This is a genomic window from Micromonospora sp. NPDC049801 (genome assembly GCF_040656575.1).
GTDB lineage: Bacteria > Actinomycetota > Actinomycetes > Mycobacteriales > Micromonosporaceae > Micromonospora.
This window is the reverse complement of the sequence record NZ_JBFAMS010000011.1, coordinates 1-55,808: the sequence shown is the minus strand read 5'-3', so window position 1 is coordinate 55,808 and position 55,808 is coordinate 1. Positions and strand designations below refer to the sequence as shown.

Genomic DNA, 55,808 nt, shown 5'->3' with positions numbered 1-55,808 from the left:
TGCTACCCGACGTCGCCGCGCTGGACGCCTTCTTCGTCCGGCACACCTACAGCGGACGGCACGAGCACACCGACGCGGAACTACGCGCCGTACGACAGTTGCGCCCCCGCCTGCGCCGCATCTGGGACGCCGAACCGCCCGAGGTCGTCGACATCATCAACGGCCTGCTCCGCGAACACCGGGCCTTACCGCAGCTCATCGAGCACGACGACGAGCCGTACCACCTGCACGCCGTGCCCCGCGACGCGCCGCTGGCCACCCGCATGGCGGTGGAGGCGGCCATGGCGATCGCCGACCTGGTCCGGTCGGGCGAGCTGAGCCGGCTGCGCATCTGCGAGCACCCGGACTGCGACAACGTCGTCGTCGACCTGTCCCGCAACCGGTCGCGGCGGTTCTGCGAGGCCGGCTGCGGCAACCGCGCCGCCGTAACCGCCTACCGGGCCCGCAAGGCCGCCGGCCGGTCCTGAGCGACGTCGGCGGCCAGCAGCTCGTACTCCACCTCACCCTGCTCGGTCCCCGGGATCGGGTCGTCGAAGTCCAGGTGGAACGTCCGCACGTAACGCAGCCCCGCCTTCTCCATCACCCGGCGGGACCGCTCGTTCACCGCCATCGTCTGCGCCCACACCCGGCGCACGCCCACCACGTCGAGCGCGTACCGGACCAGCGCCCGGGACCCCTCCGTCGCCAGGCCACGCCCCCACGCCGCGCGGCGCAGCCGGTAGCCCAACTCGGCCTCCGTGCCGTCCGCCGACGGGTCGAGCGCGAACCACCCCAGGAACTCACCGGACGCCCGGTCGAGCGCCGCCCAACGCCCCAGGCCGGGATGCCCCTCGTACTGGGCGATCAGCCTCGGCAACTCCTCGTCCCGGATCGTCTCCATCGGGGTCGCGACGCCGCCGGTGAGGAACCGCATCACCTCGGGATCGCCGTCAAGCTCGACGAACGCGTCCACGTCGGCCATCGTCAACCGGCGCATCCGCAGCCGCTCGGTCGACACGCTCTCGCCATCGCCGTCCCACATGCCCGCATCATCCCGCCACTCGCGGACACCGTCGAGCCGATTACCCGCAGCCCGACGCCGGCCGCCGCAAGATCCACGCAACTTCGGGGATACTGCTGCCTCACGCCGCGCGGAAGCAGCAGTATCCCTGAAGTTGCGCAGGAAACCCCGCGACCACCGTCGCGGGGAGGGCGGTCGGGTCAGCGCGGGGGCGCGACCACGAAGAGCCGCCAGGAGTACGCGTCGACCACCAACACGGGTCCGTCCGGGTCCTTACTGTCCCGCACCCCGACCACGCCCCCCAGATCCGTAGCCACCTCGACGCACTGGTCGTTGGAACCACTGCGGCTACTCTTCCGCCACCGGGCTCGGGTCAGCTCCACGACTCCGCCACTTCTCTCAGCAACTCGATCGACTCCTGCGGAGGTAACGCCTGCCCGAGGGTCGCTTCCCAGGTCCACTGTAGGCGGAGCAGATCTGCCGGCAGATCGAGTTCCTGGCCGCCGATCTGACCCCCAAGGTAGGCAAGGTCGCTGTGGTCGGCAAGCGTGGCGAGTATGAACGGGCCGTTCAGGCCGGGATATTCCTCCGCGCTGCGCGGCACCACATGTAGCTGCACCCGGGGATGCTCGGTCCCCAACCGAGCCAGGTGCAGGGCCTGCTCACACATCACCTTTCGGCCGCCGACGCGCCGCCGCAGAACCGCCTCATCAACTATCGCGACCAGATGCGGCGGCCGGTCCTGGTAAAGAACCTGCTGGCTGTCCAGCCTGTCTGCCAGCCGCCGCTCCACTTCCTCGGCATCGAGCAGCCGATCGGACTCGAAGATCGCCCTGGCATAGCCCTCGGTTTGCAGCAGTCCCGGAATGTGCAGCGGGTCGAACCACCGCAACGCTCGTGCTTCCGCGAGGATCGCACGCCAACCCCGCAGCCAGACCTGCGCCCGGTCCAGGCTGACCAACTCGGTGGACATGCGGCTGAAGAGGCCGCCGGTGTCCAGGGCGCGGTCGAGGAGTTCCAGGTACTTCGCGGTGGGCGGCTGCTGGCCCAACTCGACCGCGCTGACCATCGACGGCGAGTAGTTGACCGCCTTGGCCAACTCGTCCTGGCTCCAGCCTCGGCGAGCCCGCGCCCGGCGCAGCTCCGCGACCAGGAACGCCGCCGCCGTCATCTGCCCATCGGCCATGCCCGACCACTCTCCAACCCGCCGGCGATCAATTCCAGCCGGCCAACAGAGCCGGCACCGCCCGGAAACAGGGCAGCCACGACAGGTCGGCCGAACCCTTCCGACCGTAGTCGTCCGATCACCAGACTGTGAAGTGCGACGCCGCTCCCCGTCCCCCGGGCCAGCGGCATCGCCCGGGACCGCCCGAACCCCCGTGCCGGGCGGTCCCACCCCGCAAGATCGTGCTCGATCGTGGAAACAGTGGCCTCCGCACGTGCCGAGGCCACTACATCCAGGATCGAGCACGATCTTGATCGGGTGCGGGGGTGATGTCGCCAGCGATTCAGCTCGAAAGGACTCCCACACCATGTCCCGGACCGTCTCGGACGACCGCGCGGCCGTACCCCGTCGACCGCACCTGCCGTTGCGGCCGTTGTGGCTCTGCCGGGTCTGCGCCGCGCCGTGGCCGTGCGCGCTGGCCCGACTCACCCTCCGCCAGGAGTACGCGCACGACCGGATCGCGCTGAGCATCTACCTGTGCACCGTCCTGCACGACGCGGCGGCCGACCTGTACCGGCTCAACCCGCACGACGGCCCGGCTCCGGCGGCGCTCTACGTCCGGTTCCTCGGCTGGGCGGCACTGCCCGAACCCTGACGTTCGTCGACGGCGGCCCTGCCGTCGACGGGAGCGTCTAACGCATGGCGAGCCGTTCCAGCAGGGCGGCGCTGCGTGCCAGCAGTGCCCGCTCCTCATCCGTGAGTTCCGCCTCGATGGCCTGGGCGAGCCAACCGGCTCTGCGGCTGCGCTCCGCCTCCAGGGCGGCCCGACCCGCGTCCGACAGCTCGACGAGCGACTTGCGGCCGTCCGTGGGGTGCGCCCGTCGCGTGATCAGCTTCTGTTCCATGAGCAGCCCCACCGCCCGCGCCATCGACTGGGGGCGTACGCGCTGGTCGGCGGCGAGGTCGCTGGTGGTCATGGCACCGTCGCGGTCCAACGCGCCCAGCACGGCGATCTGACCCAGCGGAATGCGGTCCTCGTGCTTGACGCGCCGGGTGAGCTTGCCCATCGCGGTACGCAGTTCGGCGGCGATGGCGGCGGCTTCCGAGGTGGGCACAGGGCACTTTACCCCGCTCGTCAGCGCTGTTGGGCAGCTGACCTGCACAGCAATACTGTTCAGCGGGGCTGTTCAGCATAACTGGTCAGCATTGCTGTAGGGTTTGCCGCTGTCGGGCCCAGCGCCAGCGTTGTCGCAGCTGGGGCCACGGCAGGCGACAACGAAAGGGACCTCCCATGTCCGCACCGGCAGCCGGAACCGTCACCACCACCATCGAGACCGTCACCGCCCGCCGCATCATCGACAGCCGGGGCAACCCCACGGTCGAGGTCGACGTCACGCTGGCGGACGGCTCGTTCGGCCGGGCCGCCGTCCCCTCCGGCGCCTCCACCGGGGCCCGGGAGGCCGTGGAGCTGCGCGACGGAGACCCGACGCGCTGGCACGGCAAGGGCGTCGACCGCGCGGTGGCCAACGTCAACGGGGAGATCGCGGCGGCCGTGCGCGGCAGCGACGCGGCAGACCAGGCGGGTCTGGACGCCGCACTGATCGCCCTCGACGGCACCGCCACGAAGTCCCGGCTCGGCGCCAACGCGATTCTCGGCGTCTCCCTCGCCGTCGCCAAGGCCGCCGCGGCGGCCCACCGCCAGCCCCTCTACCGCTACCTGGGCGGCGCCGACGCCCACCTCCTGCCGCTGCCGATGATGAACATCGTCAACGGCGGCGCCCACGCCGACAACCCACTCGATTTCCAGGAGTTCATGATCGTGCCCGTGGGCGCGGACACCTTCGCCGAAGCCGTCCGCATGGGCAGCGAGGTCTTCCACACCCTGCGCCGCGATCTGCTGGCCGCCGGGCACTCCACGGGCGTGGGCGACGAGGGTGGCTTCGCGCCCGAGCTGCGTACCGCCGAGGAAGCGCTCGACTTCGTGCTGACTGCCGTCGAGGGCGCGGGCTACCGCCCCGGCACGGACATCGGCCTCGTCATGGACCCGGCGTCATCCGAGTTCTTCCGCGACGGCGTGTACGACTACACGGGCGAGGGAGTACGCCGCACGCCCGCCGAGCACGCCGACTACCTCGCCAGGCTCATCGACGCCTACCCGGTCGTCTCCATCGAGGACCCGATGGCCGAGAACGACCTGGACGGCTGGCGCGAGCTGACCGCCCGTGTCGGTGACCGCTGCCAGCTCACCGGTGACGACGTGTTCTGCACCAATGAGACGCTGCTGAGCGAGGGCATCCGCACCGGCGTCGGCAACTCGGTCCTGGTCAAGGTCAACCAGATCGGCACCCTGACCGAGGCGCTGGCCACGGTGGCCACGGCCCAGCGGGCGGGCTGGACCGTCGTCATGTCGCACCGCTCCGGCGAGACGGAGGACACCACCATCGCGGATCTGGCGGTCGCCACCGGCTGCGGTCAGCTCAAGACCGGGTCGCTCTCCCGCTCCGACCGGACGGCGAAGTACAACCAGCTGATCCGGATCGAAGAGGAGCTGGGCGACTCGGCGCGCTTCGCGGGCCGCGCCGCACTGCTCCGGGCGTGAGCGATCGCGCCGCGCTTCGCCGGGCGTGAGCAGAGGGCGGCGCTGGTCAGGGGTGGGTCATCCGGAGCAGGTCGAGCACCTCGTCGAGCTGGGTCTCGGTGAGCTTGCCCGAGTCGACGTGGCCTCGGGCGATCACGACCTCCCGGATGGACGCCTGCTTGGCCAGCGCCTCCTTGGCGATCGAGGCGGCCTCGTCGTACCCGAGGTAGCGGTTCAGCGGCGTGACGATCGACGGCGAGCCCTCGGCGTACGCCAGACAGACCTCGGCGTCCGCGACCAGGCCGGCCACCAGACGGTCGGCGAACAGCCGACTCGCGGCGGCCAGCAGCCGGATCGACTCCAGCAGGTTGCGGCCCATCACCGGGAGCATGACGTTCAGCTCGAAGTCGCCCTGCGAGCCGGCGAACCCGACTGTCGCGTCGTTGCCGATGACCTGGGCGCAGACCTGCCGCATCGCCTCGGCGACCACCGGGTTGACCTTGCCCGGCATGATCGACGAGCCGGGCTGAAGGTCGGGGATGCGCAGCTCCCGCAGGCCGGCCCGGGGGCCGGAGCCCATCCAGCGGATGTCGTTCGCGACCTTGTAGAGGCCCACCGCGATGGTGCGGAGCTGCCCGGAGGTCTCCACCAGGGCGTCCCGGGCGCCCTGCGCCTCGAAGTGGTTACGGGCCTCCGACAGTGGCAGCCCGGTCGACTCGCGCAGCTTGCCGATCACGGCGGCGGCGAAGCCGAGCGGCGTGTTGATCCCGGTGCCCACGGCGGTACCGCCCAACGGCAGTTCGGCCAGCCGGGGCAGCGAGCCCTGCAACCGCTCGATGCCGTAGCGGACCTGGGCGGCGTAACCGCCGAACTCCTGCCCGAGGGTGACCGGCGTGGCGTCCATCAGGTGCGTACGCCCCGCCTTCACCACCGTCTCGAACTCGGCCGCCTTGCCCTCCAACGCCTCGGCGAGGTGGGTCAGCGACGGCAGCAGGTCCTCCGCGATGAACTGGGTGGCCGCCAGGTGGATCGACGACGGGAACACGTCGTTGCTGGACTGGGACGCGTTGACGTGGTCGTTCGGGTGCACCGGTGAGCCCAGCTCCCGGCTCGCCAGGGTCGCGATCACCTCGTTGGCGTTCATGTTGGACGACGTTCCGGAGCCGGTCTGGAAGACGTCGACCGGGAACTGGTCGTCGTACCCACCGTCGGCCACGTGCGCGGCGGCGGCGGCGATCGCGGCGGCCACGTTGGCGTCGATCACGCCCAGCTCGCCGTTGACCTCGGCCGCCGCGCCCTTGATCTGGGCCAGGGCCTTGATCTGGGCGGGTTCGATGCCCCGGCCGGAGATCGGAAAGTTCTGCACCGCGCGCTGGGTCTGCGCCCGCCACAGCGCCTCGGCGGGCACCTCCACCTCGCCCATCGAGTCGCGTTCGATCCGGTAACCGGTCGCCTCTGGAGTCGTCACGCGTACCATCCTGCCGCGCCCGTGGCCGAACCGCAGATGATCCGTCAGCCCAACTCGGCGACCGGCACCAGCCGACCGGCACGCAGCAGCAGCATCGGGAGCACGACGCGGTCCGGTGATAGTGATCTGAGAGCGGATCGAGTGTGGTGCACCGCAGACTTGTTCCAGGTTGGCGGTGACGACATCCGACGGGGGCGGTGCGACCGTCCCACCCCCCAGCGGGCGGGCGTACCGATGTCGGTGGAGGTGCTACCGACGGGCGAGGCGCCAGGCGGAAGCCTGGCGCCTCGTCGCGTCACCCACCGATCAGTGTGGGTCGATGGCGAGCAGTCGCTCCACCTCGTGCCGGTCCGGCACGTCGATCTGCTGGTACAGGGACAGCGCCCGGGTCAGGTGTGCGCGGGCCGCCGCCGGATCGGTCGTCAGCAGGCACCGGCCGATGCCCTCCAGCGCCCGGCCCTGCTCGTAGCGGGCGCCCAACCCGGTCGCGTCGGCGAGCACCCGGCGGTACAGATCGAGGGCACTGGTCACGTCCCCCTGAGCCAGGATGGCCCGGGCCAACAGGTTGCGCGAGCCGCACTGGGCGACGCGGTCACCCACCTCGGTCATCGCGACGAGCGCCGAACGGTGCAGGTCGGCGGCCCGCTCCGGACGGCCGGCCTCGCGCTCCATCATCCCGATCTCGTTCAACACCTCACCCTCACCGAACCGGGCACCCACCTGCCGCTTCAGGCGCAGCGCCGCCCGCAGCAGCCGGCCGGCCGGCCCCACGTCGCCCATCCGGTGCCGGGCCATCCCGAGGTGCCCGACGGCGTTGGCGATGCGGCGCGGCTCGCCGATCTCACGGGCGACGATCAGGTGCTTGCGGGCCGTGAACACCGCCTCGTCGAGCCGACCCCACAGCAGCAGGCTCATCGACAGGTTGTTGAGTTCGTTCGCCAGCGCGTCGTTGTCGGGCATCCGCGTCGCCATCGCTCGGGAAGCCTCGTAGGCATCCCGGGCCCGCTGGAACTCGAAGTTGGCGGCGTACGAGGTGCCCAGATTGACCAGGGTGTTGCGGACTTCGCGACGCAGACCGAGCCGGCGGAAGATGTCGAGCGACATCTCCATCACCCGGATCGACTCGGGAAAGTCACCCAGCCGGTAGTGGGCCGAGGCGAGATAGTTGAGCAGCGTCGCCTCCGCCCGCTCGTCCCCCAACTCCTCCGCGGCGCGCAGTCCGACGGAGTGCGTCTCGATCAGCTCGTCGAGACGGCCGCTCTCGAACTGGGCGTACCAGCACGCCCTGGTCAACTGCCAGCAGTAGTGCGGGAACCCCTCCGTCTCGGCCAGGCGGACCAGGGCCGGCCACAGGGACACGTTCTCGTCGACCCAGGCTCCGCCCTGCTCGGCGACGATCGCGGCCAGGTCGGCGCGGAGCGGCTCGGCCACCACGAGCTGCGGACGAGAGGCGGAGAGTTCCCGCTTGCGGGCGATCGCGAGGGCGACCTGCAGATGGTGATCGAGGAGTCGCTCGACGCCATCCCGGCGCTCCACCGCCCGGTCCGGATCGGCCATCAAGGTCCGGGCGTACTCGCGGACGAGGTCGTGCAACCGGTACCGACCCGGCTGCACCTCCTCCACCAGGTGCGCGTCGACCAGCTCGTCCAGCAGATCCTGCGCGCCGGGAAGGGACAACTCGGCGAGGACGGCGGCGACCGAGGTGTCGAACCGTACCCCCGGGTGCAGGCCCAGCAGCCGGAACGCACGCTGCGCCGACGGCGACACCTGGGCGTACGACAGAGCGAAGGCCCGGCCCACGGACCGTTCGCCCGCCTCGAGCTCGGCCAGCGGGTCGGGTCGACTCGACAGCCGCTCCGCGAGGTCGGCGATGCGCCAGCGGGGCCGATGCGCCAGGCGAGCGCCGGCCAGCCGGATCGCCAGTGGCAGGTGACCGCAGCGCCGCACCATCTCGGCTGCCGCCTCCGGCTCGGCGGCAACCCGGTCGGAGCCGACCACATGCCCGAGCAGTTCGACCGCCTCGTCCCGGTCGAGCACCGGCAACGACAAGGGCCGTCCCTCGTCCACGCCGACCAGCCGGCGACGGCTGGTGACCAGGACCAGGCAGTGCGAGCCGTTGGGCAGCAGCGGTGTCACCTGGCCAGCGGTGGCGGCGTTGTCCAGCACCAGCAGGGCCCGCCGACCGGCCAGCTCGGTGCGCCACAGCGCCAACCGGTCGTCCTGGCTCGTCGGCACCCGGTCGGCGGGAACACCGAGCTGCCGTAGCAGGGTTGCCACCGCCGCCGACGGCGTCAACGGGGTGCGCTCGCTGTGCCCGTGCAGGTCGATGTAGAGCTGAGCGTCCGGATAGCTCTCCGCGAGGACAGTCGCGACGTGCACCGCCAGCGTGGTCTTGCCGCTGCCCGCCATGCCGTCGATGAGCTGGATCCGCGCACCGGCCTCCACATCCTTCAGCAGACGCGCCAGCGTCTGCTGCCGGCCGGTGAAGTCGCCGATCGCCCGGGGCAGCGAGCGCACCGGCGCCACCGACCGGACCTCCCGGCCGGCCAGCGCGAGGTCACCGGCCAGCACCCGCTGGTGCAACTCCTGCAGAGCGACACCCGGTTCGAGGCCCAACTCGTCGGCGTAGAACCGACGGCCCTCCCGGTAGACCGCCAGCGCGTCGGCCTGCCGACCCACCGACGAGAGCGCGAGCATCAGTTGCCCCCGCAGCCGATCCCGCGACGGATACACCTCGACGCTCTCGGTCAACTCCTCAATCAGCTCGGCGGCCCCCCCGAGGCGCAGCTCGACGTCGACGCACTCCTCCAGCACCGTGAGGCGCTGCTCGTCCAGCGTCTGCGCCCGGCGACGGACACTACGGCTGGCGATGCCAGCCAGCGCCGGGCCCCGCCACAGCGCCAGCGCCGCCCGGTAGTGCGTACGGGCGTCGACCAGACGACCGGCCGCGCCCGCCGCCCGAGCCACCTCCACCCCCCGGGTGAACAGGTTCGCGTCCAGGTCGGCGGGCTCGATACGCACGCCGTAACCGGCGGGATCGGTGACGATGGTCCCCGGGGTGAATCCCAGCTCGGTGAGGCGACGCCGCAGCCGCGACACACACGTCTGCAACTGGGCACGGGCGGTAGCCGGAGGATTTTCCTCCCAGACCGCGTCGACCAACTCGTCGACCGGCACCAGCCGGCCCGCACGCAGCAGCAGCATCGCGAGCACGACCCGGTCCCGACCTGCCGTGACGGTGGATCCACCACCGACACGCAGAGACCCCAGGATCCCGAACCGCATCTACTCCCCCGCGTCGATCACACAACCAACCAGCAGAGTAGTCCGACGATCACAGCTCGACGCAGGCCGACCACCGACGTGAGAGGCGCCTCCTCGCGGGACGGAGCGGTCAGCGGCGGCCGATGGTGAGCACCGGCTTGGTGACCTCGGCGAAGAAGTCGTTGCCCTTGTCGTCGACCACGATGAAGGCGGGGAAGTCCTCCACCTCGATCTTCCAGACGGCCTCCATGCCCAGCTCGGGGTATTCGAGCACCTCGACGTGCTTGATGCAGTCCTGGGCGAGGCGGGCCGCCGGACCGCCGATCGAGCCGAGGTAGAAGCCGCCGTACTGCTGGCAGGCGCGGGTCACCTGACCCGACCGGTTGCCCTTGGCCAGCATCACCTGCGAGCCGCCGGCGGCCTGGAACTTCTCCACGTACGCGTCCATCCGGCCGGCCGTGGTCGGGCCGAACGAGCCCGACGCGTACCCCTCGGGCGTCTTCGCCGGGCCGGCGTAGTAGACGGCGTGGTCGCGCAGGTACTGCGGCATCGGTTCACCGGCGTCCAGCCGCTCGGCGATCTTGGCGTGGGCGATGTCCCGGGCCACGACGAGCGGGCCGGACAACGACAGGCGGGTCTTCACCGGGTACTTGGACAGCTCGGCGCGGATCTCGTCCATCGGCCGGTTGAGGTCGACCCGGACGACCATCTCGGCGTCGAGCGCATCGTCGGTGACCTCGGGCAGGAACCGCGCCGGGTCGGTTTCGAGGCGCTCCAGCCACACGCCCGACGGGGTGATCTTGGCGACCGCCTGTCGGTCCGCCGAGCAGGAGACCGCGATCGCCACCGGGCACGACGCGCCGTGCCGGGGCAGCCGCACCACCCGTACGTCGTGGCAGAAGTAGCGCCCACCGAACTGCGCGCCGATGCCGAAGTTGCGGGTCAGCTCCAGCACCTGGGCCTCCAGCTCCAGGTCGCGGAAGCCGTGGGCGCTCATCGAGCCCTGCGTCGGCAGGGCGTCCAGGTACTTCGCGGAGGCGTACTTCGCGGTCTTCAACGCGTACTCGGCGGAGGTGCCGCCGATGACGATGGCCAGGTGGTACGGCGGGCAGGCCGCGGTGCCGATCAGCCGCAGCTTCTCCTCCAGGAACTGCATCATCCGCGTCGGATTGAGCAGCGCCTTCGTCTCCTGGTAGAGGTACGACTTGTTGGCCGAGCCGCCGCCCTTGGCCATGAAGAGGAACTTGTACGCGTCCGGGTGCCCGTCCGGGTCCTCGGCGTACAGCTCCACCTGGGCCGGCAGGTTGCTGCCGGTGTTCCGCTCGTCCCACATGGTCAGCGGGGCGAGCTGGGAGTAGCGCAGGTTGAGCCTCGTGTACGCCTGGTAGACGCCCCGGGAGATGGCCTCGGCGTCCGCGCCATCGGTCAGCACGTGCCGGCCACGCTTGCCCATCACGATCGCCGTGCCGGTGTCCTGGCACATCGGCAGCACCCCGCCGGCGGCGATGTTGGCGTTGCGCAGCAGGTCCAGCGCGACGAACCGGTCGTTCGACGACGCGGCCGGGTCGTCGATGATCGCCCGGAGCTGCGCCAGGTGCCCGGGGCGCAGGAAGTGCGCGATGTCGTGCATCGCCTCGGCGGTCAGCGCGGTCAGCGCGGCCGGCTCCACGGTGAGGAAACGACGACCCCCCGGGCCGTGCACGACGTCCACGCCCTCGTCGGTGACCAGGCGATATTCCGTCTGGTCGGGGCCGGTCGGCAGCAGGGGGGCGTACGAGAATGCGGCGGCACTGCTCATGAGCGGCAAGCCTAGGGCAGACCGGTCGATCATTCCCACCCGCCGGGCTGGGTCTGGGACGCCGCTCTCATCCGCCGAGGTCGGCAGCGCTCAGCGCCCCGAAATCCCACCCGCTCAGCCGTCCTTGCCGCCGTCCGGTTCGGTGCACAACTCACCCTTGGGACCGCAGTCGCCGTTGCCGTCACCCGACCCCGGGCGGGTGCCGCCCGGGCCGGGGTTGCCGCCGTCGCCGGGCTGCGGGACGGGGGCGCCGGGCGTGGCGCCGAAGCGGACGTACCCGATCTCCCGACCCTCGCCGATGATCATGCCCTGCGAGCCGACGGCGAGTGCGTTCGCCGAGGTACGCAGGACGGCCAACTCCCGCCCGGTGCGCGGGTCGAGGGCGACCAGCCGCGACGGCTTCTCGTCCGCGAGCACCGCCGCGTACGGGGTGAGCGCCGCGCCCGCCTTGGCGCTGGCCGGCCTGGTCCACCGCACCTTGTCGGCGCCGAGTTCACGGGACACCACCGAGCGCTTGTCGGCGGAGCGGAACACCGCGTAGCGGTCGTCGACCGCGACGAGCTTGGTGCTGGCCTCGCCGACCCAGAGCAGCCGTCCGTCGTACCCGTCGATGACCGCCTCGCGGCCGTCCGGGCCGACGCCGATCAGCACGTTCCGCGCGCCCTGCGGGTCCTCGCGCTGGACGCAGCCGGCGGTGTCGGCGGTGCGCAGGTTGACCCCGGCCCGCTGCCACGCCTCCTGCCCGGTCGCCGGGTCCCGCGCGGAGATGGCGAAGTAGCAGGTGCCGTCCTGGGAGCGGGCGGCGATCCGCAGCATCCGGCCGCCCACCACCGACAGCCGCTCGTCCCGGCCGGGCTCGACGTTCTGCAGCACGCGACCGGTGGCGGTGTCGACGACGTGCACCCGGCCGTCGACCGGGAAGCCGAGCAGCGGAGGTGCCGCCTCGGCCCCGGCCACTCCGTCGTCGATGCGGGTGGCGGCGAGCCGGCGTGTGCCGCGCAGGCCGGGGTTGTCGGCGAGCAGGCCGCTGTGCACCCCGGGCAGGAAGGCCGTCCACAGTGGCTTGGTACCGCGCGGGTCCCACGCGCTCAGCGTGCAGTCGGTGGCGTCCGTGCAGCGGGCGTCCAGCAGCAGGTTCCGGTACGTCCAGACGGCTACCGCGTCGTCGTCGCGCCGTCGGACCGCTCCGGTGGTCGGGTCGAGCAGTTCGTACCCCTTGACCAGGAGCTTGCCCACGGCGACGACCGGATCGCGGTCGCCACCCGCGACCGCCGACCAGTCCGCCTTGCGTTCCCAGAGCTGGGCGCCGGTGGCCAGGCTGCGGGCCTCCACCCGGGTACGCTGCTCGACCACGACGGTGTCGCCGGCGATGGTCACGCTGCGCGGGGTGCCGCCGACCCGCTGCTGCCAGACCACGTCCGGCTCGGAGATGGGCTCGCTGCGGTCCACCCAGTCCCAGATACCGGGGAACGGGTTCCAGACGCCGGTGGCGGCGAGGGCGACGACCACGGCGAGGCCCGCCAGCAGCCCGACGCGCACGCTCCCCTTCGCCACCCGCACACCGTAGCCACGATCACGGATCTTCCGTACGCCCGCGCCGCCGTGTCGCCGCGCTTTCTGCGCCGGAAGGTGTTAACGGGGTGCCCTTCCTCTACCGCAAGCGTTAGGAAGGTGCCCTTCCTTCAGCTCGGACGGCGCTGCGGATCAACGGCAGCGTGCGGTAGGGGATCTGCTCCGCCAACGCGATGATCGTCGACGCGCGGGTGATGCCGGCGAACGAGACGATCTGGTCGATCACTCGTTGCAGGTCCGTGTTGGAGCGGGCCACGATCCGGCAGAGCAGGTCGCTGGAGCCGGTGATGGTGTGCGCCTCCAACACCTCGGGGATCGCCGCCAGGTGGGCGGTGACCGGGTCGTGGCCCTGCCGTTGGCTGATCTCCAACGTGACGAAGCTGGTCACGCCGAAGCCGATCGCGGCCGGCGAGATCTCCGGACCGAAGCCCCGGATGACACCCCGCTCGATGAGCTTGTCCAGCCGGGCCTGCACGGTGCCCCGGGCCACGCCGAGCCGCCGCGAGCACTCCAGCACCCCGATCCGCGGCTCCTCGGCGAGCAGTTCGACCAACCGGACATCGAGCGCGTCGAGCTGTACAGCCTGCCCACCATTCATGGGTTCAGACCATACCGAATGCGCAACCTGACCAGCCTTTACGTTGACAGTTGCCCACTCGATGCCCGTCCCGCGATCCTTCGGTCAAGAACCGGCCCACGAGGCCGGCCGGTACGCGAGGGAGGCCACCATGACCCAGGCGATCGACCGACCCCAGTCGACCGAGGACGTCGACATCGACCGGCTCGTCGGCGCTGTCGACCACGACATCAGCCACGACCCGTTCCCCGTCCGTGGGCTCGACCACGTGCACTTCCTGGTCGGCAACGCCAAGCAGGCCGCGCACTACTACTCCACCGCGTTCGGGATGACCTGCGTCGCGTACCGGGGCCCGGAGCAGGGTTACCGCGACCACGCCCAGTACGTGCTGACCAGCGGCTCGGCCCGGTTCGTGCTGACCGGCGCGGTGCGCCCGGACGCCGACGGCGCGGAGCACGTGGCGAAGCACAGCGACGGCATCAGCGACATCGCGCTCGAGGTGCCGAACGTCGACGCCGCGTACGCGCACGCCGTCGGCCAGGGCGCCACCGGCGTCGTCGAGCCGCACGACGTGACCGACGAGAACGGCACCGTCCGGATGGCCTCCATCGCCGCGTACGGCGACACCCGGCACACGCTCGTCGACCGGTCCCGCTACCGCGGCCCGTTCCTGCCCGGCTTCGTGGCGCGCGGCCCGATCGTCGACCGGCAGCCCATGATCGACGCCGGCATCCAGCCGAAGCGGTTCTTCCAGGCCGTCGACCACGTGGTCGGCAACGTGGAGCTGGGCCGGATGGACGAGTGGGTGGAGTTCTACAAGCGGGTGATGGGCTTCTCCAACATGGCGGAGTTCGTCGGCGACGACATCGCCACCGACTACTCGGCGCTGATGAGCAAGGTCGTCGCGAACGGCACCCGCAAGGTGAAGTTCCCGCTCAACGAGCCGGCCATCGCCCGCAAGAAGTCGCAGATCGACGAGTACCTGGAGTTCTACCAGGGCCCCGGCGCCCAGCACATCGCCGTCGCCACCAACGACATCGTGGCCAGCGTCGACGCCATGCGCGCCGCCGGCGTGGAGTTCCTGGACACCCCCGACTCGTACTACGACGACCCGGAGCTGCGGGAGCGGATCGGCAACGTGCGGGTGCCGATCGAGCAGCTCAAGGAGCGCAAGATCCTGGTCGACCGGGACGAGGACGGCTACCTGCTCCAGATCTTCACCAAGCCGGTGCAGGACCGCCCGACCGTCTTCTTCGAGCTGATCGAGCGGCACGGCTCGCTGGGCTTCGGCAAGGGCAACTTCAAGGCGCTCTTCCAGGCCATCGAGCGGGAGCAGGAAGCGCGCGGCAACCTGTAACACTGTCGAACGTGACGCAGCCTCCGTCGTACCCGACGCCGCCGGCCGGTGGGCCTCCGCCCGCCGCCGGCGGCGTCGCGCCATCGCCCGGCCCACACCCCCAGGGGTACGGCGTGCCGCCGCACCAGCCCCCACCCGGGTACGGCGTGCCGCCGCACCAGCCCCCACCCGGGTACGGCGTGCCGCCGCAGTACGCCCCACCCGGGTACGGCGTGCCGCACTGGCCGGTCGCCCAGCCCGCGCTCAGCCCGGCCGGCCAGCCGCTGGCCAGCTTCGGTGACCGGCTGCTGGCCTGGCTCATCGACGGGGCACTGGCGAGTGTCGTGTCGATGGTGCTGTTCCTGCCGGTCTTCCTGGTCCTCTGGTGGCAGATGTTCAGCGAGATGACCCGGACCAACCCGGACGGCACTCTCGTGGAGCCCGACCCGGCCACCGTCTTCACCGACTTCTTCCTGCCGCTCCTGCTGGCGGAGCTCGGCGTCTTCGTCGTGCTGCTCGGGCTCTACTGGCTCTACCACGTGGAGTACCTCAAGCGTGGCGGCCAGACGCTCGGCAAGAAGATCATGAAGCTGCGCGTGGTGCCGCTCGATCCGAACCGCACGCTGGACCGGCGGATGGCCGGCCGCCGGTGGCTCGTGCAGTACCTGGCCTGCTCGCTGGTCCCCGGCCTGAGCTACGTCGACGGCTTCTGGCAGCTCTGGGACAAGCCCTGGCAGCAGTGCCTCCACGACAAGTTCGCCGCGACGGTCGTCGTTAAGGTTGCCTCGTGAGCGAGCGAACCAGCAGGTACGGCAGCGGAGCGTCGGCGTGAGTGTGGAGCCCGGCTGGTACGTCGACCCCGCCGACCGCGAGACCCGTCGTTACTGGGACGGCGAGGGTTGGCTCGGCGCGGCCATCCCTGTCGACGCGACCCCGCCCGACGGACCGCCCCCACCCGAGCCGCCGCCCGTACCGGTCACCCCGGCCGGCTCTCCCTCGGCGGAGACCCCGCCGGGCTGGCCGCCGCAATCCGGCCAGCCAGCCCACCCGGGGCCCGGCCCGCAGTCCGTCCCGCCTCCGGGTTGGGGTCCGCAGGGCACCCCGCCTCCCGGCTGGGGTCCGCAGGGCGGTCCGCCTCCGGGCTGGGGCCCGCAGAACGGTCCCGCCGGTTGGAGCCCGCAGAGCACCCCGCCCGGTTGGAGCCCGCAGAGCGTGCCGCCCGGCTGGGGTCCCGGCTGGCCCGGCCGTCCACCGGAGCCGCGCCCGCACGGGCTCAGGTTGGCCGGTTACGGCCGGCGGCTGGTCGCCCGTTTGATCGACTTCGCTGTCGTCTTCGCGCTGAACGTGCTCGTCAACGGCTGGTTCGTCTGGCGGTGGCTGGAAGAGCTGACGCCGTACTGGCGGGAGGCGTTCCGGCGTGGGATGGAGGGCAACACCTCCCGCGAGGGACTGCCGCCGATCAGCGAACAGGCCGGGCTCCTCCAGGTGGCGATCGTGGTGATCGCCACCGCGCTGTGGCTGGCGTACGAGGTGCCCGCCATGGCCGGCAACGGGCAGACCATCGGCAAGCGGGTGATGCGTATCCGCGCCGTCCCCATCGAGGCCGACCAGCCGTTGGGCTTCGGCCGGGCGCTGCGCCGATGGACGACGCTGGGCATGTCCACCCTGCTCTGGCCCTGCTTCGGGATCGGTCTGCTGGTCCAGCTCATCGACTCCGTGTCGCCGCTCGTCGACCACCCGCTGCGCCGCGCGCTGCACGACCGGGGCGCGCTGACGGTGGTCGTCGAGGTCCCCGCCACCACCGGTCCCCCCGCCTCCGACGATCACCCTCAGCCCTCGGGAGACACCCCATGACCGACTCCGGACGTCACCAGCCGGCGGTGCGACTGACCCGCGCCGACCTGGACGCGCTGCCCAGCTACGTCCCCGGGCGCAGCCCCGCCGACCTGGCCCGCGAACTGGGTCTGCCGGAGGCCATCAAGCTCGCCAGCAACGAGGTGCCGTACGGGCCGCTGCCGGGCGTGGTCGAGGCGGTCACCGAGGCGGTCAGCGGCTCGCACCGGTACCCGGACATGGGCGTGGTCGCGCTGCGCGACGCGTTGGCCCAGCGGTACGGCGTGGACGCCGACCGGATCGCCACGGGCTGCGGGTCGGTGGCGCTCGCCGAGCACCTGGTGCGGGCCACCTGCCTGCCGGGTGACGAGGTGCTGTACGCGTGGCGGTCGTTCGAGGCGTACCCGATCATCGCGGCGACCAGCGGCGCGACCAGCGTGCGGGTCGCCAACGACGCCGGGCACGGGCACGACCTGGCGGCCATGGCGGCGGCCGTGACCGACCGGACCCGGATGATCCTGGTCTGCAACCCGAACAACCCGACCGGCACGGCCGTCCGCCGGGCCGAGCTGGACCGGTTCCTCGACTCGGTGCCGGACGACGTGCTGGTGGTCATCGACGAGGCGTACCGGGAGTTCGTCACGGACCCCGAGGTGCCGGACGGCCTGGACTACCTCGGTCGGCCGAACGTGGCGGTGCTGCGCACCCTGTCCAAGGCGTGGGGCCTCGCCGGGCTGCGGATCGGCTGGCTGGTCGCGCAGCCAGCGGTGGCGGCGGCGGTCCGCAAGGTGGTGACGCCGTTCTCCACGAGCACTGCGGCCCAGGCCGGCGCGCTCGCGGCGCTGGCGCAGGCCGACGAGATGGAGCGCCGGTGCGCGCTGGTCGTCGCCGAGCGGGACCGGGTCACCGAGGCGCTGCGCAAGTTCGTGCCCGACGTTCCGACCAGCCAGGCGAACTTCGTCTGGCTGCCGCTGGGCGACCGGGCCGTGGCGTTCGGCAAGGCGTGCGAGTCGCGCGGGGTGATCGTGCGGCCGTTCGCCGGGGACGGCGTCCGGGTCACCATCGGCACCCCGACCGAGAACGACGCGTTCCTGGCCGCCGCGGAGGCGGCGCTGACCTGAGCGAACGCGGTATGACCAACCGGTGACATAAGAGCTGTTTGTCTGGTTTTGCACGGTATTTGCCCTATCTTCCGAAGTAGCCGGCGCGGCGCGGACCCGTGCCGGCTCACTTCGAGAAAACGGGGTAACGAACAGTGCGTACTGCCAAGATCTGCCTCGCCGGAGCAGCCGCGGTGGCGGCGGTCGGCTTCCTCGCGGCACCCGCCGCCGCGGCACCCACCGACACCACGACCACCACCTTCGAGGTGCTCGCCGGCACCCTCGACATCGACGCGCCGGCCACCGCCGACCTGGGCACCGGCGCACCCGGTGGCACCATCACCGGCCAGCTCGGCACGGTGACCGTCACCGACTCCCGGGGCTCCGCCGACGCCTCCTGGGTCGCCTCGGTGACGGCGACGGTCTTCCAGACCGGCGGCGGCTCGCCGCCCGAGACGGTCCTGCCGTCCGAGATCGACTACTGGTCCGGTCCGGCGACCGCGACCACCGGCGACGGCACCTTCACGCCGGGCCAGGCCACGGCCGGCGACGCGGCGCCACTGGACAGCACCACCCCGCTCACCGCGTTCACCCACTCCGGCGGCACCGGCGGCAACACCGCGGCCTGGAACCCCACCCTGGTGGTCAACGTCCCGCTGGACAGCATCGCGGGCGTCTACACCGGCACGGTGACACATTCGGTGGCGTGACCGCCGGGGGCGGTCGACCATCGCGGTCGCGCTCGCCCTGTTCTGCCTCGCCGGTCCGGGTCTGTCGACCCGGGCCGGCGCGGCCGAGCCGGACGCGGGGTCGGACGAGGGCAGCATCGGGATCCGGTTGCTGGAGGCCCCGACCGACCGCCGCGACGACCCGCGGGCACTGCGCTACATCGTCGACCACCTACCGCCGGGCACCACCATCAACCGGCAACTGCTGATCGTGAACCGGACCGGCGAGCCGCGCCGCGTCGACGTGTACCCCGCGGCAGCGACCCTGGAGGGTTCGGCCTTCACATTCGGGGAGGGCAGGGCGGCCAGCGAGCTGACGTCCTGGACCACGGTCGACCGCGACACCGTGGAGTTGGAGCCGTGGGGCGAGGCACGGGTCCGGGCGACCGTCACCGTGCCGACGGCCGCCCCCCGGGGCGAGCGGTACGGCGTCATCTGGGCGTCCACCACCTCAAAGCCCCGGGCGAGCGGCCAAGTCACCCAGATCCACCGGGTCGGTGTTCGGATGTACCTCGACATCGGCCCGGGTGGCGAACCGGCCTCGGACTTCACCATCGGCGACGTGCTCCCGGCCCGCGGTCCTGAGGGCGTGCCCACGGTGACGGTCCAGGTCACCAACACCGGCGGCCGGGCCATCGACCTGACCGGCACGGTCAGCCTGAGCGACGGGCCGGCCGGCAGTCGAGCCGGGCCGTTCCCGGTCGGGAAGGGCGTCACGCTGCCCCCGGGCGGCTCGGGACTGGTCGTCGCCCAGTTCCCCACCGAGCTGCCCAACGGCCGCTGGAAGGCCGAGGTGAACCTGGAGAGCGGGCTGGTGAAGCGGAGCCTGACCGCGCAGATCGAGTTCACCGACCCCGCTGCGGCCGGCCGCAAGGGCAGCGTCGTGTCCCGCCTGCGCTCTCCCTGGGCGGTGGGAGTTGTCGTCGCGGCGCTGCTGCTGACGACCGGTCTCGCCGTGCTCGTGCGCCGCCGCTCCCGCCGGACCCCTGCCGCCGCGCGCCGCGAACACGTTCCGGCCGACCGGCAGGCGGGCCACGTCAGCTCGGTCGGCGGCGACGGGCGGCCAGCCAACCGATGACCACCAGCGTCATCCCCACGGCGACGAGGAGCAGAATCGACCCGTTCGGGCCGGTGACCGGCAGGTTCCCACCGTGGCTGGGCGTCGGGGTGGGCTGCCGGGTCGGCGGGGGCGTGGTTGGGGTGATGGTCGGCGATGCCGGCACCACCTCGAAGGTGACACCGGTGTCGTCCGACGGCGCCACCCGCACCGCGGCAACCGCGCCTGCCGGCGGCCCGCCCGGCAGGAGCGCCGATGGCACCGTGCTCACGAGTCCGGTGGCAGCGGCGAGCACACCACCGACCAACCACCTGGTTGCCCTGCTGGCCATGTCGACCCCTCCCACCCAGAAACCTGAACCGTGAGAAAAGTACCTTTTCCGGACAGATGTGGTGAAAGATTCGGAACCCGGTGCCCCGATCAGGTGGCGGCCAGGATCACCGCCTCCGAGGTCAGGTAGTAGCGCTGGTCGTCGCCGTCCGGATCGACCGGCTCGCGCAGCCGCTCCATCGCGACGTAGCCGGCCTCGGCCCAGACCGCCCCGGGCGTCCAGCCCGTGCCGTCCGAGCCGACGTTGAGCGTGCTGCGGGACAGCAGACGCCCGGTCGCCGGGTCGAGCGTCACCAGGTCGTTCCCCTCGGTCAGCAGATGCACCCGGCCGGGCTGGGCGGCGAGCACCCGCGCCGGGCCCAGGCCCGCAGAACGCCACAGCTCGGCACCCGTACGCGCCGACCGACCCACCGCTACCCCGTCGACGACACCGACAGCCTGTTCGCCGACCACGACGACGCCGGCCGGGTCCAACGCGGGCGCGGCCACCGGCTCGCCACCGCCCAACGCCCAACCCCGGCCACCGGCGTCACCCGGACCCGCCGTGCGTAGGGCCAGACACCCCGACCGGCCGGTACGACATCCGAGCGGGGTGACCACCAGGTGATCCGGGTCGCCCGGGGGTCGCCAGCGCTCGCCCACCAGGCCCGTCGCGGCGTCCCGGAACTCGATCGTGGCCGGGCCGGAGCAGGTGTCCAGTCCGATCAACTGCCCGGTCGCCGTGGTGCCGACGTCGCTGCGGCAGTCGCCGGGCAGGTCGGTCCGCCACAGCTCCCGACCGCTGGACACCTCCACCCCGCTCGCCCGCCCGTTCCCGGTGACCGTCAGCACGGTCCGGCCGTCCGGGAGGTCGGTGAAAAGGAGCCCGCTGGGGTTCCAGACGATGGCGGCACCGGTGCGCCGGACCACCGCCGTGCTCGCAACGGGCACCGGCCCGTCGGCCCGCCAGCGGACCCGCCCGGTGGACGCGTCGAGCGCGACCAGCCGGCCGTCCGACCAGCGGCTGACCACGATGGCGCCGCTCGCCACCACCCCGGTCAGCTCCGCCGGCCACCGCCGGTACGACCAGTAGGGGGTGGTGCGGTGCCGCCAGTCGACCGGCCGGTCGGCGTAGACCTGGCGGTGGGCGGCGTACACCCGCAGCCGCCCGTCCACGATCAACGGGGCGACCGGGAGACGGCCGATCACACCGGCCGCGGGTTGGGGCGTCACCGGATAGTCCGCTCGGGCGGGCGTACTCACCTCGGCCGGCGCGAGCACCCGGTGGACGACGACCGCGACGGCCGCCACGGCGAGTAGCACCGCCACCGCCAGCACGAGCCGTCGCCGGCCTCTCGGGAACCCCATGCCGCACCTCCGCCCGGCACCCTACCCAGCGCACTGGGTCGGAGCCCGGTCAGGTTGTACGGGTCAAGCTCCGGGCACGTGCGCTCAGGCCGCTTCGAGGGAGCCGGCGGCGCGAGCAGCGACGGCCAGGTCGGCGAGGTCACGCCGGAGCGCCACCTCGACCGCACGGGCGGCGAGGCCACCGAGCAGCAGGGCCACCACCCGCCCGTACGGATCGGTCGGCACCGCCTCCTGGGTGACGGTGACCGCGGTGCGCGGGCCGCGACGTCGCCGGGCCGGACGCAGACGCCAGGTGATCCGGTAGTCCGCACCGGCGCCGGAGGAGCAGAGCACCAGCCGCTGGGGTGCGAGCGCCTCCACCACCAGGAACTCCTCGGTGAGGGTGCTGCCGCCCGGCTGGGCGCGCTCGGCACGCCAGGCGGTGCCCGGCCCGAACGGGCCCGGGGTCAGCACCTCGACCGGGCCGGCCCCGGTCAGTCGGGCGGCCCGGTCGGACAGGTCGGTCAGCAGGCACCAGACATCGACGGCGTCCGCCTCGATGAAACCGGTAACCGCGACCGTCGACATGCCACCCTCCCGTGCCACCGACGGTACGCGCGGTGCGGGCCGGACGAGGCCCCCGGACGGAATTTCCACCACCCGGAGGCCACGTTGTCCGTTCCGCCGGTGCGACACCGCTCAGCGTTCGAAGCGACCGGACCTGATCGCCCCGACGAACGCTGTCCATCCCGGCGGGCTGACGGCCAGTGTGGGGCCGCTCTGGTCCTTGGAGTCGCGGACCGCGACCAGGCCGATCACGTCGACCAGGTTGTCCGCCACCTCCACGCAGAGTCCCTGGTCGTTGGACCGGCTGCTGGTGCGCCAGAGCGCTCCGGTGAGATCGTGCATCGTTGTTACCTCCGTGTGCGTCGGGACGCCCCACCACTGGACAGGGGGTGGCGGGGCGACTGATCCGCGTGATCAACGGGGTAACCGGGGTGTGGTTATCGCACAGACGGTGCGACCATGAGTCTCGTCGATGAGACGGCCCGGCGGCGGGTGCCTCAGCGGGCCGGCTGGACCGTTCCGGTGACCTCGCCCAGGGCGATGGTGGTGCCGTCCAACCCGGGCGCGGTGGCGGTGATGGTGACGGTGTCGCCGTCGGCGAGGAAGGTACGGCTCTCGGCGCCGACCTTGGCCGGCTCGGCCCCGCCCCAGGTCAGTTCCAGGAACGAGCCGACCTGGGAGCGCTCGGGGCCGGAGACGGTGCCCGAGGCGTACAGGTCGCCGGTGCGCAGGGACGCGCCGTTGACGGTCAGGTGCGCCAACTGCTGGGCCGGCGTCCAGTACATGCCGGCGAACGGCGGTTCGCTGACCCGTTCGCCGTTCCACTCGACCGACAGCCGCAGGTCGAGCCCCAGGTGCGGGACGTCGCGCAGGTAGTCGACGACCGGCGGGTCCTGATCCGGAGCCGGCACGAAGGCGTCGGCCAACGCTTCCAACGGCGTCACCCAGGCCGAGACCGAGGTGGCGAAGGACTTGCCGAGGAACGGGCCGAGCGGCTGATACTCCCAGGCCTGGATGTCGCGGGCCGACCAGTCGTTGACCAGCACCACCCCGAAGACGTGATCGGCGAAGTCCGCCACCGGGACCCGGTCGCCCAACGCGCTGGGCACACCCACCACGAAGCCGACCTCGGCCTCGATGTCGAGGCGTACCGACGGGCCGGTCACCGGACCCTCGGCGGACGCCCGCTGCCCGGTGGGCCGAACCACCGGCGTGCCGGAGACCACGACGGTCCCGGCGCGGCCGTGGTAGCCGATCGGCAGGTGCTTCCAGTTGGGCAGCAGCGGCGGCTGACCCGGGCGGAAGATCTGCCCGACGTTCGACGCGTGGTGCTCCGAGGAGTAGAAGTCGACGTAGTCGGCCACCTCGAAGGGGAGCAGCATCTCCACGTCGGCCAGGGGCACCAGCAGCGGCTCGACCGCCGGCCGGTGCGCAGGGTCGGTGAGCAGCCCCACGATCCGCTGGCGGACCGCCGTCCACTGCGGACGCCCGAGCGCCATGAAGTCGTTGAGGGTGGGCCGGCCCAGCGCGCCGGCGGCCAGCACCAGCCCGGCGGCCTCCGCCCCGGTCAGGTCGAACACCCACGAGGAGATGCGTACGCCGATCCGCGGCCCGTCCCCGCCGGAGGAGAACACCCCGTACGGCAGGTTCGTCACGCCGTACGGCGAACCGTCAACGCCGCTCACCCAGGTCATGCGTCGTAGCCCCCGTTCACCAGCCCCAGCCGGATCAGATCGGTAAGTGGTTCCAGGATGCTGCACGAGCCGAAGCCGACCCAGAGCGGGCGCGGCGCGTCCAGCCGTCCGTTGACGCGTTCGAGCAGCGGACGTGGATCGAGGGCGGCCAGCAGCTCGGCGATCACGCGCACGCTCTCCCCGTCGGCGGCGGCGAGCGTCGCGGCCAGCACGTTGGCGTAGCCGTGGTGGGTGAACCCGGTCTCCGGGTCGAGGTGCCGCACCGCCTGGTGCAGTCCGGCGGTGAGCTTGAACGGCAGCGCGCGGTCGCGGCAGGCGCAGAGCACCGCCGCCAGCTCGGCCGGGGTGGGGAACAGTTCGGCGGCGAGGCCGCCGGTGCGGAACTTGGCGGCGATCGGCACGCCGTCGGCGCGGGCGGTGGCGAGGGCGTCCAGGGCGCCCATCAGGCCGAAGGTCAGCGGCAGCTCGGCGTAGACGGCCTCGACGCCCGGCAGGGTCTCGGTCAGCCGCAGCAGTTCGGCGACGCCGGGTAGCGGATCCTCGCCCCGCTTGGCGACGGCCACCTCCACCTGGCGGGCCGTGACGCCGTCGGGTGGCAGGAACGAGAGCGCGAAGGGCAGGCGGGCGATCCCGGTGTCACCGATCAGCCCGATTACCAGGCCCTCACGCTGGTCGACGAGACCGCTCAGGTTGCCGGTCACGACGGTCGAGGCGGGGACGAGCAGCGGGCCGACCAGATCCGCGTACCAGGCGGCGCGGTGCTGGCGGTGCGCCTTCAGAGCGTCGGGCAGCGTGGCGCTGCCCGGAGGGAAGACGGCGGCGTCGTCCACCAGGCCGTGGAGGAGCGCGGGCACCTGCGTTGACACGGAACAAGAATCTACGGGACGCTACAAGGAACGGACAACAGCGTCCGATTATCGGACGCCTTCGGCCGGTGAACGGGATATATCGGGAGGCGAGATGCCGTACTACCGCAGCGTCGGCGAGGTGCCGCGCAAGCGCCACACCCAGTTCCGCCAGCCCGACGGCAGCCTCTACGCCGAAGAGCTGATGGGGCAGGAGGGCTTCTCCTCCGACTCGTCCCTGCTCTACCACCGGCACGCGCCCACCGCGATCCTGGCCGCCGACGTATTCACCCCGCCCGCGTTCACCCGGACGGCGAACCTGCCGCTCAAGCCCCGCCACCTGCGCACCCACAAGCTCGACGCCGGCGATGCCGACCCGATCCTCGGCCGGCAGTACCTGCTCGCCAACGACGACGTCCGCATCGGGTACGTCCTCGCCGACCGGCCCTCCCCGCTGTTCCGCGACGCCACCGGCGACCACTGCCTGTACGTCGAGGCCGGCACGATGCGGGTCGAGTCGCCGTTCGGGGCCCTGGACGCGGTCGCCGGCGACTACGTCGTCATCCCCACCTCGACCATCCACCGGCTGGTCCCCACCGGTGACGTGCCCGTCCGGCTGCTCGCCGTCGAGGCGTCCGGGCACATCGGTCCGCCCAAGCGCTACCTCTCCGTACGCGGGCAGTTCCTGGAGCACTCGCCGTACTGCGAACGAGACGTCCGCGGCCCCGACATGCCCCTACTCGTGGACGGCGAGGAGGTCGAGGTTCTGGTCCGGCACCGTCGCGGCTGGACCCGCCACGTCTACGCCAACCACCCGTTCGACGTGGTCGGCTGGGACGGGCACCTCTACCCGTGGGCGTTCTCCATCCACGACTTCGAGCCGATCACCGGCCGCATCCACCAGCCCCCGCCGGTGCACCAGACCTTCCAGGGCCCGAACTTCGTCATCTGCTCCTTCGTGCCCCGCAAGGTCGACTACCACCCGCAGTCGATCCCGGTGCCGTACAACCACCACAACGTCGACTCCGACGAGATGCTCTTCTACACCGGCGGCAACTACGAGGCCCGGCGCGGCTCCGGCATCGAGCAGGGCTCGATCTCGCTGCACCCCTCCGGGTTCACCCACGGGCCCCAGCCGGGCGCCGCCGAACGCTCCATCGGCGCGGACTACTTCGACGAGCTGGCCGTCATGGTCGACACCTTCCGCCCCCTCGACCTCTGCGACGCGGCACGCGCCTGCGAAGACGACGCCTACGCCTGGACGTGGGCGCGCCGCCCCTAGCGGACGGTTGTTCTGGTGAAGGCGGCGAACTCGGCTATCACCGTGGCGACGATGGCGAGCACCAGCGGCCACGGCGAGCCGACCATGGCGTACACGAGTAGCAGCAGCGGCGCGGCCGCCACCGCGTAGATCGCCAGGGCCATCGTCCGGTCGGCGTGCAGCATGGCCGGCAGGACGCTCCGGGTGAACCCCGGAAGCCGGGCCGCGAGCTGCCACACCACGACGCCGCCGGTCAGGGCGGCGAGCACCGCCAGGACCCGGGAGAACCCGTCGTTCGCCGACGCCGCGAACGCGACCACCACCGCGGCGACCAGTGACCAGCCCGCGCCGTAGAACACCAGGCGGTGCAGGCCGTACGCGAGGGTCCGTGGGGAGTCGATCCGGCTCGGGCCGAACGTCACCATCTCGGCCATCTGCTCCAGCGCCGCCGACCAGCGGCGCTGCTCCAGACGCAGAACGCCGACGTCGTGCCCGACCTCGGCGAGGCGGGGGTCGAGCCGCAGCGCCTCCCGGTAGGCCCGCTCGGCCAGGTCGAACAGCTCCAGCCGGGCCGCGACCAGGCTGAGCACCAGGTGCGCCGGCGGCTCCTGGGGGGCCAGCTCGACCCCACGCCAGGCCGCGTTCAGCGCCGGCTGGCCGTTGCGCGCGTCGGCCAGGATCGCCGCGGCGCTGCGCTGGGCGTACGCGTCGGCCGGCCCGAGCGCCAGCAGCCGGTCGGCGGTGGCGGCCGCGTCGGCGTACCGCCCCAGATCGGCCAGCGCCATCGCCCGCACGACGAGCGTCGGCGGGGCGTCCGGTGCGGCGGCAACGGCCGAGTCGGCGGCGGCGAGCGCGTCGGCCGGCCGGTCGGCGGCGAGATGCACCCGGGCCAGCATGGTGAGGGCGTCCGGGTCGGCGGGCTTCAGCGCGAGCCCCTCGGTCAACTCGCCGGCCGCCTCGTCGTGCCGGCCCAACTCGGCGAGGAGCTGGGCGCGTTCGAGGTAGCCGTCGGCGGCGAACCGGTCGGGGGCGGGATCGGTGGACATCGCGGCGAGCCTAGGCGGCCGGGGCGTCGTACACCAGCGCGACGGCGACGCCCGCCAGACCTTCCTCACGGCCGGCGAAGCCGAGCCCGTCGGTGGTCGCGGCGGAGACGGTCACGGGTGCGCCGACGGCCTCGGAGAGCACCCGCTGAGCCTCATCCCGCCGACGGCCGATCTTGGGCCGGTTGCCGATGACCTGCACGGACACGTTGCCGATCGCCAGGCCGGCGGACCGCACCCGGCGGGCCGTCTCGGCCAGCAGCGCCACGCCGGACGCCCCCGCCCACTCGGGCTGGTCCACCCCGAAGGCCGAGCCGAGATCACCGAGCCCGGCGGCGGAGAGCAGCGCGTTGCAGGCGGCGTGGGCGGCGACGTCCGCGTCCGAGTGCCCGGCGAGACCGTCCTGGTCGGGCCAGAGCAGGCCGGCAACCCAGCAGGGTCGGCCGGGCTCGAACGCGTGCACATCGGTGCCGATGGCCACCCGAGGAACGATCATGATCCGAGACTACGCGTAGAACGAAGGTGCGGTCCCGCCGTGCGGTCGCGAGGCGTCAGTCGCTGGCGGCGAGCAGGTGCTCCGCCAGTGCCAGGTCGAACGGACGGGTGATCTTCAGCGCGTACTCCGAGCCGGGCACGCAGGCCACCGCCACACCCTGCTTCTCGACCAGGCCGGCGTCGTCGGTGAGCGGATCACCCGCGGCGGCGTGCGCGGCGGCCAGCACGGACCGGCGGAAGCCCTGCGGGGTCTGCACGGCGCGCAGGGCGGACCGGTCGACGGTGCCCAGCACCACCTCGTCGGGGCCGACCTCCTTGATGGTGTCGACGACCGGCAGGACCGGGATCACCGCCGGCTGGCCGCCCCGGACCGCGGCGGCGACCGATTCGACCAGCTCGGGTGGGGTCAACGCGCGGGCGGCGTCGTGCACCAGGACGATTGTCGGGCCGGCCGGCACGGCCGCGAGCGCGGCGGCGACGGAGGCCTGTCGTTCGGCGCCACCGGCCACCACGGTCACCGGCGCCACCGAGGCCAGCAACTCACGGACACCCGCCACCTCGGCCGCCGGTGCGGCCACCACGATCGTGTGGACCGACGGTGCGGCGGCGAGCCGGCGCACGGCGTGCACCAGCAGCGGTTCTCCGGCGAGCAGGCGCAACGCCTTGGGTCGACCGGGACCGAGGCGTACGCCGGCACCGGCCGCAGGCACGAGGACCGCGACGTCACCGCGCGGGTTGAGCTGCGCGGTCACGTCGCGGTCCTCGGTGGTTTCTTCGCTACGAAGTGGGTACGACGATGCTGTGCGGACTAGGCCTCGGTGAGGACCTTGTCGAGCAGCGTCTCCGCCTCGTCCTTGGTGCTCTTCTCAGCCAGCGCGACCTCGCCGACGAGAATGTCGCGGGCCTTGGCCAGCATCCGCTTCTCGCCTGCGGAGAGGCCCCGCTCCCGCTCCCGACGCCACAGGTCACGCACGACCTCGGCGACCTTCAGCGGGTTGCCGGAGGCCAGCTTTTCCAGGTTGGCCTTGTAACGCCGCGACCAGTTGGTCGGCTCCTCGGTGTGCGGAGCCCGGAGAACGTCGAAGACCTTACCGAGGCCCTCTTCGCCGACCACCTCGCGAACGCCCACGATCTCGGCGTTCTCAGCCGGCACCCGGACCGTCAGGTCACCCTGCGCGACCCTCAGGACGAGATATTGCTTGGGCTCGCCCTTGATGACCCGAGTCTCGATTGCCTCGATGAGTGCGGCCCCGTGGTGGGGGTAAACAACGGTCTCGCCGACACTGAAAACCATAGGTTCGAAACCCCTTTCGCTGTGTCTAGGGTAACACGCTCAGGCAACGATGTCTCACCGATGTCCTGACCGTTGGCGCAGCTCAGGGGCCCTGTGAGAGGTCTTTCTTCAGCTTGACAGGCGGTCAAACCGATGGTTCAAACACGCTCCGTGACGATCGGATGACTTCCCGATACGAGTGAACAGAACGTCGAGATCAAGGGCTATGCGCTCCTCCCATGGTATCCCGGCGTGCGGGACCGCGCCCAGATGTAGCGGGACGTGCCCCCGGTGCGGGACCCTGGAGTCCGAGCCACACTCCGCTCTCGAGACGCTTCCTGGGGGGTCCGATGGGCAAGCCGGACGCAGAGGGCCACGGGCCATCCGACGGCCTGCCCGACCTACCACCCGAGTGGGGCCGCATCGTCGTCCCCGACGACGCCTCCGCCCTCGCCAGCGAGGCCGCCCAGGTACGTCGTGAGCTGCGCCGGGCCACCGGCCGGTACGCCGGACGCCGGGCACTCGCCCTGCCGCTGCTCGTCCTGGTGGTGGCGGTGCTCACCACTCTGACCGGCCTGCTCGCCGTGACCTGGCCCCGCGCCGGCCGGAGCACCGACCGGCCCACTCCGGCGCCCTCCCCACCACCCGTTTCGCTCACCGGTCAGGCGCTGCCCGCGCTGGACCTGGTCGACGCCGGGCAGGCGCCCGTTCCGCTCCGCGGCCTGTTACCCGCCATGATCATCCTCGTGGACGACTGTGGCTGCCCCGACGTCGTCACCGAGGCCGTGGCGGCGGCGCCCACCGGCGTCACGGTGGTCACCGTGACCGAGGGCCGGGCTGTCGCCACCGCACCACCCGTCGACGGCGTCCGCGCGCTGGCCGACCCCGCCGGCGGTCTGCGCTCGTTCCTGGGCCCCGGTGCCGCCAACGCGCTGCTGGTCGGCCGCACCGGCGTGGTGACCCGGGTGCTGCCCGGCGTCGGGCCCGTCGACGCGTACCAGGACGACCTGACCGCCCTGGCCCGCTGAACGGCCTACGACGGGGGCAGCGCGACGAGCTGCGCCTCGACGTCGATGGGCTGGTCGCCGACGGCCGACAGCGACACCCGGAACGGCCCGCCGCCGGGCAGCAGCCGGGCGGACGCGAGCGTGCCGTCGCAGTCGATGCGCGGCGGGCCGGCGATCTCGGCCCCGGTGCTCGTCACCGCCAGCGTGCCCGGTCGGGTGCACCGGTACTGGAGCAGGAAGCGGGAACCGTCGTCGGACGCCTGCCGGGTCCGCTCCTCGCCGGGCGCCAACTCCCGCTGCTCCCGCCAGATCGTGCTGCGGAACGAGGGCAGGTCACTCCCGGGGACGAGAATCCCCACATCGCCGTCGACGTCGGCGATCGCGCCCGTCTCCGCGTCGATCGCGATTCGCGAGTTGCCGCCCACCCGGACGGCCTCGCCGGTCTCCGGGTCGATCCGAACCGTCACGCCCCGTTCCCCGGGTTCGATGCGGGTCAGGATGCGCTCCAGTTCGGTGCTGACGCTGGGCGCGACCACCGGTGAGCTCACCGGCCCGGCCACCGGGGCGGGCGCGGCGGCATGCCACCACCAGCCGCCCACCGCGAGCGCGGCCAGGGCCGCACCGACCAGCACCGCCGACCGCAACCGGTCGTCCGCCCCCGCATCCATGGAACGAGCGTACCGGTCGGGTCGCTGGCGTTCACTCCTGTCGATCGAGCAGGACGGCGTACAGGGTGAGGCCCGGACCGAACGCCAGCATGACCACCTGCCGAGGCGGCGGCGTGGACCGACCCAACCGGTCCAGGATCAGCAGCACCGTCGGCGAGGAGCAGTTGCCGTGCTCGTCCAGCGTCGCCCGGGACGCCGCCAACGCCTCCGGCGGCAGGGCCAACTCCCGCTCGACCACGTTGAGGATCCGCGGCCCGCCCGGGTGCACGGCCCAACCGTCCACGTCGGAGATGGTGCCGCCGTGCCGGGCCAGCAGGTCGTCGACCAGGCCGCGCACGTGCCGGGAGAGGACCTGCGGCACCTTCGACGACAGCCCCATCCGAAAGCCCGCGTCCGTGACGTCCCAGGTCATGTGGTCGGCCGTCGAGGTGTCGGTGACCGAGGCGACCTCGCGCAACGCGTACCCCCGGCCGCCGGGCACCACCACGGCGGCGACGGCGGCGTCCGAGAAGAGCGCGTGCGAGATGATCTGCTGGGTGTCGACCCGGGCCGTGGACGGCTGGATGTGCAGGCTGGTCAGCTCGGCGCAGAGCAGCAACGCCGGCCGCCCCCGGGCGGTGACGAAGTCACTCGCCGCGCCCAACCCCGGAAGCGCCGCGTAGCAGCCCATGTGGCCGACGAACATGCGCTGGGTGTCCGCCGCCATGCCCAGGTCACGGGCGAGCAGGATGTCCAGCCCCGGGGTGGCGTACCCGGTGCAGGAGCAGACGATGAACATCCCGACGTCGCCGGCGTCCAGACCGGCGGCGGTCAACGCGCGCCCCACCGCCTCCTTGCCCAGCGGCAGCGCCTCCACCTGGTAGCGACGCATCCGGCGCTCGGTCGGCCAGTCCGAGACGTCCTCGAGCAACGGGTTGACCGCGGCCTGCCGTCGGGTCACCCCCGAGTTCGCGAAGATCCGTTCGGCCAACGCCCGGGTGCTGCCGGAGAAGTGCCGGGAGAAGAAGCCCTCCCACAGCTCGTCCTGCGAAGCGGACGGCGGCTGCGCTGTCCCGAGCCCCGCGATCACTGGTACGGACACGATCCCCACCTCTCGTCAAACGCTGTCCTCCCCCTGGCCGTCCCTCCGGCCACCTCGGCCGGCCGCACCCTCGTACGTTTCCCGCGACACCCGCTCACCAACGCGGTGCCGATCCGTCGCGGTCCGGGTCCCCGCCCAGCGCGGCGATGCCCAGCCAGTCGGCGCAGACGTCCGACGTGGCCGGGTGCAGTGAGCCGCAACGGGCATCCCGGTAGAGCCGCTCCAACGGGTGGCCACGTCGGGTCGCCGACGTGCCGGCCGCCTCCAGCATCGACGCCGCCACCTCGGCGGCCGTCGTCCCGGCCAGCAGCTTCGCCCGCCACACCCAGCGGTTGGTCTCCGCGTCACCCGGCGCGTCGTCCACCCGGCGGGCCGCCTCGGCCACCGCCAGCTCGGCGGCAGCCGTCGCCGCGTCCGCCCGGCCCAGCCGCGAGCGCACCGCCGGCAGACCGGCCAGGTTGCGGGCGTTGAGGTGCTCGGCCGCCGCGTCGATGGCGGCCCGCGCCACCCCCACGTAGACGGCCGCGTAGCTGGCCACCAGCCAGTGCGGCATGAGCTGGGCGATCACGAGGGCCAACCCCTCCACCCCACCGAGCAGCCGGTCGCCCGGCACGGTGACGTCCAGATGCAGGTCGTGCGACGAGGTGGCCCGCATGCCGAGGGCGTCCCAGGTCGGCTCGACGCTCAAACCGTCGCCGGCCGGCACCAGGAACTGCGACACCGTCGACTGGTCGGTGGCGCTGCGCGCGGCCACCAGGTAGCCGTCGGCGTGCCCGGCCCCGGAACAGAAGGTCTTGCTGCCCTTGAGGTGCCAACCGCCGTCGGTCGGCTCGTAGACCGTGCTCAACTGCGAGAGGCGCGCGCCGGTGCCCCGCTCGCTCATCGCGACGCCGTACCAGGCGCCCTGGGCAGCGGCGGTGAGCAGCCGGTCCCGGGCGGCCAGCGCCTCGTCCGACACGCCCAGAGCCTCGGCCAACTCCTCGGTGACCGCGCCCAGCGCGCCGGTCACCGACGCGTGCATGTTGAACACCAGCGCCGTCGCGCCGTTGCCCCGGGCCAGCTCGGTGGCGACCGCGGTGTAATCCGCGAAGCTCGCGCCCAGGCCACCGAGAGCGCGCGGCACCATCAACCCGAAGAGGCCGGCCTCCCGCAGGTCACGGAAGTCCTCGGCCGGGAAGGAGCCGTCCCGGTCGTGCTCCGCCGCCCGCGCGGCGAACCGCGGCGTCAATCGGCGGGCCGCCTCAAGCGCGTGCACCGTCATATCGCTCCCTCCTCGGCGTCCCATACCCCGCCACGAGCCGACTATCCTCTGCGGACCCCCTGGCCCTGGTAGAGCACGGCGGTGGACCGGGTCGGCACGATGCGCGGGGCACGACCGGTCAACGGCACACCCGGCGTCCGTGCCGCGCGGGCCCGCCGCACCAGCCAGGCGAGCAGCCCCCCGACCTGCGGTCGGATCCCACGTAGGCGCAGCTCGACGCCGTGCCGGGCGCACTCGGCCACCAGCGCCCGCGCGTCCACGAACAACCGTGGATCGTGGATGCCACGCGGCACCGTCGGCAGCCGCTCGGCGATCCGCACCGCGACCAGCCGGGCCAGCGCCGTGTCGTTGAGCGTGTCCAGCACGAGCAGGCCGCCCGGGCGCAGCAGGCGGCACGCCTCGGCCACCGCCCGCGGCCAGTCCGGCACGTGTTCCAGCAGCTCGCCGGCGGAGACCACGTCGGCGCACCCGTCGGGCAGCGGCACCGCCGTGGCGTCACCCTGCACCACCCGTACGCCGTGCCCGGCGGCCTGGACCAGCGCCGAACGGGTCAGGTCCACCCCGACGTGCCGGTAGCCCTTGCCGGCCAGGTGCGGCGCGAGCAGACCGGCGCCGCAGCCCAGATCGACCAGGACCGCGCCCGGACTCCTCGTCGGCGGTACGAGCGCCGCGCGGGCCTCGGCCAGCCAGTGCAGCATCGCGAACGCGCCATCCGGCCGCCACCACTCACCGGCCAGGTCGTCGTACTGGCGCGGATCGTTGCGCGGCAGCACCCGCTGGGCGGTCGACGCCACGTCTCGCATGGCTCCGAGCGTGGCACGACTGCTCGGTAACGACCAGACTTCCCTTATGTCGTCGAGGGTGTTAGGGCTGGTCAGGGCGAGCCATCCGGAACCGGCCGCCGCGGTGACCACAGTGTCCGGTCTGCTGGCCTGGGGAGTGGGCCACCGGCCCTGGGGAATCGCCTCCGTGGTGCTCGCCGTACTCGCCAGCCAACTCGCGGTTGGCTGGACCAACGACGCGTTGGACGCCGAGCGGGATGCCACGGTGGGGCGTACCGACAAGCCGGTCGCCGCCGGCGCGGTGGGCCGGCGTGTCACGGCCTGGGCCGCCGCGGTGGCCGCGGTGGCCTGCCCGCTGCTGGCGCTGACCACGAACCCCCGGGCGGCGCTCTGGCTCACGGTCGCCCTGGTCTCCGCGCTGCTCTACGACTGGCCGCTCAAGGCCACCGTCTTCTCGGTCCTGCCGTACGCCGTCTCCTTCGGCGCGCTGCCCGGCTTCGTGGTGCTGGCGCTGCCCGGCGAACCGACCCCACCGCTCTGGCTGCTGACGGCGGCGGCCTGCCTCGGCGCCGGCGCGCACTTCGCCAACGTGCTGCCCGACCTCGCCGACGACGCCCGCACGGGTGTACGCGGCCTGCCGCACCGCCTCGGCGCGGCGGGCAGTCGGGCGGCCGCGGCCGGACTGCTCCTCGCCGCGACCGCCGTCCTGGTCCTGGGACCACCCGGACCGCCGTCGGTCCTCGGGCTCGCGGCGGTCGGCACGGCCGCCGTCGTGCCGCCACTGAGTTGGTACGCCGGGCGCTCGGCGGCCCGCGCGGGCCGGCGGCCGGTGGCTGCCTTCCGGGCGGTGATGCTGGTGGCCCTCATCGACGTCGCGCTGCTGGTGGCGAGCGGTCGGGTGGTGTGACGGCACCCGGCGGGGTGGCATTGCCGGGTCCCCGTGCGGGCCTCGATCAGCTCCAACTACCCTGGAGCGCGGTCTGCGCGGGTATGGCCACCTCCCCCGGCGTGCGCCCGGGTGGGGATCGTAACGAGGAGGACCGACGTGACGCGCTCGATCAACCGATCCCGGCGGGCGGCCCTGCTGCTGTCCGGAGTCGCGGCGGCCACCAGCCTGCTCGCGTCCGGATGCGGCGCTGGCCAGATCGCCGAGACGGCTTTGAAGGAGCCGTCCGTCCAGGGCGTCAACCTCACGACCCCCAACGGCGCCTACTCGGTGCGTGGCCTGCTGGTCACCTACCCCGGCACCGAGGGTTACCGGGCCGGCCAGGACGCCCCGCTCAACGCGGTGATCTACAACGACTCGAAGAGCACCGTGACGGTCACCGTCACCACGCAGAGCGCCCGCGAGGTGCTGATCTCGGGTGGCTCGGCCAGCCCGACGCCGTCCGCCTCGGAGTCGGCCTCGGCCACCCCGTCGGCCTCGGCCACCCCGTCGGGCTCGGCCAGCCCGTCGACCACCGAGTCCGGCTCGGCCAGCCCGTCCGCGACCCCGTCCGAGACCGGCTCGTCGTCGGCGACCCCGTCCGCACCTGAGTCGGCGCGGGCGTCGGGTTCGGCCAGCGCTGCCGCGCCGGGCCAGCCCGCCCGCATCGAACTGGCCCCGCTGAGCTACCTCCAGCTCAACTCGGAGTCCACCTCGCAGCTGCGGCTGGTCGGTCTGACCGAGGCGCTGCGCTCCGGCCAGAACGTCGTCGTGACCTTCGACTTCGGCAACGGCAACACGGTCACCGGCCCCGCGCCGATCGCGGTGCCGCTCACCCCGGCGGCCCCCGCCTCGCCGATCATCGAGCGCGAGGGCGGCTACGAGGGCAACGAGGGTGGCACCACCCACGAGTGAGCCCGATCCTCAACTACGGAACACCCCGGCGTGGGAACCACCACGCCGGGGTGTTTTCGTCGTACGAGGCGGCTAGCGTCCTGATGTGACCACCTCCCGATCGACCTCCGGCCGTGGCGGCGCGGCAGGTGCGCCCCGCGCCCGGTCCGCCACCCGCGAACCGCGCCCGGCGTACGAGTGCGACGCCTGCGGGCACCAGCCGCCCAAGTGGGTGGGTCGCTGCCCGGAGTGCGGCGAGTGGGGCTCGGTGGTCGAGTCGACGGTGACCGGGCCGACCGTCTCCGGTCGGGTGGTCAGTTCGCGGATGCCGGCCGAGCCGGCCCGGCCGATCGCCACCATCAGCGCGGCTCCGGCCCGCGCCCGGCCGACCGGGGTGAGCGAGCTGGACCGGGTGCTCGGTGGCGGCCTGGTCCCCGGGGCGGTCGTGCTGCTCGCCGGCGAGCCCGGCGTGGGCAAGTCGACCCTCCTGCTCGACGTGGCGCAGCAGTGGGCGGTGGGCGCCGGCAGCCCGTCCCTGGTGGTCAGCGGGGAAGAATCGGTCAGTCAGGTCCGGCTGCGCGCCGAGCGGATGGGCACCCTGCACGAGCAGCTCTACCTGGCGGCCGAGAGCGACCTGGCGTCGGTGCTCGGGCACCTCGACGCGGTCAAGCCGGGCCTGCTGGTGCTCGACTCGGTGCAGACCATCTCGACCACCGGCACCGAGGGTGTGCCGGGCGGCGTGACCCAGGTCCGGGCGGTCACCGCCGCACTGGTCTCGGTCGCCAAGGAGCGGGGCATCGCGACCGTGCTGGTCGGGCACGTCACCAAGGACGGTCAGGTGGCCGGGCCGCGTGTGCTGGAGCACCTGGTCGACGTGGTGCTGCACTTCGAGGGCGACAAACACTCCTCGCTACGGCTCGTGCGCGGCGTCAAGAACCGGTTCGGGGCGGCCGACGAGGTGGGCTGCTTCGAGATGCACGAGGGCGGCATCAGCAGCCTGGCCGACCCGTCCGGGCTGTTCCTCACCCGCTACTCCGAACCGGTGCCCGGCACCTGCGTGACCGTGGCGATGGAGGGGCGGCGGGCACTGGTCACGGAGGTACAGGCCCTGATCGGCGCGACGGTGGCCGGCTCTCCCCGCCGTACCGTCTCGGGCCTCGACTCGGCCCGCCTGGCCATGGTGCTCGCGGTCCTGCAACGGCGTACGGAGCGGTTGACCCTGCACGACCGGGAGGTGTTCGCGGCCACCGTCGGCGGCATCCGGGTGGTGGAGCCGGCAGCCGACCTGGCCGTCGCGTTGGCGGTCGCCTCCGGCGGGCTCAACCTGGCGATCGCGCCGCATCTCGTCGCGATCGGCGAGGTGGGGTTGACCGGCGAGGTGCGCCGGGTCGGTGCGGTGCCGCGCCGGCTGGCGGAGGCCGCCCGCCTGGGGTTCAAGGTGGCGCTGGTTCCGCCGGGTTGTGGCCCGGCGAGCACCGGTGCGGGGCCGGATCAGATGCGGGTGACCGAGGTCACTGACGTGCGCTCAGCCCTGCACCATGCGGCCCGCGCGTCCGCCGAGTGACTCAGCGTGCCGACGCCAACGGCGATAACGGACAGCATCGCCGCAAGTGGAAACGGTTCGAAGGGCGGCATCGTGACACATCACAGTAACCACGACAGCACCCACCGCACGGCAGTCCGTAGACTGTGCCCGTGCCGATCGACCGCGATACCACCAAGCCTGCCGGAGCGCCGCCCCAGGCCCGCACCGGCACCGTGGGCTCGCCGGCCCGCCCGATCAGCGTGAGCGTGACCGCCGCTGCCGGGGGTGCCGGCGATCCGCTGCGGGCGAATCTCGCCCTGATGGCACCCGGCACCGCGCTGCGCGACGGGTTGGAGCGCATCCTGCGGGGTCGCACCGGCGCGCTCATCGTGCTCGGCTACGACAAGGTCGTCGAGGGCCTCTGCACCGGCGGCTTCCCGCTGGACGTCGAGTTCTCCGCGACCCGGGTCCGCGAGCTGTGCAAGATGGACGGCGCCGTGGTGCTGTCCAGTGACGGCACCCGCATCGTCCGGGCGGCCGTGCACCTGATGCCCGACCCGTCCATCCCGACGGAGGAATCGGGCACCCGGCACCGCACCGCCGAACGGGTCGCCCGGCAGACCGGCTACCCGGTGATCTCGGTCAGCCAGTCGATGCGGATCATCAGCCTCTACGTCAACGGTCAGCGGCACGTCCTCGACGACTCGGCCGCGATCCTCTCCCGGGCCAACCAGGCGCTGGCCACCCTCGAGCGCTACAAGCTGCGGCTGGACGAGGTCTCCGGCACGCTCTCCGCGCTCGAGATCGAAGACCTGGTCACGGTGCGGGACGCGGTGGCGGTGGTGCAGCGGCTGGAGATGGTCCGCCGGATCGCCGACGAGATCGCCGGTTACGTCGTCGAGCTGGGCACCGACGGTCGACTGCTCGCTCTCCAGCTCGACGAGCTGATGGCCGGTGTCGACGCCGACCGCACGCTTGTCATCCGGGACTACCTGCCCGTCGGCCGTAAGTCCCGCACCCTGGACGAGGCGCTGGTGGAGCTGGATCTGCTGGGCGCCACCGAGCTGATCGACCTGGTGTCGGTCGCCAAGGCGATCGGCTACCCGGCCGCATCCGACGCGCTGGATGCCGCCGTCAGCCCGCGGGGCTTCCGGCTGCTGGCCAAGGTTCCGCGCCTGCCGGTGGCCGTGGTCGACCGTCTGGTGCTGCACTTCGGCAGCCTGCAGCGGTTGCTGGGCGCGACCGTGGAGGACCTGCAGGCCGTCGAGGGTGTGGGCGACGCCCGCGCCCGGGGCGTCCGCGAGGGCCTGTCCCGGCTCGCCGAGGCATCCATCCTTGAGCGGTACGTCTGATCCGCCGCCGATCCGGCTGGCCGGAGTGCCGACTCAGCCGGTGATCGTGATCTTCGCGGGCTCGCTGTACTTGGTGCCGACCCGGGCGAACACCTGGTACGTCCCCGCCGGCGCGAACGGCCCCGCGGCCAGACCCGCGCCGTCGCACCGGCTGGTGTCCCGTCCGTTCCAGCCCACCTGGTAGGAGCGCTCGAACCCGGGCGTGAACGACTGCACATCCGAGCCCTGGACCTTGCCGCAGGTGTCGGACGACCACACCTTCTCGGCGCCCGCCTTGATGAAGATCTCCTGGAGGTCGGCGCCGACGTTACGGCTGCACGTACGCTGCGAGGTGTTCTTGATCTTCAGTTGGAGGTCGACCACCGCGCCGCGCTGTGCCGAACTGGGCCGCGCCGCCGACGTCACGCTGATCTCCACGTCGGTGCAGGTGCCGTCGTCGACCGACCCGGCGGCCGAGTCCGGCGGTGGGTCATTGGTGGTGGCTCCGCGGCCGGGGTCCGTGGCGTTCGTGGCATCCGGACCGGCGGATTGCTCCGTGGCACTCGGCGCCGCCGACCCGGACGCCGACGGAGCCCCCGACTGCGGGGTCAGCACCGGCCCCACCGCCCCCGGGCTTGACGTCGGAGTCGGCGTCGAGCCGGCCCGTGGGTGACCGCCGGAGCGACCCGAGCCGGTGCAGGAGTAGAGCACGACAATCAGGAAAAGCAGCACCGCTCCGAATACGACGGCGCGACGCCGCCAGTACACGGCGGGTGGCAGGGGGCCGACCGTCAGACGCATGATGCCCCCCACCGTAGTCGCGCCGCACCCACCGGCGGGTCACGACGCGCCGGAGCGTCAGCGGGGCAGCGCGAAGAACATCCACTGGGGACGGACGGGCCGGCGTCCGGCCGCCCGGTCAGAGATAGACCTTGCGCTGGTAGACGGCGTGCGCGCCGGCCACCCGGTCCAGAAAGAGCAGCCCTTCACAGTGGTCGATCTCGTGCTGCAACGCCCGCGCCTCGAAGCCGTCCGTCACCAGTCGGACCGCCGCCCCCGTGCCCGGCAGGTCACCCTCCACGACGAGCCGACTCGCCCGCTTCACGTCCCCGGTCAGGTCCGGCACGGACATGCAGCCCTCCCGACCCGGCTTCCATCGGGTCGCCTCGACCACCCGGGCGTTACACAGCACGAAGGTGCCGTGCACGGTGACCGCCTTCGGGTGGCCCGTCACGTCGACGGCGAAGACCCGGGCGCCCACGCCGACCTGCGGCGCCGCCAGACCCACGCAGCCCGGCGAGACCCGCATCGTGGCCACCAGGTCGGCGGCCAACCGGATGATCTCCTCGGCGGTGGGATCGACGTCGCCTCCGGCCCGGCTCAGCACCGGATGCGGGGCCGACACGACGGCCCGCACCTCACCCGCCACCGCCAGCGACTCCGGCGTCCAATCCCCCAGACCGGCGTACGCCTCGCCCCGCTCGTCGCTCACAGCAGATCCGGGTCTGCCGGCCGGAGGGTGACCTCGACCCCCACCTCGGCGGCCGTCCGGTGCAGCCGTTCGGTAAGCGCCTCGACGACCCCCGCCGGCAGCTCGACCTCGGCCAACACCACGTAGAGCGAACCGGCCAGCCGGGTGCTCAGGTCGGTGACGTTGCCACCGGCGTCCACCAGCACCCGGGTCATCGCCGCCACGATGCCCATCCGGTCCGACCCGTGCACCGCCAGCACGTACGGCTCGCCGGCCGGCGCCACCTCACCGTCCGGCGTCACCGCGCGTACGGTCGCCAGAAGTTGCCCCTCGGTCGCCAGCGGCGCCAACGCCGCCTCCACCTCGGCGGCGGCCGGGCCGGTGCAGATGAGGGTCATCGCGAAATGCCCCCGCAGGCGGGTCATCGTGCTGTCGGTGAGGTTCGCCCCCAGCCGGGCCAGCACCTCGGCGACGTCGGCCACGATGCCGGGCCGGTCCCGGCCGATTACGGTGATCGCGAGCTCGTTCATCCGCGCATTCTGCCCGATCCGTCCACCAGCACGGCGACACCCTGCCCGAGCCGCCCAACCAGCGGGACCGGACCGCGTGACATCATCGACGACGCCATGACTCAACCCGATTTCGCCGCACTGGTCAGCCGATGGTTCCAGCAGCACGCCCGTGACCTGCCGTGGCGGGAACTCGAGGTGACCCCGTGGGCCATCCTGGTCAGCGAGGTCATGCTCCAGCAGACGCCGGTGGTCCGGGTGGTGCCGGCCTGGCACGCCTGGCTGGCCCGCTGGCCCGACCCGGCGGCGCTGGCGGCGGACACCCCGGCCGAGGCGATCCGCATGTGGGGGCGGCTCGGCTATCCGCGCCGCGCCGTCCGGCTGCGGGAATGTGCGGTGGCCATCGTGGACCGACACGGCGGCCAGGTGCCCGACCGACTGGAACAGCTACTGGCGCTGCCCGGCGTGGGCACGTACACGGCACGCGCGGTGGCCGCGTTCGCGTTCGGGCAGCGACACCCGGTCGTCGACACCAACGTCCGACGGGTGGTCTGTCGAGCCGTGGCCGGTGAGCCGGACGCCGGCCCGGTCACCCGCCCGGCCGACCTGGTCGCCACCGAGGAGCTGCTGCCCCCGGAGCCCGCCGCCGCCGCGCTGGCCAGCGCCGCCTTCATGGAGCTAGGCGCGGTGCTCTGCACCGCCCGCGCGCCGCGCTGCACGGCCTGCCCGGTCGAGTCGGTCTGCGCCTGGCGGGCCTCCGGGCAGGCGCCACCGACCGGCCCCACCCGCCGTCCCCAGCGGTACGCGGGCACCGACCGACAGGTACGCGGACTGCTGCTCGGGGTGCTCCGGGAGACCACCGGGCCGGTCCCGCACCAGCGCCTCGACCAGGTGTGGACCGACGACGTGCAGCGCGCCCGCGCACTGGCCGGCCTGGTGCAGGACGGACTCGTGGAGCCCGTCGGGGCCGACTCGTTCCGGCTCGCCGGCGACGGCCCGTCGACCCCCGCCGCCAACCTGATCACCTGACCCGCCGGGCCCTACGCTCGGACGCCAGATCACCCTCGATCCAGCGCTCCCGGCCGGCCCGACGCGGGTGTGGGAACGCCGCCGACGGAGTGGGGCAGCGCGCAGAAAGGGGCGGGGCCCCGGTGGCTTACGCCGCCGGAGCCCCGCCCCTGTGCTGCTGGTTATGCCACCTCGTCCGTCGCCGCTGCCGCGGTGCCGGCGGCGGTGCCACCGAGGTCGGCCGGAACGGCGTCCGGAACCTCGACCGGCTTCTCCGCACCCCGGAAGACGAGCTTGGACTTGTCGATGTCGTTCGGGTCGCCCTCGCAGTCCACCACCACGATCTGACCGGGGGTCAGCTCGTTGAACAGAATCCGCTCGGAGAGGTTGTCCTCGATGTCGCGCTGGATCGTGCGACGAAGCGGACGGGCACCGAGCACCGGGTCGAAGCCCTTCGCCGCCAGGTACTTCTTGGCGTTGTCGGTCAGCTCCAGACCCATGTCCTTGTTGCGCAGCTGGCCCTCGATCCGCTGGATCATGATGTCCACGATCGAGAGGATCTCGCTCTGGCGCAGCTGGTGGAAGACGATGGTGTCGTCGATCCGGTTGAGGAACTCAGGCCGGAAGTGCTGCTTGAGCTCGTCGTTGACCTTCTGCTTCATCCGGTCGTAGTTCGACTCGGAGTCCTCCGAGGCCTGGAAGCCCAGCGACACCGCCTTGGCGACGTCGCGGGTGCCCAGGTTGGTGGTCAGGATGATGACCGTGTTCTTGAAGTCCACGATCCGGCCCTGACCGTCGGTGAGCCGACCGTCTTCGAGGATCTGCAGGAGCGTGTTGAACACGTCCGGGTGGGCCTTCTCGATCTCGTCGAACAGGACCACCGAGAACGGACGACGACGCACCTTCTCGGTCAGCTGCCCGCCCTCGTCGTAACCGACGTAGCCGGGAGGGGCACCCACGAGGCGGGACACCGTGTACCGGTCGTGGAACTCGGACATGTCCAGCTGGATGAGGGCGTCCTCGCTGCCGAAGAGGAACTCGGCGAGCGCCTTGGACAGCTCGGTCTTACCGACACCGGACGGGCCGGCGAAGATGAACGAGCCGGACGGGCGCTTCGGGTCCTTCAGGCCGGCCCGGGTACGCCGGATCGCCTTCGAGACCGCCTTGACCGCGTCCTCCTGGCCGATGACGCGCTTGTGCAGCTCGTCCTCCATGCGCAGCAGGCGCGAGGTCTCCTCCTCGGTCAGCTTGTAGACCGGGATACCGGTCCAGTTGCCGAGTACCTCGGCGATCTGCTCGTCGTCGACCTCGCTGACGACGTCCAGGTCACCGGCCTTCCACTCCTTCTCCCGCTGCGCCTTCTGACCGAGGAGCTGCTTCTCCTTGTCGCGCAGCTGGGCGGCGCGCTCGAAGTCCTGCGCGTCGATCGCGGACTCCTTGTCGCGACGCACCTGGGCGATGCGCTCGTCGAAGTCACGCAGGTCTGGCGGCGCGGTCATCCGACGGATCCGCATCCGGGCGCCGGCCTCGTCGATCAGGTCGATCGCCTTGTCCGGCAGGAAGCGGTCCGAGATGTACCTGTCGGCCAGGGTCGCGGCGGCCACGAGAGCGGCGTCCGTGATCGAGACCCGGTGGTGCGCCTCGTAACGGTCCCGCAGGCCCTTGAGGATCTCGATGGTGTGCGCCAGCGACGGCTCACCCACCTGGATCGGCTGGAACCGGCGCTCGAGAGCGGCGTCCTTCTCCAGGTGCTTGCGGTATTCGTCGAGCGTGGTGGCGCCGATGGTCTGCAGCTCACCACGGGCCAGCATCGGCTTGAGGATGCTGGCGGCGTCGATCGCGCCCTCGGCGGCACCCGCGCCCACGAGGGTGTGGATCTCGTCGATGAACAGGATGATGTCGCCCCGCGTGCGGATCTCCTTGAGCACCTTCTTGAGGCGCTCCTCGAAGTCACCGCGGTAGCGGGAACCCGCGACCAGCGCACCCAGGTCGAGCGTGTAGAGCTGCTTGTCCTTCAGAGTCTCGGGCACCTCGCCCTTGATGATCTTCTGGGAAAGCCCCTCCACCACGGCGGTCTTACCGACGCCGGGCTCACCGATCAGGACCGGGTTGTTCTTGGTACGGCGGGAGAGCACCTGCATGACCCGCTCGATTTCCTTCTCGCGCCCGATGACCGGGTCGAGCTTGCCCTCGCGGGCGGCCTGGGTCAGGTTGCGGCCGAACTGGTCCAGCACCAGGCTGGTCGACGGCGCGGCCTCACCCGGCGCGGCACCCGCCGCGGCGGGCTCCTTGCCCTGGTAGCCGGAGAGGAGCTGGATCACCTGCTGGCGGACCCGGTTGAGGTCGGCGCCGAGCTTGACCAGCACCTGGGCGGCGACGCCCTCGCCCTCACGGATCAGCCCGAGCAGGATGTGCTCGGTGCCGATGTAGTTGTGGCCGAGCTGCAGCGCCTCGCGCAGCGACAGCTCCAGCACCTTCTTGGCCCGCGGCGTGAACGGGATGTGCCCGCTCGGCGCCTGCTGGCCCTGGCCGATGATCTCCTCGACCTGCTGACGGACGCCCTCCAGGGAGATGCCGAGGCTCTCCAGGGCCTTTGCCGCGACGCCTTCACCTTCGTGGATCAGGCCCAGCAGGATGTGTTCCGTACCGATGTAGTTGTGGTTGAGCATCCGGGCCTCTTCTTGGGCCAGGACGACAACCCGTCGCGCTCGGTCGGTGAACCGCTCGAACATGCCCTCGTGCTCCTCACATGCCGTGCGCCTTGATGGTCAAGATCTTGGCGGGGCCGGTGCACGAACGTCCGGGACGGGCGTCCGTGCCTCCTTACTCTATCGTCGCTGACCGACTCGGCTGAGGTCGTGTCTCTCCGGTCCGGGTCAGTTCCACGTCGTTTTGCACAACCGTCCGCGCTCAGGAGGTGTTCCGGTACCCCTGTCGCTACGCGTAGAGCGAAATCCGGTGGACCACGGAGAAGCCCTCCGCCGCCTCCGGAGCGGCCCAGAGGGGCCCGGAGAGGCCCAGCGGGGCGTCTCGGCGGCCATCCACAGGTTGTGGAAAACTTCTCCACCGCCTGTGGACAACGTCGCCCGGTCCGCCCGACATTCCCGCCCGCGACCCGACCACCGCACGCGGCCCCGACGGGGTGGAAAGACGGCGACGCCGGCCCGGAGGAAGCTCCGGCCCGGCGTCGGTGTCGCCCCGCGGTGGCCGCCGCCACCGCTGCGCTGAACGAGATCAGCGCTTGGCGTGGAACTCGTCGACGATCTCCTGCGGAATACGACCGCGGTCCGAGATGTCCTTGCCGGCCTTCTTGGCCCAGTCCCGGATCGCCTTGTTCTGCTCCCGGTCGGCGGTGGCGCCACCGCGACCGCGGGCGGCCCGCCCACCGATCACCACGCCACCCCGACCAACCTTGGTGCCGGCACCCACGTACGGCGCGAATACGTCGCGCAATTTCGCGGCGTTGGCGCCGGACAGGTCGATCTCGTACTGAACGCCGTCGAGCGCGAACTTGACGGTCTCGTCCGCGTCCCCGCCGTCCAGGTCATCGACCAGCTTGTGAATGATCTGCTTGGCCACGTCCCACATTCCTTTCGAGCAGGGCGCTCCTGCTAATGAGAGCACAATAACCCCCGTGCTGCTCGCCCCGTCAATAGGATGCCGTTACGACTCGCTGGGAGTCGGCGGACGACTACTCCGGGCGGACCAACGGGAAGAGGATCGTTTCCCGAATTCCGAGGCCGGTCAGGGCCATCAACAGGCGGTCGATTCCCATTCCCATACCCCCGGCGGGAGGCATTCCGTACTCCATGGCCCGGAGAAAGTCCTCGTCGAGACGCATCGCCTCGTCGTCGCCCCGGGCCGCGAGCTGCGCCTGGGCGACCAGCCGTTCCCGCTGCACCACGGGGTCGACCAGCTCGGAGTAGCCGGTGCCCAGCTCGAAACCGAGGACGTAGAGGTCCCACTTCTCGGCCAACCCCGGCTCGCTGCGGTGCGCCCGGGTGAGCGGGCTGGTCTCCTCCGGGTAGTCGCGTACGAAGGTGGGCGCCTGCAGGCCGGGGACGACCAGTTCCTCGAACAACTCCTCGGCCAGCTTGCCCGGGCCCCACTTCGGGTCCACGGCCAATCCCACCTTGTCCGCGTACTCGACCAGCCGAGCGTGTTCGGTACGGACCGTGACCTCCTCGCCGAGCGCCTCGGAAAGGACCCCGAACAGCGACACCGATCGCCACTCGCCGCCCAGGTCGAACTCCCGCCCGTCGGCGTGGGTCACCACCGTCGAGCCGCTCACCGCGATCGCCGCCTGTTGCACGAGATTGCGGGTCAACTCGCCGATCGTGTCGTAGTCCCCGTACGCCTGGTAGGTCTCCAGCATCGCGAACTCCGGCGAGTGCGAAGAGTCGACACCCTCATTACGGAAGTTGCGGTTGATCTCGAAGACGCGATCCACGCCACCGACGACGGCGCGCTTCAAAAACAGTTCCGGCGCGATTCGCAGATACAGATCGGTGCTCAACGCATTGCTGTGGGTCACGAACGGTCGGGCCGCCGCACCACCATGCAGGAGTTGCAGCATCGGAGTTTCCACCTCGATGAAACCCTGACCGTGCAGTGAATCGCGCAGGCTGCGTACCGCCGCCGCGCGGGTACGGACCATCTGCCGGGCCTGCGGGCGGACGATCAGGTCCACGTAGCGCTGCCGGACCCGCGCCTCCTCGGAGAGCGGCTTGTGCGCCACCGGCAACGGCCGCAGCGCCTTGGCGGTCATCTCCCAGCGCTGCGCCAGCACCGACAGCTCGCCCCGGCGGCTGGTGATCACCTCGCCGGTCACGCCGACGTGGTCACCCAGGTCGACGAGGCGCTTCCAGGCCTCCAGCCGCTCCGCGCCGACCCGGTCGAGGGAGAGCATCGCCTGCAACTCCGTGCCGTCGCCGTCCCGCAGGGTCGCGAAGCAGAGCTTCCCCGTGTTGCGTACGAAGATCACCCGGCCGGTGACCGAGACCTCGTCGCCGGTGGCGGTGTCGGTGGGCAGCTCGGCGTAGCGGGTACGGATCTCGGCCAGCGTGGTGGTCCGCGGGAAACCGACCGGGTAGGGCTCGACGCCCTCGGCGAGCATCCGGTCCCGCTTCTCCCGGCGGACCTTCATCTGCTCGGGAAGGTCGTCGGCGGGGTCCACTGGCACGGCGTTCTGCTCGCTCACGGCACGCTTCCTCGTCACGGGAGATACAGGGGGTCAGGCCCGAGCGTACTCAAGCGCTCCGGGGGCCGTTACCGGATACTGCCCGTCATGGTCGATCCCACTCACGCCCTCTCCTTCGGTGCCGCGGCGAGCGATTACGACCGGTTCCGACCCACCTATCCCGCCGCGGCGCTCCGGTGGGCCCTCGACGGCCTGGGCGAGGGCGGGCAGGTTGTCGACCTGGGGGCCGGCACCGGCATCCTGACGCGCGCCGTGCAGGCTCTGGGCTTCCACGTCGTACCCGTGGAGCCTGATCCGGGGATGCGGACGCAACTCGCGGTCTCCACGCCGGGCACGACGGCGCTGGCGGGCAGCGCGGAGGCCGTGCCGCTGCCCGACGGCGTGGCGGACGCGGTGCTGGTGGGGACGGCGTACCACTGGTTCGACCGGGAGCCCGCGCACGCCGAGATCGCCCGGGTGCTGCGCCCCGGCGGCCTCTTCGCCCCCATCTGGAACATCCGGGACGACAGCGTCGAATGGGTGGCGGAGCTGGGCAGGATCGCCCACCTCGACGACAAGTCGGCCGAGCTGGTCCAGCACAACACCGACTTCGGAAACGGGTTCACGGCCGTCGAGGCGCGCGAGTTCGGGCACCGCACGGTCCTCACCCCGGACGAGGTGCTGGGCATGATCCGCACCCGTTCGTACTGGCTCACCGCCTCGGCCGACGATCAGCGGCGGGTCGCGCGCGAGCTGGCCGACCTGCTGGACAGCCACCCCGCCCTGGCCGGCCGGGAAACCGTCGAGCTGCCGTACCGGACGTTGGTGCTGCGCGCCCGACGCCGCTGACCGGTCAGAGGTTGCGCTCGTAGACCATCCGCAGGCCGATCAGCGTGATCATCGGCTCGTGGTGGGTGAGGCTGCGACATTCGTTCATCACCAGGGAGGCGAGGCCGCCGGTGGCGATCACCGCCCGCACCTCGCCCAACTCCTCGGTCATCCGCTCGACGATCCGGTCCACCTGCCCGGCGAAGCCGAAGTACAGGCCGGACTGGAGGCACTCCACGGTGTTCTTGCCGATCACCGAGCGGGGCTTGGTGGCCTCGACCTTGCGGAGCTGGGCAGCACGGGCGGCCAGCGCGTCGAAGGAGATCTCGATGCCCGGGGCGAACGCCCCGCCCAGAAACTCGCCCCGGCCGCTGATCACGTCGAAGTTGGTGGTGGTGCCGAAGTCCACAACGATCGACGGCCCGCCGTAGAGGGTGAACGCCGCAAGCGTGTTCACCACCCGGTCGGCGCCCACCTCCTTCGGGTTGTCGATCGCCAACTGCACCCCGGTCCGCACGCCCGGCTCGACGATCACGCTCGGCAGGTCGGCGTAGTAGCGGCCCAGCATGGTCCGCAGCGAGCGCAGCGCCGCCGGCACCGTGGAGCAGGCGGCCACGCCGGTGATCTCGACGTTGTCCCCGGCGAGCAGGCCCCGGAACATCAGGCCCAGCTCGTCCGCCGTCGAGCGGGCATCGGTCTTGATCCGCCAGGAGTGCACCAGCTTGTCGCCGTCGAAGGTCGCCAGCACGGTGTTGGTGTTTCCGATGTCGATGCAGAGCAGCACTGTCGCAGCCTAGACAACTACTCGGTGCGCAGGTCCATCGCGATGTCCAGGATCGGCGACGAGTGGGTCAACGCGCCCACCGAGAGGAAGTCGACACCGGTGGCCGCGTAGCGGGCCGCCACCTCCAGGGTCAGCCCGCCGGTGGCCTCCAGCTCCGCCCGGTCGCCCACCGCGGCCACCGCCTCGGCCAGCAACTCCGGAGTCATGTTGTCGCAGAGCAGGAAGTCGGCCCCCGCCTCCACCGCCTCCACGGCCTCGGCGACGGTGGTCACCTCGACCTGCACCGGCACCTCCGGGAACGACTCCCGGACCCGCCGGTACGCCGCCGTGATGCCGCCGGCCGCCAGCTTGTGGTTGTCCTTGATCATGGCCACGTCGTAGAGGCCCATCCGCTTGTTGGTGCCGCCGCCGGCCCGCACCGCGTACTTCTCCAGCGCCCGTAGGCCCGGCGTCGTCTTGCGGGTGTCCAGCACCATCGCCTTCGTGCCGGCCAGCGCGTCCGCCCAGGCCCGGGTGTGGGTGGCCACCCCGGACATCCGGCAGAGCAGGTTCAGCGCCGTCCGCTCGGCCGTCAGCAGCAACCGGGTCGGGCCGGCCACCGTCGCCAGCACGTCGCCGCGGGCCACCCGCTCGCCGTCGCGGGCCGACATCGACACCTCGACGGTACGACCGAAGCCCGTCACCTCGCCCACCAGCTCGAACACGGCGGCGGCCACCGCCAGCCCGGCCACCACACCGTCGGCGCGGGCCACCAGGTCGGCGGTGTCGGTCTGCTCGGCCGGGATGGTCGCCACGCTGGTCACGTCCAGGAAATCGGGCCCCAGATCCTCGACCAGTGCGGTCTCGACCACCCGACGTACCTGGTCCGGGTCCAGTCCGGCCGTCCGCAACGCCACCCGAGTCGACTCGATCATGAATTTTCCTCCCACTGCTGCGTCACCGCGCCCTGCGCCCCGACCGACCCGACGAGGTGGCCCCGCCACCGCTCGTCGGCCGTCGGGAAGTCCTCCCGCCAGTGGCACCCTCGCGTCTCGGCGCGCGCGTACGCCGCCGTGACGAGCGTCGACGCCACCGTGAGCAGGTTCGTCGCCTCCCAGTCGGCGGTCCGGGGTCGACCCCGCGCCGCGCCCAGCTCCGTGAGCGTCGCAGCCGTCCCGGCCAGTGTCGCGGCCGAGCGCAGCACCCCGGCGCCACGCGTCATCGCCCGCTGCAGGGTCGGCGTCGCCTCGGCCGGCACCACCCAGCCCGCACCCCCGCGCCACGCGCCGACGTCCGCCGGCTGGGCCTGCTCGGGCAGGCCGGCCGCGATGTCGTCGGCGATCCGCCGGGAGAACACCAGCCCCTCCAGCAGCGAGTTGCTGGCCAACCGGTTCGCGCCGTGCACGCCCGTGCAGGCGACCTCGCCGCAGGCGTACAGACCGGGGATCGACGTGCGGCCCCGCAGGTCGGTGCGGACCCCGCCGGAGGCGTAGTGGGCGGCCGGAGCGACCGGAATGAGGTCGGCGGCCGGGTCCACGCCGATCGCCAGGCAGGACGCCACGATGGTCGGGAAGCGCGCGGCCAGGAAGTCGCCGCCCAGGTGCCGGGCGTCGAGGAAGACGTGGTCCGCGCCGCTGGCCAGCAGCACCCGGTGGATGCCCTTGGCCACCACGTCCCGGGGGGCCAGCTCGGCCAGCTCGTGCTGGCCCACCATGAACCGCTTGCCGTCGCCGTCCACCAGGTACGCGCCCTCGCCGCGCAGCGCCTCGCTGACGAGCGGCTGCTGCGCGTGCCCGGCGCCGGGCACCCCGCCGCCGGAGGGGGTGATCAGCGCGGTCGGATGGAACTGCACGAACTCGACGTCGGTCACCGCCGCGCCGGCCCGCAGCGCCAGCGCCACCCCGTCGCCCGTGGAGACCGCCGGGTTGGTGGTGGCCGCGAAGACCTGCCCCATCCCGCCGGTGGCCAGCACCACCGCCCGGGCCAGCAACGCGCCCACGCCGTCCTCGCTGCCCTCACCGAGCACGTGCAGGGTGATCCCGCAGGCCGGGCCGAGGCCGTCCGGGCCGTCACCGGGCGCGCGCAGCAGATCCAGCACGAGGGCGTGCTCGACCAGCCGGATCCACGGGTCGCGTTGCACCGCGGCGTGCAGGGCCCGCTGCACCTCCGCGCCCGTCGCGTCGCCGCCCGCGTGCACGATCCGGTCCGCCCGGTGCCCACCCTCGCGGGTCAACATCAGCGAGCCGTCCGGATGGCGGTCGAACTCGGCGCCGATCCGCATCAGCTCCCGCAGCCGGGTCGGCCCCTCCTCGACGAGGACCCGGACGGCCGCCGGGTCGCAGAGCCCCACACCGGCGATCTCGGTGTCCCGCGCGTGCGCCGCCGGCGTGTCCGCCGGGTCGAGCACCGCCGCGATGCCGCCCTGCGCCCACCGGGTCGAGCCGTCATCGATGTTGACCTTGGTGACGACGGTGACGTGCAGGCCCGCCTCCCGCAGGTGCAGCGCGGCGGTCAGCCCCGCCACCCCGGACCCGACCACGATCACGTCGGTGGTCTCCACCCAGCCGGGCTCGGGCGCGGCCAGCAGTCTGGGCAGGGCCGGCAGGTCGACGGTCGGAAGGTCCATCCCACCAGTCAACCCGAACGATCCTCGCCCGGGGCGGCGGGGGCTCAACGAGTGGTTTGGGCAACCCCGTCCGATCGGGACCGCGCCGAGCCGCTCACTTCGTCCGCACCGGCAGGCCGGCCGGACCCGCGCCCTTCAACGACGCGGTGACCGTACGGTCGCTCAACCACAGGTAACAGCGGACCCCCCGGTCACCGACACGCCAGCGCCCCGCGCCGGGCGGGCGCACCACGACCCCGCTGCGGAACCGCAGGTCGGAGTCGTCCGGCACACCCACGTAGCGGCCGAGCACGCTGCGACAGCCGTCGTAGAGGGGCGCCCAGTCGGCGTTCTTGGCCGGGTACGGCTTGTCCGGCGCGCGCCACACCCCGACGAACTCGGCGTCGTGCCGGCCGGCGCACTCCACCGGGACCAGCGTCTGCACACCGCGTCCCGCCCCGGCGCGGGTCTGCTGACAGCCCAACCGCAGCCCGCTGGCCCCCTTCAACGCGTTCCGCAGGCTGCCCGAGCGAACCACCACCGTGGCCGCCGTCTCGACCGTGGTCAACTCGGTGAGGTCGCACCGGTACCAGCGGGCGCCGGCCGTCCAACCCGGCCCGGAGGGCAGCGCCACCGACAGCCGCAGTCGCCCGGCCCGCCAGTCGTCGCCCACGTACGCAGAGGCCCGGGTGTCGCACTCGGCGAACGCGCCGCGCAACTCCACCGAGCCGGTGGCCGGCGCGGCGGGCCGTTCGGTGGGGAACGCCCCCACGTGCACGGTCTCCACCCGGTGCGGGCCGGCGCAGTCGATCGGCTGGTACGCGGCCAGCGTGACCACCTCGACGAAGTCGGCGGCCTGGCACACCCCGGCGGCCGGCGTGAAGGCCGTGGCGGGCGGCAACGCGGCCCAGTCGTCGGTCAGGTCGCCGTCGAGCCCACCGGAGGTGGCACAGCCCACCAGCAACACTGCCGTGACGGCAGTGGCGAACAGGGTCGTCATGGCACGGCGCATCGCGGCCTCCCCCAGCCACCTACCGGCTTCCGCCAGCGTGCCCAGGGTAACCGGAAATGACCTTCCGGTGACAGACCGGAATCTCCGCGCGCGAGATCAGACTCCGGACAGCGCGAGCGGGTTGGGTACCGGGTCACCGGCCGTGCCCGGCGCTGCCGTCGCCGGATCGGTGCCCAGCTCGACCACCCGGTTGTCGGCGTCCACGTGCACCACCCGCGGCCGGTACGACCGGGCCTCGGCGTCGTCCAGCTGCGCGTACGAGATCAGGATGACCAGGTCACCGGGGTGTACGAGGTGCGCGGCAGCACCGTTGATGCCGATCACGCCGCTGCCCCGCGCACCCGGGATGACGTACGTCTCCAGTCGGGCGCCGTTAGTGATGTCCACGATCGCGACCTGCTCGCCGGGAAGCAGGTCGGCGGCGTCGAGCAGGTCCTCGTCCACCGTCACCGAACCGACGTAGTGCAGGTCGGCCTGGGTCACCGTGGCGCGGTGGATCTTCGACTTGAGCATGGTCCGCAGCATCGGACTGGCCTTTCGCAAAGGGTGGTGGGGGTACGGACGAGGTCAGGGACGAGGAGCGAGACGGATTGCCGCGTTGTCGATCAACCGGGTGGTGCCCACCCAGGCGGCGATCACCAGGCGGGCCGGCCCGGACACCGGCCCGGGCTCCAGCTCGGGATCGGTGAGCACCAGGTAGTCGAGCTGGGCCCCGGGCGTACCGGCGCCGAACGCGGCGTGCGCGGCGGTCAGCACCTCGCCCGCGTCCAGGCCGTCGTCGGCGGCCCGGGCCCCCGCCCGCAGCGCGGCGGACAGGCTCAGCGCCGCCGCGCGCTCGGGCTCGCTCAGGTAGCGGTTGCGGCTGGACAGCGCCAACCCGTCCGGCTCCCGGACCGTCGGTACGCCGATCACCTCGACCGGGACGTCCAGGTCCCGGGTCATCCGCCGGACCAGGGTGAGCTGCTGGTAGTCCTTCTCGCCGAAGAACGCCAGGTGGGGGCGCGTGAGCTGGAGCAGCTTCAGGACCACCGTGAGGACACCGTGGAAGAAGCCGGGACGGCTCGCGCCCTCCAACTCGGCGCCGAGCTGCCCCGGGTCCAGCCGTACCCGAGGCTGACCGTCCGGATACATGTCGGCCACCGACGGAGCGAAGACCAGGTCGGCGCCGGCCCGCCGGCACACCTCCAGGTCGGCGTCGAGGGTGCGCGGATAGCGGTCGAAGTCCTCGTTCGGCCCGAACTGCAACGGGTTCACGAAGCTCGTCACCAGGACGTGGTCGGCCTGTTCCCGGGCCGCGCGCAGCAGCGTCTCGTGCCCCTCGTGCAGGGCACCCATGGTCATCACCACGCCGACGGTGCCCTTCAGGGCGCCCCGGGCCTCGTTCAGCTCGGCACGGGTATGCACCACCTGCGTCATGCCGCCACCTCCCGATCCGTCCCGGCGAGCACCCCGAGCAGCGACTGCGCGTCCACCGGTCGTAGCCGGCCGGCGGCGATCGCCCGGTCGGCCGTACGCCGGGCCAGCGCCAGGTAGGCGGGGACCGACTCCGGCGCGGTGGCGGTCAGCCGGGCCAGGTGCCGCTCGACCGTGCCCGCGTCGCCCCGGGAGACCGGACCGGTCAGCGCGTCGTCGCCGAGGCGTAGCGCGTTCTCCAGAGCGGCCCGCAGCAGCGGAGCGAGCACCTTCTCCGGACGGGCCACCCCGGCGTCACGCAGCCGGTCGGTCGCCTCGTTCACCAGGGTCACCAGGTGGTTCGCACCGTGCGCGAGCGCGGCGTGGTACAGCGGGCGGTCCGCCTCGGCCACCCACTCGGGGACACCGCCCAGGTCGGTGACGAGCCGGGCGGCCAGCGGGCGCAGGTCGGCCGGGGCCGTGACCCCGTACGAGATTCCGTCGAGGCGGGCCAGGTCGTCCGGCGTACCGGTGAAGGTCATGGCGGGGTGCAGGGCCAGCGGCCGGACGCCGAGCGCGGCGGCCGGCGCCAGCACGGCCAGACCGTGCGCGCCGGAGGTGTGCGCGACCACCTGACCCGGGCGCAGGGCGCCACGCTGGGCGAGATCGGCGACCACCTCGGCCAGCGCGTCGTCCGGCACGGCGATCAGCAGCAGGTCGGCGGCGACGCGGGCGACGGAGGTGACCGGGCGGCGGGGCACGTCGGGCAGCAGCAGCGCGAGGCGGGCGCGACTGGCCCCGGATTCACCGGCGACGGCGGCCACGTGATGCCCGGCGGCGGCGAGCGCCGCGCCCAGCACGGCCCCGACGCGGCCCGCGCCGACGACACCGACGGTGAGTGGGCGGGAGGTGGCGCGGGCGCCGGTGTCGGCGCGATCCCACGACCCGGCAGGCCCGTGGGGGGCGGCCGGACGCGGGCGCAACGGTGCGCTCATGACGACGATCCAGTCCTCGAGAAGGGGTACCGGTCGATCGCAAGTATGCGCCCGGCTCGCCGAACCGGGACAAGCATGTGTGAAAACCTTCACCACCCCGGCACGGCGGGCAGATCGTGGGCAGTTCCGTTAGCGGCTAACGGAAACCGTCCACGATCTGTTGAACCGAGCCCGAGGGTGACGTGATCGCACGCAGTTCGGCGGCCACCTCGGCGATCAGGTCGCTGAGCGAGGCGTCGCTGCCGGGCGCGATCCAGCGGGCGTACGCGACCCGGAAGACCGTGGCACCCGACACGGTGGCCAGGGTGGCCGTGGTCTCGGCGAAGCCCTTGGCGCGGAGGGCGGCGGTGACCGCGGCAACCAGCGAATCCGTCTTGCGCAGTTCGCGCTCCCGGAGCTCCGGACTGCTCTCGATGATGGCCTGTCGGGCCCGGACGAGTTCCAGGCGGTCGGCGAAGACCTCCTCGGCCACCCGACCGAAGGCCGCCACCACCGCGTCGAAGGGTCCGGCGTCCAGCTCTGCCACCGCCTTGACCAGCACCTCTTCCAGGTGCCGGCTGCCGCTGAACAGGGCTTCGCGTTTGTCGCCGAAGAGTCGGTAGAAGGTGCGCTTGTCGAGACCGGCCCGCTCGGCGATGTCGGCGACGGTGGTCTGGTCGAAGCCGCGCTCCCGGAACAGCTCGAAGGCGGCCGCCTCCAGGCGGCCACGGGCGTCGGGTTGCCAGCGAGCCATGCCCCGATGGTATCCGATGTCACATTGCGACATTGCTGCGCTTGGCGATGTCGCACGATGACATCAGGCGCGGTACGGTGATGTCGCAATGTGACATCGGCACTCACGAAGGACCCACCATGCGCGTATTCGTCACCGGCGCCTCCGGCCACCTCGGCTCGGCGGTCGTACCGGAACTGCTCTCCGCCGGGCACCACGTCGTCGGCCTGGCCCGCTCGGACACCTCCGCCGCCGCCATCGAGAAGCTCGGCGGCGAGGCCCGCCGGGGCGACCTGTCCGACCTCGACGTGCTCCGCGACGAGGCGGCCGCCTCCGACGGAGTGATCCACCTGGCGTTCCGCCACGACCTCATGCTCAACGGCGACCTCGCCGGCGCGGCCTCGGTCGACCTGGACGCCCTCACGGCACTCGCCGACGGCCTGGCCGACTCCGGCAAGCCCCTGGTCGGCACGAGTGGCACCGCCATGCTGGTGATGGGCGGCATCGTCGGTCGCCCCGGCACCGAGCGGGACACCTTCCCGGGCGGCGGCTACCGGATCGACGCGGAGAACTTCGTGGTCGGCCTCGCCTCCCGTGGAGTGCGCTCCTGCGTCGTCCGCCTCGCGCCCACGGTGCACAGCTCACTCGACCGGTACGGCTTCATCGCCGCCATCATCGCGAGCGCCCGACAGCACGGGTACGCCGCGTACGTCGGCGACGGGGCCAACCGGTGGCCGGCCGTGCACACGCTGGACGCGGCCGTGTTGTACCGACTCGCCCTGGAGAAGGCGCCGGCCGGCGCACGCCTGCACGGCACCGCCGATGAAGGAGTCTCCTTCCGGCAGCTCGCCGAGACGATCGGCCGCAACCTCGACATCCCGGTCCGGAGCATCGACGCCGACGAGGCGGGCGAGTACTTCGGCTTCCTGGAACGATTCGCGCAGATGGACAACCCGACCTCGTCCACCGTCACCCGCGACCTGCTGGGCTGGACCCCGACCCACCCCGGGCTGATCGCCGACCTCGACGAGGGGCACTACTTCCGGGCGTGAACCCGCACGGCCGCGCGACGGGGATCGCAAGCCGGCACCGGACCGGTGGCCGTAGGGTCGGCACGGTGACGCCCTCCGCACTCCGCACTCGCTGATGCCGATCCCGTGGCGGGACGCGATGAGCCAGGCCCTCTACGGGCCGGACGGCTTCTTCGTGGCCGGCACCGGACCGGCCGACCACTTCCGGACCAGCGTGCACGCCTCCCCCGCCTTCGCCACCGCGCTGCTGCGCCTCCTCGCGCAGGTCGACTCCGCCCTCGGCCATCCACCACGGCTGGACGTGGTCGACGTCGGGGCTGGGCGCGGGGAGCTGCTGCTAGCCCTGCGCCGCCTTGTCGCGTCCGAAGACGCCACCGGGGCTTCCGGGAAGCCCGCCGACTCCGTCGAGCTTGCGGTCGGGGTTTCCGGGGAGCCCGCCCACTCCGGGCGGTCAGGCTTGATCCCTGCGTGGGCGGGCTCGGCCACCGTGACTTCGCCAGGCTCGCCGTGGCCACCCCC

General features: G+C 72.3%; 55 protein-coding genes and 1 pseudogene (1 of these 56 running past the window's edge). 19 read left to right on the top strand and 37 right to left on the bottom strand.

The features are described 5' to 3' along the window. Positions 1-467: the 3' portion of a CGNR zinc finger domain-containing protein gene (locus tag AB0I89_RS20255; RefSeq protein ID WP_357129242.1), read on the top strand. 79 nt of this gene lie to the left of the window's left edge; only the last 467 of its 546 coding nucleotides appear in the window; its start codon lies beyond the left edge, outside the window; the stop codon is at positions 465-467. Here AB0I89_RS20255 and AB0I89_RS20250 read toward each other — a convergent pair. The 3 genes from AB0I89_RS20250 to AB0I89_RS20240 form a co-directional block, all read right to left on the bottom strand. Continuing rightward, on the bottom strand, positions 434-1,021 hold the full coding sequence (locus AB0I89_RS20250; RefSeq protein WP_357128755.1) for a GNAT family N-acetyltransferase: 588 nt from the start codon (positions 1,019-1,021) through the stop codon (positions 434-436). The genes AB0I89_RS20255 and AB0I89_RS20250 overlap by 34 nt on opposite strands. Positions 1,022-1,200: 179 nt before the next feature. Beyond that, positions 1,201-1,383 (bottom strand): DUF397 domain-containing protein, encoded by a 183-nt coding sequence (locus tag AB0I89_RS20245; protein WP_357128752.1) that lies wholly within the window; start codon positions 1,381-1,383, stop codon positions 1,201-1,203. Beyond that, positions 1,374-2,186 (bottom strand): helix-turn-helix transcriptional regulator, encoded by an 813-nt coding sequence (locus tag AB0I89_RS20240; protein ID WP_357128750.1) that lies wholly within the window; start codon positions 2,184-2,186, stop codon positions 1,374-1,376. Before AB0I89_RS20240 ends, AB0I89_RS20245 begins: the two co-directional genes overlap by 10 nt. Before the next feature lie 346 nt (positions 2,187-2,532). On the opposite strand from AB0I89_RS20240, the gene AB0I89_RS20235 reads away from it, so the two are divergent. After that, positions 2,533-2,820: a hypothetical protein gene (locus AB0I89_RS20235; protein ID WP_357128747.1), complete on the top strand. Its 288-nt coding sequence runs from the start codon at positions 2,533-2,535 to the stop codon at positions 2,818-2,820. A 37-nt stretch (positions 2,821-2,857) separates the two neighbouring features. On the opposite strand, the gene AB0I89_RS20230 is transcribed toward AB0I89_RS20235, so the two are convergent. After that, the gene (locus AB0I89_RS20230; protein ID WP_234583379.1) at positions 2,858-3,280 is read right to left on the bottom strand and encodes a MarR family transcriptional regulator; all 423 of its coding nucleotides are present in this window, start codon (positions 3,278-3,280) and stop codon (positions 2,858-2,860) included. A gap of 176 nt (positions 3,281-3,456) precedes the next feature. Between AB0I89_RS20230 and eno the strand changes: the two genes are divergently transcribed. Further along, entirely contained in the window at positions 3,457-4,764 is a 1,308-nt protein-coding gene (eno, locus tag AB0I89_RS20225; RefSeq protein WP_357128744.1) for a phosphopyruvate hydratase, read from the top strand. A 46-nt stretch (positions 4,765-4,810) separates the two neighbouring features. Here eno and AB0I89_RS20220 read toward each other — a convergent pair whose 3' ends face one another. From AB0I89_RS20220 to AB0I89_RS20200, 5 genes are all read right to left on the bottom strand, one after another. Continuing rightward, a complete protein-coding gene (locus AB0I89_RS20220; protein WP_357128741.1) occupies positions 4,811-6,220 on the bottom strand; it encodes a class II fumarate hydratase in 1,410 nt (469 codons plus the stop codon). Between the two features lie 297 nt (positions 6,221-6,517). After that, positions 6,518-9,496 (bottom strand): BTAD domain-containing putative transcriptional regulator, encoded by a 2,979-nt coding sequence (locus AB0I89_RS20215; protein WP_357128738.1) that lies wholly within the window; start codon positions 9,494-9,496, stop codon positions 6,518-6,520. 109 nt (positions 9,497-9,605) lie between these two features. Beyond that, a complete protein-coding gene (locus AB0I89_RS20210; RefSeq protein ID WP_357128735.1) occupies positions 9,606-11,273 on the bottom strand; it encodes a fumarate hydratase in 1,668 nt (555 codons plus the stop codon). Between the two features lie 114 nt (positions 11,274-11,387). Further along, positions 11,388-12,800 carry a PQQ-binding-like beta-propeller repeat protein gene (locus AB0I89_RS20205; RefSeq protein WP_357129239.1) on the bottom strand — a complete coding sequence of 471 codons (1,413 nt, stop codon included), beginning with the start codon at positions 12,798-12,800 and terminating at the stop codon, positions 11,388-11,390. Positions 12,801-12,936: 136 nt separating this feature from the next. After that, complete coding sequence (locus tag AB0I89_RS20200) at positions 12,937-13,443, bottom strand: Lrp/AsnC family transcriptional regulator (protein ID WP_357128732.1); 507 nt, start codon at positions 13,441-13,443, stop codon at positions 12,937-12,939. Positions 13,444-13,573: 130 nt separating this feature from the next. Here AB0I89_RS20200 and hppD point away from each other — a divergent pair, with 130 nt between their 5' ends. From hppD to AB0I89_RS20170, 6 genes are all read left to right on the top strand, one after another. Further along, on the top strand, positions 13,574-14,779 hold the full coding sequence (gene hppD, locus AB0I89_RS20195) for a 4-hydroxyphenylpyruvate dioxygenase (protein ID WP_355050977.1): 1,206 nt from the start codon (positions 13,574-13,576) through the stop codon (positions 14,777-14,779). 11 nt (positions 14,780-14,790) lie between these two features. Beyond that, the gene (locus AB0I89_RS20190; protein ID WP_357128728.1) at positions 14,791-15,549 is read left to right on the top strand and encodes an RDD family protein; all 759 of its coding nucleotides are present in this window, start codon (positions 14,791-14,793) and stop codon (positions 15,547-15,549) included. Positions 15,550-15,586: 37 nt separating this feature from the next. Next, positions 15,587-16,612 carry an RDD family protein gene (locus AB0I89_RS20185; protein WP_357128726.1) on the top strand — a complete coding sequence of 342 codons (1,026 nt, stop codon included), beginning with the start codon at positions 15,587-15,589 and terminating at the stop codon, positions 16,610-16,612. Then, the gene (gene hisC, locus AB0I89_RS20180; protein WP_357128723.1) at positions 16,609-17,712 is read left to right on the top strand and encodes a histidinol-phosphate transaminase; all 1,104 of its coding nucleotides are present in this window, start codon (positions 16,609-16,611) and stop codon (positions 17,710-17,712) included. The genes AB0I89_RS20185 and hisC overlap by 4 nt, the downstream gene beginning before the upstream one ends. Positions 17,713-17,846: 134 nt before the next feature. Continuing rightward, the gene (locus AB0I89_RS20175; RefSeq protein WP_357128720.1) at positions 17,847-18,401 is read left to right on the top strand and encodes a hypothetical protein; all 555 of its coding nucleotides are present in this window, start codon (positions 17,847-17,849) and stop codon (positions 18,399-18,401) included. Positions 18,402-18,528: 127 nt separating this feature from the next. Then, on the top strand, positions 18,529-19,497 hold the full coding sequence (locus AB0I89_RS20170) for a hypothetical protein (protein ID WP_357128717.1): 969 nt from the start codon (positions 18,529-18,531) through the stop codon (positions 19,495-19,497). On the opposite strand, the gene AB0I89_RS20165 is transcribed toward AB0I89_RS20170, so the two are convergent. The 6 genes from AB0I89_RS20165 to AB0I89_RS20140 all read right to left on the bottom strand — a co-directional run bounded on the left by AB0I89_RS20165 (position 19,457) and on the right by AB0I89_RS20140 (position 24,259). Continuing rightward, the gene (locus AB0I89_RS20165) at positions 19,457-19,807 is read right to left on the bottom strand and encodes an LPXTG cell wall anchor domain-containing protein (protein WP_357128713.1); all 351 of its coding nucleotides are present in this window, start codon (positions 19,805-19,807) and stop codon (positions 19,457-19,459) included. The two genes, AB0I89_RS20170 and AB0I89_RS20165, sit on opposite strands and share 41 nt — an antisense overlap. An 89-nt stretch (positions 19,808-19,896) precedes the next feature. After that, positions 19,897-21,153: a PQQ-binding-like beta-propeller repeat protein gene (locus AB0I89_RS20160; protein WP_357128710.1), complete on the bottom strand. Its 1,257-nt coding sequence runs from the start codon at positions 21,151-21,153 to the stop codon at positions 19,897-19,899. Positions 21,154-21,237: 84 nt separating this feature from the next. Beyond that, the gene (locus tag AB0I89_RS20155; RefSeq protein WP_357128707.1) at positions 21,238-21,720 is read right to left on the bottom strand and encodes an SRPBCC family protein; all 483 of its coding nucleotides are present in this window, start codon (positions 21,718-21,720) and stop codon (positions 21,238-21,240) included. A gap of 111 nt (positions 21,721-21,831) precedes the next feature. Further along, positions 21,832-22,041, bottom strand: coding sequence for a DUF397 domain-containing protein (locus tag AB0I89_RS20150; RefSeq protein WP_355050986.1), 210 nt, complete (start codon positions 22,039-22,041; stop codon positions 21,832-21,834). A gap of 155 nt (positions 22,042-22,196) precedes the next feature. Further along, positions 22,197-23,393 carry a fumarylacetoacetase gene (gene fahA / locus AB0I89_RS20145; RefSeq protein ID WP_357128704.1) on the bottom strand — a complete coding sequence of 399 codons (1,197 nt, stop codon included), beginning with the start codon at positions 23,391-23,393 and terminating at the stop codon, positions 22,197-22,199. Further along, positions 23,390-24,259, bottom strand: coding sequence for a hypothetical protein (locus tag AB0I89_RS20140; protein ID WP_357128700.1), 870 nt, complete (start codon positions 24,257-24,259; stop codon positions 23,390-23,392). Before AB0I89_RS20140 ends, fahA begins: the two co-directional genes overlap by 4 nt. A gap of 94 nt (positions 24,260-24,353) precedes the next feature. On the opposite strand from AB0I89_RS20140, the gene AB0I89_RS20135 reads away from it, so the two are divergent. Then, positions 24,354-25,520 (top strand): homogentisate 1,2-dioxygenase domain-containing protein, encoded by a 1,167-nt coding sequence (locus tag AB0I89_RS20135; RefSeq protein WP_357128697.1) that lies wholly within the window; start codon positions 24,354-24,356, stop codon positions 25,518-25,520. Here AB0I89_RS20135 and AB0I89_RS20130 read toward each other — a convergent pair. From AB0I89_RS20130 to AB0I89_RS20115, 4 genes are read right to left on the bottom strand one after another with little or no spacing between them, the layout of a single operon-like run. Beyond that, on the bottom strand, positions 25,517-26,545 hold the full coding sequence (locus AB0I89_RS20130) for a tetratricopeptide repeat protein (RefSeq protein ID WP_357128694.1): 1,029 nt from the start codon (positions 26,543-26,545) through the stop codon (positions 25,517-25,519). The genes AB0I89_RS20135 and AB0I89_RS20130 overlap by 4 nt on opposite strands. A gap of 10 nt (positions 26,546-26,555) precedes the next feature. Beyond that, positions 26,556-27,041 (bottom strand): 2-C-methyl-D-erythritol 2,4-cyclodiphosphate synthase, encoded by a 486-nt coding sequence (ispF, locus tag AB0I89_RS20125; protein WP_357129236.1) that lies wholly within the window; start codon positions 27,039-27,041, stop codon positions 26,556-26,558. Between the two features lie 52 nt (positions 27,042-27,093). Then, entirely contained in the window at positions 27,094-27,789 is a 696-nt protein-coding gene (gene ispD, locus AB0I89_RS20120; protein WP_357128691.1) for a 2-C-methyl-D-erythritol 4-phosphate cytidylyltransferase, read from the bottom strand. A gap of 56 nt (positions 27,790-27,845) precedes the next feature. Continuing rightward, on the bottom strand, positions 27,846-28,331 hold the full coding sequence (locus AB0I89_RS20115; RefSeq protein WP_007073334.1) for a CarD family transcriptional regulator: 486 nt from the start codon (positions 28,329-28,331) through the stop codon (positions 27,846-27,848). A 329-nt stretch (positions 28,332-28,660) separates the two neighbouring features. On the opposite strand from AB0I89_RS20115, the gene AB0I89_RS20110 reads away from it, so the two are divergent. Beyond that, positions 28,661-29,338 carry a hypothetical protein gene (locus tag AB0I89_RS20110; protein ID WP_357128688.1) on the top strand — a complete coding sequence of 226 codons (678 nt, stop codon included), beginning with the start codon at positions 28,661-28,663 and terminating at the stop codon, positions 29,336-29,338. A gap of 5 nt (positions 29,339-29,343) precedes the next feature. Here AB0I89_RS20110 and AB0I89_RS20105 read toward each other — a convergent pair whose 3' ends face one another. The 4 genes from AB0I89_RS20105 to AB0I89_RS20090 form a co-directional block, all read right to left on the bottom strand. Beyond that, positions 29,344-29,985, bottom strand: coding sequence for a hypothetical protein (locus tag AB0I89_RS20105; protein ID WP_357128685.1), 642 nt, complete (start codon positions 29,983-29,985; stop codon positions 29,344-29,346). Positions 29,986-30,016: 31 nt separating this feature from the next. Further along, positions 30,017-31,075 carry a type III polyketide synthase gene (locus tag AB0I89_RS20100; RefSeq protein ID WP_357128682.1) on the bottom strand — a complete coding sequence of 353 codons (1,059 nt, stop codon included), beginning with the start codon at positions 31,073-31,075 and terminating at the stop codon, positions 30,017-30,019. A gap of 85 nt (positions 31,076-31,160) precedes the next feature. Continuing rightward, positions 31,161-32,327: an acyl-CoA dehydrogenase family protein gene (locus AB0I89_RS20095; protein ID WP_357128679.1), complete on the bottom strand. Its 1,167-nt coding sequence runs from the start codon at positions 32,325-32,327 to the stop codon at positions 31,161-31,163. A gap of 41 nt (positions 32,328-32,368) precedes the next feature. Next, positions 32,369-33,130, bottom strand: coding sequence for a methyltransferase domain-containing protein (locus AB0I89_RS20090; protein WP_357128676.1), 762 nt, complete (start codon positions 33,128-33,130; stop codon positions 32,369-32,371). 46 nt (positions 33,131-33,176) lie between these two features. On the opposite strand from AB0I89_RS20090, the gene AB0I89_RS20085 reads away from it, so the two are divergent. From AB0I89_RS20085 to disA, 4 genes are all read left to right on the top strand, one after another. Next, positions 33,177-34,016 (top strand): UbiA family prenyltransferase, encoded by an 840-nt coding sequence (locus tag AB0I89_RS20085; RefSeq protein ID WP_357128673.1) that lies wholly within the window; start codon positions 33,177-33,179, stop codon positions 34,014-34,016. A 138-nt stretch (positions 34,017-34,154) separates the two neighbouring features. Then, entirely contained in the window at positions 34,155-34,949 is a 795-nt protein-coding gene (locus AB0I89_RS20080; protein WP_357128670.1) for a hypothetical protein, read from the top strand. Between the two features lie 85 nt (positions 34,950-35,034). Next, a complete protein-coding gene (gene radA / locus AB0I89_RS20075; protein WP_357128667.1) occupies positions 35,035-36,492 on the top strand; it encodes a DNA repair protein RadA in 1,458 nt (485 codons plus the stop codon). Between the two features lie 131 nt (positions 36,493-36,623). Next, on the top strand, positions 36,624-37,805 hold the full coding sequence (disA, locus tag AB0I89_RS20070; protein ID WP_355051000.1) for a DNA integrity scanning diadenylate cyclase DisA: 1,182 nt from the start codon (positions 36,624-36,626) through the stop codon (positions 37,803-37,805). 33 nt (positions 37,806-37,838) lie between these two features. Here the strand turns inward: disA and AB0I89_RS20065 are convergent, their stop codons facing one another. The 3 genes from AB0I89_RS20065 to AB0I89_RS20055 form a co-directional block, all read right to left on the bottom strand. Then, the gene (locus tag AB0I89_RS20065; RefSeq protein ID WP_357128663.1) at positions 37,839-38,585 is read right to left on the bottom strand and encodes a hypothetical protein; all 747 of its coding nucleotides are present in this window, start codon (positions 38,583-38,585) and stop codon (positions 37,839-37,841) included. A 118-nt stretch (positions 38,586-38,703) separates the two neighbouring features. Beyond that, a complete protein-coding gene (locus tag AB0I89_RS20060) occupies positions 38,704-39,276 on the bottom strand; it encodes a peptide deformylase (protein ID WP_357128660.1) in 573 nt (190 codons plus the stop codon). Beyond that, complete coding sequence (locus AB0I89_RS20055) at positions 39,273-39,785, bottom strand: ACT domain-containing protein (RefSeq protein WP_357128657.1); 513 nt, start codon at positions 39,783-39,785, stop codon at positions 39,273-39,275. Before AB0I89_RS20055 ends, AB0I89_RS20060 begins: the two co-directional genes overlap by 4 nt. 96 nt (positions 39,786-39,881) lie before the next feature. Here AB0I89_RS20055 and AB0I89_RS20050 point away from each other — a divergent pair, with 96 nt between their 5' ends. Further along, complete coding sequence (locus AB0I89_RS20050) at positions 39,882-40,793, top strand: A/G-specific adenine glycosylase (RefSeq protein ID WP_357128654.1); 912 nt, start codon at positions 39,882-39,884, stop codon at positions 40,791-40,793. A gap of 161 nt (positions 40,794-40,954) precedes the next feature. Here AB0I89_RS20050 and AB0I89_RS20045 read toward each other — a convergent pair whose 3' ends face one another. The 3 genes from AB0I89_RS20045 to lysS form a co-directional block, all read right to left on the bottom strand. Beyond that, on the bottom strand, positions 40,955-43,504 hold the full coding sequence (locus tag AB0I89_RS20045) for an ATP-dependent Clp protease ATP-binding subunit (protein WP_357128651.1): 2,550 nt from the start codon (positions 43,502-43,504) through the stop codon (positions 40,955-40,957). A gap of 502 nt (positions 43,505-44,006) precedes the next feature. Further along, positions 44,007-44,351, bottom strand: coding sequence for an Lsr2 family protein (locus tag AB0I89_RS20040; RefSeq protein ID WP_355051005.1), 345 nt, complete (start codon positions 44,349-44,351; stop codon positions 44,007-44,009). 112 nt (positions 44,352-44,463) lie between these two features. Continuing rightward, complete coding sequence (lysS, locus tag AB0I89_RS20035; protein ID WP_357128648.1) at positions 44,464-45,972, bottom strand: lysine--tRNA ligase; 1,509 nt, start codon at positions 45,970-45,972, stop codon at positions 44,464-44,466. 87 nt (positions 45,973-46,059) lie between these two features. On the opposite strand from lysS, the gene AB0I89_RS20030 reads away from it, so the two are divergent. Next, complete coding sequence (locus tag AB0I89_RS20030) at positions 46,060-46,800, top strand: class I SAM-dependent methyltransferase (protein WP_357128645.1); 741 nt, start codon at positions 46,060-46,062, stop codon at positions 46,798-46,800. Positions 46,801-46,804: 4 nt separating this feature from the next. On the opposite strand, the gene AB0I89_RS20025 is transcribed toward AB0I89_RS20030, so the two are convergent. From AB0I89_RS20025 to AB0I89_RS19990, 8 genes are all read right to left on the bottom strand, one after another. Next, positions 46,805-47,563: a type III pantothenate kinase gene (locus tag AB0I89_RS20025; protein ID WP_357128642.1), complete on the bottom strand. Its 759-nt coding sequence runs from the start codon at positions 47,561-47,563 to the stop codon at positions 46,805-46,807. Between the two features lie 17 nt (positions 47,564-47,580). Next, positions 47,581-48,477 (bottom strand): carboxylating nicotinate-nucleotide diphosphorylase, encoded by an 897-nt coding sequence (gene nadC, locus AB0I89_RS20020; protein ID WP_357128639.1) that lies wholly within the window; start codon positions 48,475-48,477, stop codon positions 47,581-47,583. Next, positions 48,474-50,168, bottom strand: coding sequence for an L-aspartate oxidase (locus AB0I89_RS20015; RefSeq protein ID WP_357128636.1), 1,695 nt, complete (start codon positions 50,166-50,168; stop codon positions 48,474-48,476). The genes nadC and AB0I89_RS20015 overlap by 4 nt, the downstream gene beginning before the upstream one ends. Positions 50,169-50,262: 94 nt before the next feature. Further along, positions 50,263-51,159: a septum formation family protein gene (locus AB0I89_RS20010; RefSeq protein WP_357128633.1), complete on the bottom strand. Its 897-nt coding sequence runs from the start codon at positions 51,157-51,159 to the stop codon at positions 50,263-50,265. Positions 51,160-51,255: 96 nt separating this feature from the next. Next, positions 51,256-51,684 (bottom strand): aspartate 1-decarboxylase, encoded by a 429-nt coding sequence (gene panD / locus AB0I89_RS20005; RefSeq protein WP_357128630.1) that lies wholly within the window; start codon positions 51,682-51,684, stop codon positions 51,256-51,258. A gap of 42 nt (positions 51,685-51,726) precedes the next feature. Further along, positions 51,727-52,575 (bottom strand): pantoate--beta-alanine ligase, encoded by an 849-nt coding sequence (panC, locus tag AB0I89_RS20000; RefSeq protein WP_357128628.1) that lies wholly within the window; start codon positions 52,573-52,575, stop codon positions 51,727-51,729. Further along, positions 52,572-53,546 (bottom strand): Rossmann-like and DUF2520 domain-containing protein, encoded by a 975-nt coding sequence (locus AB0I89_RS19995; RefSeq protein ID WP_357128625.1) that lies wholly within the window; start codon positions 53,544-53,546, stop codon positions 52,572-52,574. Before AB0I89_RS19995 ends, panC begins: the two co-directional genes overlap by 4 nt. A gap of 136 nt (positions 53,547-53,682) precedes the next feature. Beyond that, positions 53,683-54,279: a TetR family transcriptional regulator gene (locus AB0I89_RS19990; RefSeq protein WP_357128622.1), complete on the bottom strand. Its 597-nt coding sequence runs from the start codon at positions 54,277-54,279 to the stop codon at positions 53,683-53,685. A 119-nt stretch (positions 54,280-54,398) separates the two neighbouring features. Between AB0I89_RS19990 and AB0I89_RS19985 the strand changes: the two genes are divergently transcribed. Together AB0I89_RS19985 and AB0I89_RS19980 are read left to right on the top strand one after the other, a co-directional pair. Next, positions 54,399-55,310 (top strand): SDR family oxidoreductase, encoded by a 912-nt coding sequence (locus AB0I89_RS19985; RefSeq protein WP_357128619.1) that lies wholly within the window; start codon positions 54,399-54,401, stop codon positions 55,308-55,310. A 94-nt stretch (positions 55,311-55,404) separates the two neighbouring features. After that, positions 55,405-55,808 (top strand): annotated as a pseudogene (locus tag AB0I89_RS19980) (hypothetical protein); the annotation flags it as partial.

What these genes read in the sequence shown, in the direction of transcription:
- nadC (WP_357128639.1), bottom strand. Translation starts at nt 48,477, where the DNA reads ATGATCGAGTCGACTCGGGTGGCGTTGCGGACGGCCGGACTGGACCCG.
- fahA (WP_357128704.1), bottom strand. Translation starts at nt 23,393, where the DNA reads ATGACCTGGGTGAGCGGCGTTGACGGTTCGCCGTACGGCGTGACGAAC.
- hppD (WP_355050977.1), top strand. Translation starts at nt 13,574, where the DNA reads ATGACCCAGGCGATCGACCGACCCCAGTCGACCGAGGACGTCGACATC.
- AB0I89_RS20045 (WP_357128651.1), bottom strand. Translation starts at nt 43,504, where the DNA reads ATGTTCGAGCGGTTCACCGACCGAGCGCGACGGGTTGTCGTCCTGGCC.
- panC (WP_357128628.1), bottom strand. Translation starts at nt 52,575, where the DNA reads ATGACGCAGGTGGTGCATACCCGTGCCGAGCTGAACGAGGCCCGGGGC.
- eno (WP_357128744.1), top strand. Translation starts at nt 3,457, where the DNA reads ATGTCCGCACCGGCAGCCGGAACCGTCACCACCACCATCGAGACCGTC.
- AB0I89_RS20090 (WP_357128676.1), bottom strand. Translation starts at nt 33,130, where the DNA reads ATGCGAGACGTGGCGTCGACCGCCCAGCGGGTGCTGCCGCGCAACGAT.
- AB0I89_RS20050 (WP_357128654.1), top strand. Translation starts at nt 39,882, where the DNA reads ATGACTCAACCCGATTTCGCCGCACTGGTCAGCCGATGGTTCCAGCAG.
- AB0I89_RS20210 (WP_357128735.1), bottom strand. Translation starts at nt 11,273, where the DNA reads ATGAGCAGTGCCGCCGCATTCTCGTACGCCCCCCTGCTGCCGACCGGC.
- AB0I89_RS20115 (WP_007073334.1), bottom strand. Translation starts at nt 28,331, where the DNA reads ATGGTTTTCAGTGTCGGCGAGACCGTTGTTTACCCCCACCACGGGGCC.
- AB0I89_RS20165 (WP_357128713.1), bottom strand. Translation starts at nt 19,807, where the DNA reads ATGGCCAGCAGGGCAACCAGGTGGTTGGTCGGTGGTGTGCTCGCCGCT.
- AB0I89_RS20250 (WP_357128755.1), bottom strand. Translation starts at nt 1,021, where the DNA reads ATGTGGGACGGCGATGGCGAGAGCGTGTCGACCGAGCGGCTGCGGATG.
- AB0I89_RS20030 (WP_357128645.1), top strand. Translation starts at nt 46,060, where the DNA reads ATGGTCGATCCCACTCACGCCCTCTCCTTCGGTGCCGCGGCGAGCGAT.
- AB0I89_RS20235 (WP_357128747.1), top strand. Translation starts at nt 2,533, where the DNA reads ATGTCCCGGACCGTCTCGGACGACCGCGCGGCCGTACCCCGTCGACCG.
- AB0I89_RS20200 (WP_357128732.1), bottom strand. Translation starts at nt 13,443, where the DNA reads ATGAATGGTGGGCAGGCTGTACAGCTCGACGCGCTCGATGTCCGGTTG.
- AB0I89_RS20010 (WP_357128633.1), bottom strand. Translation starts at nt 51,159, where the DNA reads ATGCGCCGTGCCATGACGACCCTGTTCGCCACTGCCGTCACGGCAGTG.
- AB0I89_RS20015 (WP_357128636.1), bottom strand. Translation starts at nt 50,168, where the DNA reads ATGGACCTTCCGACCGTCGACCTGCCGGCCCTGCCCAGACTGCTGGCC.
- AB0I89_RS20130 (WP_357128694.1), bottom strand. Translation starts at nt 26,545, where the DNA reads ATGTCCACCGATCCCGCCCCCGACCGGTTCGCCGCCGACGGCTACCTC.
- AB0I89_RS20160 (WP_357128710.1), bottom strand. Translation starts at nt 21,153, where the DNA reads ATGGGGTTCCCGAGAGGCCGGCGACGGCTCGTGCTGGCGGTGGCGGTG.
- AB0I89_RS20085 (WP_357128673.1), top strand. Translation starts at nt 33,177, where the DNA reads ATGTCGTCGAGGGTGTTAGGGCTGGTCAGGGCGAGCCATCCGGAACCG.
- AB0I89_RS19995 (WP_357128625.1), bottom strand. Translation starts at nt 53,546, where the DNA reads ATGAGCGCACCGTTGCGCCCGCGTCCGGCCGCCCCCCACGGGCCTGCC.
- AB0I89_RS19990 (WP_357128622.1), bottom strand. Translation starts at nt 54,279, where the DNA reads ATGGCTCGCTGGCAACCCGACGCCCGTGGCCGCCTGGAGGCGGCCGCC.
- hisC (WP_357128723.1), top strand. Translation starts at nt 16,609, where the DNA reads ATGACCGACTCCGGACGTCACCAGCCGGCGGTGCGACTGACCCGCGCC.
- AB0I89_RS20215 (WP_357128738.1), bottom strand. Translation starts at nt 9,496, where the DNA reads ATGCGGTTCGGGATCCTGGGGTCTCTGCGTGTCGGTGGTGGATCCACC.
- AB0I89_RS19985 (WP_357128619.1), top strand. Translation starts at nt 54,399, where the DNA reads ATGCGCGTATTCGTCACCGGCGCCTCCGGCCACCTCGGCTCGGCGGTC.
- AB0I89_RS20220 (WP_357128741.1), bottom strand. Translation starts at nt 6,220, where the DNA reads ATGGTACGCGTGACGACTCCAGAGGCGACCGGTTACCGGATCGAACGC.
- AB0I89_RS20155 (WP_357128707.1), bottom strand. Translation starts at nt 21,720, where the DNA reads ATGTCGACGGTCGCGGTTACCGGTTTCATCGAGGCGGACGCCGTCGAT.
- AB0I89_RS20240 (WP_357128750.1), bottom strand. Translation starts at nt 2,186, where the DNA reads ATGGCCGATGGGCAGATGACGGCGGCGGCGTTCCTGGTCGCGGAGCTG.
- AB0I89_RS20065 (WP_357128663.1), bottom strand. Translation starts at nt 38,585, where the DNA reads ATGCGTCTGACGGTCGGCCCCCTGCCACCCGCCGTGTACTGGCGGCGT.
- AB0I89_RS20150 (WP_355050986.1), bottom strand. Translation starts at nt 22,041, where the DNA reads ATGCACGATCTCACCGGAGCGCTCTGGCGCACCAGCAGCCGGTCCAAC.
- AB0I89_RS20135 (WP_357128697.1), top strand. Translation starts at nt 24,354, where the DNA reads ATGCCGTACTACCGCAGCGTCGGCGAGGTGCCGCGCAAGCGCCACACC.
- AB0I89_RS20105 (WP_357128685.1), bottom strand. Translation starts at nt 29,985, where the DNA reads ATGGATGCGGGGGCGGACGACCGGTTGCGGTCGGCGGTGCTGGTCGGT.
- AB0I89_RS20110 (WP_357128688.1), top strand. Translation starts at nt 28,661, where the DNA reads ATGGGCAAGCCGGACGCAGAGGGCCACGGGCCATCCGACGGCCTGCCC.
- AB0I89_RS20095 (WP_357128679.1), bottom strand. Translation starts at nt 32,327, where the DNA reads ATGACGGTGCACGCGCTTGAGGCGGCCCGCCGATTGACGCCGCGGTTC.
- AB0I89_RS20055 (WP_357128657.1), bottom strand. Translation starts at nt 39,785, where the DNA reads ATGAACGAGCTCGCGATCACCGTAATCGGCCGGGACCGGCCCGGCATC.
- panD (WP_357128630.1), bottom strand. Translation starts at nt 51,684, where the DNA reads ATGCTGCGGACCATGCTCAAGTCGAAGATCCACCGCGCCACGGTGACC.